Source organism: Streptomyces sp. NPDC049687, assembly GCF_044465285.1.
GTDB lineage: Bacteria > Actinomycetota > Actinomycetes > Streptomycetales > Streptomycetaceae > Streptomyces.
Map to the genome: position 1 here is coordinate 57,207 of NZ_JBITLN010000008.1, position 57,050 is coordinate 114,256.

The window sequence follows — 57,050 nt, forward strand, 5'->3', positions numbered from 1 at the left end:
TCGACTACGAGATCGAGCTCGGCCTGGTCATGGGCGCGTCCCTCCCGGTCGGCACCGTCGTGGAGGAGCCGGATCTTCCCGACTACGTCGCCGGGCTCGTGATCACCAACGACGTCAGCGCCCGTGAGGTACAGCTGACCAAGACGCAGTTCTACGAGAGCAAGTCGTACCCGACGTTCACACCCACCGGCCCGTACCTGGCCCTGCTGGAGCCGGAGGACTTCGCGCACCTTCTCGACCTGCGGCTGAAGCTGTCCGTCAACGGCGACCTGCGTCAGGACCGCACCCTGGCCGACATGATCGTCCGCCCGGCGCAGGCATTGACCCTGCTGGCCCGCTTCCAGACCCTCGAGCCGGGTGACCTGCTGCTGACCGGCACTCCCGGAGGCACCGCTCTCAAGGCGCCGGCCAAGGTGGTCGAGAAGATCGGCGCGCTGCTGCCACCCGCGCTGAAGTGGAAGGCGTTCTTCAAGAGCCAGGCCAAGAACCCTCACTACCTGAGCCCGGGCGACCTGATCACCATGACGATCGCCACCCCGGACGGGCGGATCGACCTGGGCGAGCAGCGCACCCCCGTGACCACGCCGCATGACCGACGCCGCATGACCGAAGCGCACTGAGAAAGTGAGCCGCACATGACCGCCGACCAGGCCTCCGGAGCACGGGACACCGCACCCAGGCCGGAACACGTACCCGTGGTGATCGTCGGAGCCGGACCGGTGGGCGTGACCGCCGCACTCCTGCTGGCCCGGCGTGGCGTCAGGACCGTCGTCCTCGAACGCCACCACGAGGTCTACCCCATGCCCCGCGCCGTCGCCATCGACGACGAGGTGCGCCGCATCCTCCAGGCCGCAGGCGTGCAGGAGGAGTTCGCCGCGATCGCCCGCCCCGCGCGGGGGTTGCGGCTGCTGGACGCACGGCACCGGGTGATGGCCGAGTTCTCGCGCACCGCGCAGGGAGCCCACGGCTTCCCGCAGACCAGCATGTTCGACCAGCCCGAACTGGAACGGCTGCTGCGCGACGCCCTGGCCCGCACCCGGGACTGCGAACTGCGCGGAGGGGTGGAGGTCGTCGGCATCGAACAGGACGCCGACGGTCCGGTCGACGTGACCTACCGCGACGACGAGGGCGAACACCTGTTGCGGGCGGACGCCGCACTCGGTTGCGACGGCGCGGGCAGCCTCACCCGCGACGCCATCGGCGCCGCGTGGGAGGACCTGCGCTTCGAGGAACGCTGGACGGTCATCGACGTGCGCACCAGCCTCCCGGTCCGCTGCTGGGAGGGCGTGGACCAGATCTGTGATCCGCAGCGGCCGGCGACGTTCATGCGCGTCAGTGGGGACCGCTACCGCTGGGAGTTCCGGCTGGAGGACGACTCGGCGCTGGATCACGAGCGGCTGCGGGAGCTGATCGCACCCTGGCTGGACCTCGCGCACGGCGCCGACTTCGAACTGCTGCGGCAGGCCCCGTACACCTTCCGGGCCCGCATCGCGGATCGCTGGAGCCACGGCAGGGTCTTCCTCCTCGGCGACGCCGCCCATCTCACCCCACCGTTCATCGGGCAGGGACTGTGCGCGGGCCTGCGCGACGCCTACAACCTGACCTGGAAGCTGGCGAGAGTCCTGCAACAGGGCTCGGACGAACGGCTGTTGGAGACCTACGAGAGTGAACGCAAACCGCACGCCCGCCATGTGATACGGCTCGCCGTCGCCATGGGCTGGGCCATGACCGGAGGCCAGGACGGCGCCGCCGCCCTCCGCCGCGGCGTCCTGAGCGCGGCCGTCCGTGTCCCCGGTCTGAGTACCGCAGCCGGTCGCGATCTCAGTCCCGCCCTGACCGTGGGGCCGCTCGTGCGAGGCCGTACCCGCTGGGGCGGCCGCGGTCTGGTGGGAACCGTTTGCCCGCAACCCTGGGTGACGGCCGACGGACGGCGCGCCCGCCTCGACGAGCTGCTCGGCGATTGCTTCACCGTGCTGACCGCCGTACCCCCGTCGCCCTCCCTGCAGGCGGTCGCCGACGGCTTGGGTGCCCGGACCGTTCTCGTGGCCGACCTCGGTGACGAAGGTCGCCTCGCCGCCTGGCTGCGCGCGGGGCGGGCGGACACCGTACTGCTGCGGCCGGACCGCGTGGTGATGGACATCGTCCCGGCCGGTGGCCGCCACTTCACGGACACCGCCGGCTGGTCATCCCTGCTGCACACCACCCGAAGCACCCTTCCTTCCCGACGGAACGTCGACAAAAGCCTGTTGAGGAGTAGGACGCGATGACCACGCCTTACCCGGACCCCTTCTTCACTCCCGATCCGCAGACCGCGGCTACCAGCCGCATCGTGGACTTCGGCCGATGGGCCTCCCAGCACTGCGGAGTTGACGCCGACCTCACCGACTACGCCTCCCTGCATCGCTGGTCCGTCACCGACCTGGAGGCCTTCTGGGGCGCGGTGTGGGAGTACTTCGACATCGAGGCGTGGACGCCGCACGAGCGGGTGCTGGAGGACGAGCGGATGCCCGGTGCCCGCTGGTTTCCCGGTGCCACGCTCAACTACGCCCACCACGCCCTGCGCAACCTCGCGGACGACGGCGTGGCGATCGTGGCCCTCGACGAGACAGGTTCGGGACACGAGGTCACCGGGGAGCGGCTGCGCGCCCAGGTCGCATCCGTCGCTGCGACGTTGCGCGACCTCGGCGTGGGACTCGGCGACCGGGTCGTCGGTTATCTGCCGAACACCCCGCACGCGATCGTGGCGTTCCTGGCCGCGTCGAGCCTGGGCGCCGTCTGGTCCGTATGCGGGCAGGACTACGCTCCCAAGGCGGCCGCCGACCGCTTCGCGCAGCTCGAACCCACCGTCCTGATCGCCGCGGACAGCTACCTGTTCAACGGCACCGCCCATGACCGTCGCGACGCCTCCCTCGAACTGGCGGCATCACTGCCGACGTTGAAGGCGACCCTGCTGATCGACCACGTGGGCCTGCCCTGGCCCTCGCGGACCTATCCCTCGCTGGTCGTTCCATGGGAGGACGCAGCCACCCGTACCGAGCAACTGGCCTGCACTCCCGTGCCGTTCGACCACCCGCTGTGGGTCGTCTTCTCCTCCGGCACCACCGGCCTGCCCAAGGGCATCGTGCACGGCCACGGCGGTGTTCTCCTCGAACACCTCAAAACCCTCGGTCTGCACTCCGACCTCGGCCACGGCGATCGACTGCTCTGGTACACCACCACCCACTGGATGATGTGGAACCTCGTCGCCTCCACCCTCCTGACCGGCGCCACCACCTGCACCTACGACGGCAGCCCCGCCCCGCTCACCCGCCCCGACGTTCTGTGGGAACTGGCCTCCCGCCACCGCGTCACCGTCTTCGGCACCAGTCCCCAATACCTGCTCGGCATGGCCAAGTTCGGTATCGACCCGTCCGTGCACGACCTGTCGTCGATCCGCGTGGTCGGCTGCACCGGCTCCGCGCTGCCGGCCTCCGCCTACCCGTGGGTCCGCGACCACGTCGGGGGCCATGTCGTGCTCGCCTCCATCAGCGGCGGCACCGACATCGTCTCCGGCTTCGCCGGCAGCGCGCCCACCACCCCGGTCTGGGCCGGCGAACTGTCGGCCTCGCACCTGGGTGTGGCGCTGGCCGCGTACGACGCCGAGGGCCTCCCGGTCGTGGACCAGGTCGGCGAGCTGGTCGTCACCCGCCCCATGCCGTCGATGCCGCTGTCCTTCTGGAACGACCCCGACGGCAGCCGTTACCGGGACGCGTACTTCTCCGCGTATCCGGATGTGTGGCGGCACGGCGACTGGATCACGGTCACCGGGCATGGATCGGTGATCGTGCATGGCCGCTCCGACTCCACCCTCAACCGCAACGGCGTACGCCTGGGCAGTGCCGACATCCACGATGCCGTCGAACGGCTCCCGGAGATCGTGGAAGCCCTCGTGATCGGCGCGGAGGAACCGGACGGCGGCTACTGGATGCCGCTGTTCGTGGTCCTCGCGGCCGGGGTGGCCCTCGACGACGTCCTGCGCGACCGCATACGCGAGGCCATCCGCACCAGCGCCTCCCCCCGCCACGTCCCCGACGAGATCATCGACGTGCCGGCCGTCCCGCACACCCGCACCGGCAAGAAACTCGAAGTTCCCGTCAAGCGCCTCCTCCAGGGCGCACCGGTCGCGCAGGTCGTCAATCCGGCTGCCGTCGACGCCCCCGACCTCATCGACTACTACGCCCGTCTCGGTGCAGAACGCAGCAACCGAAGGGCCACGGCGTGAGAACGGCACAGATCACCACCGCCGTCGAGCCGGCCCTGATCTTCCTTCCGCTGGGCCTGGCGAAGATCGCCGCCCTGCCGCTCATGCGCGAGGCGGCGGTCCATCTCGGCATGTCGCCGGCCTTCTACCGCGTCGTCGGCACCCTGGAGGTGGCTGGAGGGGCCGGGCTTCTGCTGGGCCTGTCCGCTTCTGCCCTCGGTGTCGCCGCCGCGACCGGGCTGGCGCTGCTGATGGCCGGGGCCGCCGTGGTTCACCTGTGCAACGGCGACCCAGCGGTGCGGGCCCTGCCCGCCGTCGTTCTGGCCCTGGCAGCGGTGGCCTACGCCGCTTTGTCCGCAATGGTCTGACCACGGAACCGCCGCACACGGTCTCCGCCCATGCTCAAGGCCGCCCCGACGGATCCGCGGCGGAGCGGCCTTGAGCAGTTCGCCGTCTCCGCTCAGGTGCGAAGCCCGGTGATGTCCGCCGGCCTGCGGGACATGGTGCGCTGCCTCGGTTGAGCTGGGTGAGGAAGTTCTGCGCGGCGGCATCCTGCCGCTTGAGCCGGTGGGCCTCCGCGCCGGCGACGTCCGGGTGGGCGGCGAACCACGCCTCAGCAGGATGCTGCTGCTCGTTGTCGAGGAACACGATGTACGCGGCGGCGTGACGCCGCCCCCGGCATGCGCGTACTCGGCATCCTCGTAGGCGACACCGACGGGGCGACGCCGGCCGTTCACTGATGGCGGCGTCGCCCCTGGTGAAATCAGCGTGCCTGATCACGACCGTTGCCACGATCGGTTGCCGACGCCGCGACCGTCATGGCCACAGGCAGGCGCGGAGCAACACGTGGAATGCGGTACGGCAGTGTCCCCGCCGTCCCGGGGCTCAGCTGCCGCGGACGACGTGCAGCACCTTGGTGTCGGTGTAGGCCAGCAGGCCGGCCAGTCCGCCGGATACGCCGAGGCCACTCCACTTGTGCCCGCTGAAAGGCGCGCCCGGCGCCGGCAAGGCGTGCGTGTTGACCCAGGAGGTCCCGCATTCCAGCCGGGCCGCCACCGCCGCGGCCCGCTCCGGGTCCGCGCTCCACACCGAGCCGTCGAGCCCGAAGTGCGTACGGTTCGCCCGGGCCACCGCGTCTTCGACGTCGTCGTAAGGGATCACCGGCAGAACGGGCCCGAACTGTTCCTCGTCGACGACGCGCACGCCGTCCTCGAGATCCCTCAGGATGGTCGGCGCGAAGAAGTAGCCATCACCGTCCAGGCGCCCGCCTCCGGCGGCCGCGGTGGCACCGCCGGCCAGTGCGTCCGACACCAGCTCCTGGACCCTGGCGAACTGCGGCGCGGTGGCGAGCGGGCCCATCTGGACGCCGGGGAGCATGCCGTCACCCACTTCGACCGACCGTGCCCGGTCCGCCAGGGCGTCGACGACCTCGGTGTACCGGGAGCGTGGTACGTAGAGACGTTTCATCGCCGCGCACACCTGCCCGCAGTTGACGAACGCGCCCCAGAACAACTTGTCGGCGTGGACGTCGAGGTCCACGTCGTCGAGGAGGATGCCCGCGTCGTTGCCGCCCAGTTCCAGGGTGATGCGTTTGAGGTCGGGCGCAGCCGCAGCCGCCACGCGCTTTCCGGCGGCGACCGAACCCGTGAACGACACCTTGCGAACTACGGGGTGTTCGGCGAGCTGTGCACCCAGCGGGTCCCGGCCGCTGATGACGTTCAGCACGCCCGGTGGCAGCGCGTCACGCAGAACGACTCCGAGTGCGAGCGAGGACAGCGGCGTGAAGGGAGACGGTTTCAGTACCACGGTGTTGCCCGCCAGCAGGGCCGGCGCGTATTTCATCGCGGCGAGGACCAGCGGGACATTCCACGGGGTGATCGCCGCGACCACGCCCATGGGCTGGTGCAGTACCTCGATCCGCTCCGTGTCGTCGTCCCGTATCACCTCCCGGGGCAGGTCGAGGGCGGCCGTGCCCCGCAGGGTCAGCGCGGTCACCATCACCTCGAAACGGGCGTCGGCCAGAGGCTTGCCCTGCTCCAGCGTGAGCAGGGTGGCGAGCTCCTCGGCGCTCTCCTCAACACGTGCGGCCGCGGCCAGCAGCGCGCTGCGGCGAGCGTCGATGTCGTCGCGCCAGAGGGGGAAGGCGTCGGCGGCCGCTTGCACCGCGTCGTCCAGCTGGGCCGGTGAGCAGTCGGGCGCCTGGGCGAACACCCGGCCGGTGGCGGGGTTGCGCACCTCGAAGGTGTCGATGGTGTGGACGTCCTTGCCGCCCACTGTCATCGGGTGGTTTTGCTCGGACACGGTGTCTCCTGGAGTGCGGGGCGGCCGGTGCCGTCAGGAAGGTGAGGAGCGTTGGTGGTGAGATCAGCGAGTACCGCGGGCGGAACGGGGGTCTCGGTTCCGTCAGGACACGACGTGCATGCGGCAGGGAACGGTGTTGAGCTCGTCCGGTCCGTTCTCGCCCACGACGACGGTGCCGCCGATGTTGACACGGTGCTGTCCCGTGCAGGCGTTGGGTTCGAAAGCGAACGCCATGCCGGGGACGAGTTCCAGGTCGGAGATCGGCTCGACGGTACGGAAGACACGGTGGCTGTCCTGGCCGGGGATCTGTTCGGCGTTCAGCGCGATGTGCCCCGCGAAGGCCGCGGGAGTGAGGCTGTGCACCAGGGGAGTCATGTTGTAGTGGCCGGCCTTCAGGAGGGGCTCGCTCATGGCCCGGGCGACGTCGAGGAAGGTGTCTCCCGGACGCAGGGCTCGAAGGCCGGAGTCGTAGCACTCACGGGCGACGTCGTGGAGCGTGTGCAGCACCTTCGGTACCGGCTCGACCGCGACGGACATCTGGACCTGTGTCTCGAATCCGCCGTAGCACGACATGATCTCGGCCTGGACCAGGTCGCCGGGCTGGACTGTCCGGGAGGGGCCGCCGGCGTAGGTCCAGTAGGGCGGCGCCCAACCCGGGTCGTCCGCGCCGACACTCATGATGACGTGGGGGTAGGTGGTGGTGCACGAGTTGCGGTGGAGGACCTCCACGGCTGCCGCGTAGATCTCGGCCTCGCGCACACCGGGCCGGATCATCTCCAGCATGGTCTGGCAGGCTTCCTCGGCCGCCCGGGCGGCGAAGCGGACCAGTTCCAGTTCCTGCGGCGTCTTGGGCAGCATCGTCTGGGCGAAGTCGAGGGACATGTCCTCGAATTCGGCCTCGGGCAGGTTGTTGAGGACGTAGTCCCACATCATGTGGGTGATGAGGCCCTCCATTTCCCCCGCAGAGCTCCCGGTCATGCCGACCACGCCGATACGACTCGACGTCAGTCCCTCTTCGGTGAGTGCCTGGACCACCCCGCGGCCGAACGGACCGACGCGTACATCGTCGATCCAGAAGCGCACATCCCTCATGTTCGCGGCCAGGCGGCGGGTGTAGCGGTGGTGGGTCCAGGTGAGGTGGACGGGGTCGCGGTCGGCGAAGAAGACGACCACGCCGTCGAGGACCTCGTTGGCGAGGTAACCCTCGTACCGTTCGCGGCCCTTGAGCCCGAAGACGAGCAGACAGTCAAGGTCCTTGTCCCGCATGAAGTCACGCGTGCGCTGCCAGCGCAGCTCGCGGGCGGCGAAGGGAAGGACGGGATACCGCTTCGCGGTCATGCCCCCACCCCCTCGGTCGCCTCGACGAGATCGCTCTCCAGGATCCTCGGATCGGCGCCGGCCGCCTCTGCCACGTCGCGGTAGTACTGCAACCAGTCGGTGCCCTCGGGGAGGTGACCGCCGCCGGCCATGAGGCCGCGGGTGAGCTCGGTGTCGTCCAGGGTGGCCGGGAGGTCCCCGGTTGTTGCGTACGCGTCGACGGCCTTCAGGAGACGCCGCCGCGTCCGGCTGATCATCAGGTCCGAGGCGGACAGGTGCTCGTAGGTTCGGTCCACGACTGGTCCCATGCTTTCAGTGATCATCTTGTCCTGGATCTGGATACCTTGCACTCCGGTGTAGTTGCCCTTCGCCTGGGCGTCCCGGTCGAGGAAGTAGTTGTTCTCCTCGGACGGGGTGAGCCGCCACCTGCCGTACCAGTCCTGGTCGTTGGGCTGGAGCAGGTCTGCCATGCGGACCTCCGGTCGGACTGCCGGGCCGACCTGTGTCAGCTTGGCGAAGGGGTCAGCCATGGAACGATCCATCTCTGTACGAGGTCGATGGTTCATCTGAATCACCAGGCGCGTGCGGGCCCGACCAGGTTCATCGCGTCCAGCGGATACAGGTCGCTGACCTCTGGTGTGGCCCAGCCGAGGTCGACCGGGTGGGTGACCTCGGCGAAGGTCAGGGCGAGCTCGAAGAGGGCCTGCTCCCGCGGGGGCATGTCGTCGAGGGGGAAGGCGTTGAGATGGTTCACCACCGCTTCGATACGGGGGAGCATGGTGGCGCACAGGTCACGCAGCTCCTCGATGTCGGCAGCGACCATCGCCTCCATCCGCTCCTGTGCGTCGCGCAGGCGCCACCGCTCCAGGAAGCGCTCCAGGTCGGCAAATCCTTCGGGAAGTCCGGCTTCTGCGGAGAGCTCCATCACTTGGCTCCGATCAGTTCGTCGATGAGTCCGTAGCGGTGCTGGAGCGCGAACTCCTGCAGGGAGAGGTAGAGGTCGCTGATGGCACCCGACTCGAGGCCGCGCTGCACGTCTTCCATGGCGGCCAGGTCCTCCCGGGCCACCGTGTACTGCAGGGCCCGCGAGTAGGCCTGGGCCAGGCGGTCGCCGGCGTGGCGGGCCTCGCGGGCGTAGACGTCGAAGACGACGCGCGTGTGGTTGCGGTCGATCGGCCAGACGGTGACGGTGCTGTACCAGTGCGAGCCGTTGAGGACGGCGACGTTGGGGAACTGCCACACGATGTCGAAGAACCAGGGGTGGTAGCGGGTGCGGTTCACCGCCGGCGGCAGCATGGAGAAGTCGGTCTCGACCGCCGGTGTCTGCTTGCGCCCGAGGTCGTACAGGGCACCCTCGACGGGTGGGCTGACGTAGTCGGGGTTGGACGGGTTGCTGGAGCGGATGTGGCGGTCGTACCTGTCGATCACGGGCTTGTGCCGCATCGGGTTGCTCTTGCCGGCCAGCTTCGGCTGGGTGCGCCGATGCAGGAAGACGGTGTGGTACCCCTCCGAGAAGGCGTCCATGGCGATGTTCCAGTTGGCCCGGACGTCGATGGAGAAGCAGCTGGTCTTCTCCATCTCGCTGTAGTAGCCGTCGAAGCCCTCGGCGAGCTCCCCCAGCCAGCCGTCGAGCGGCTCGGGGTTGTCGCTGAAGTTGGCGTAGATGAGGCCGTACCGGATCTCGACGTGGATCGGCACCAGTCCGAGGCGGGACTTGTCCACGGAGCGGAACTGCTTCTCGTCCGGCACCGACCGCAGTGATCCATCACCGGTGTACGACCAGCCGTGGAGCCAGCAGGTGTGCGCGGACGACGTCCCTTCGGCGAAACCGCAGGCCGTGGGGATGACCTTCTTGCCGCGGTGACGGCACACGTTGTGGAACGCGCGCACCTCCCCGTCCCGGCCCCGCTGGACCAGCACCGAGATGTTGAAGGTGGGCACGTCCAGGACGTAGTAACTCCCCGGCTTGGGAAGGTCGTTGACGTTTCCGACCAGGAACCAGGACGGACGGAAGACCTTCTCGACGACTGCGTCGTGATACTCCTGCGTCAATTTGTCCTTGACGGACACGACGTCACGCAGGCCGGCGAACGGGTTGGGCGGGGACGGGGTCCCGCCGGTGAGTGGGGAAGCAGGGCTGACAGCGGCTTCAGACATATGATCTCCATAAGTTAGGACGCTAGTCCTGTCATAAGGGACCGTATGGGAAAGGGGGACCGCCTGGCAAGCGAAGTGGCCTGGAGCGCCTTCCTGCAGGCAGATTGGCTGCGCCCGGCATCCGGGCCGCACTCCGGTCCGACTTGACCTCTTCTGGATGCGGCTATACGGTCCCCATAGTGTCCTACAGTTACAGATTCTATTCCTAACTATCAGGACATGCTCAGGTACATGGCAAGGAGGAGCGTCCATGTGGGACCCCAGCAACATGTTTCTCAACGGGCCGTACGCACCCTGGCGCGAGGAGGGCGAGGCCTTCGACCTGGAGATCGAGGGCCGGCTCCCCGACGGGCTGAACGGTGCCCTGTTCCGCGTCGGCCCCAGCCCGCTCTACCGCCCGGAGAATCCGAGCAGGTACCACTGGTTCGACGGCGACGGCATGGTCCACGCCATCTTCCTGCGCGACGGCCGGGCGACCTACCGCAACCGCTACGTGCAGACCGCGGGCCTGAAGGAAGAGAGGGAACTGGGCCGGGCGATCAACGGCGGTTTCATGAACGGCAGGGACACCCCCCTGCCGTCCGGCAAGTTCCCGAACAACCCCGCCAACACGCACGTGCAGCTGTACGGCAGCCGTCTGCTGGCCTTCTGTGAGGGCTACCCTCCGCGGGAGTTGCGACCGGACACCCTGGAGACGGTCAGCGAGCAGTACAACTTCCGCGGCGGAGTCGTCGGCCCCCTGACCGCGCACCACAAGGTCGATCCGACGAACGGCGACTTCCTCACCTTCGGCAACATGGACGGCGCGGTCACGTGGTACCGGGCCGACCGCCACGGGAACATCCTCGACCGTCACTCGGTCGACCTGGGGTTCCCCGCCCTCACCCATGACTACGCCGTCACCACCGATTACGCGATCTGGCTGGTCAGCCCGGCGACGGCACGCTTCGAGCGCATCCTCAGCGGTCAGCCTTCGACGGTCTGGGAGCCGGAGGAGCTGGACGCATGCCGCTGGGCCGTCCTGCATCGCAGGACAGGCGAGGTGACGTCGATAGAAGCCTCCGACGTCTTCTCCACGTCACACTTCCTCAACGCCTACCAGGACGGCACGAAGATCATCGTCGACGGGCACCGCGTCGGCCAGTTCGGCCCCACCCTGAAGGACCTGGAGTCACCGCCCCCGGGCGGGGACTGGAACTGGTGGTTCAAGGAGATCATCACCACCCCCTGGCGCTGGGAACTCGACCTCGCCACGGGAAAGAGCAGGGACATTGAGGTCACCGATATCCAGGGAGAGTTCCCCCGGATCAACGATCAGCGAACCGGACTGTCCCACCAGTACGGCTACTACACGACGACGCGCGGAGCCGGCGACTGGTTCACCGACGGCCTGGCGAAGCACGACTACGTCACGGGCGAGACGTCGATGCAGACACTCGACGGTGTCCTGACCTCCCCCGGCGAACCCGTCTTCGTGCCCCGTCCCGGTGCCCAGGCCGAGGACGACGGCTGGCTGCTGTCGGTCTGGTGGGACCCGACCAGCGACCGCAGTGAGGTCATCGTCCAGGAAGCCCAGGACTTCACCGGCACGCCCATCGCCCGGATCAAGCTCAACCACCGGGTCCCCATGGGCTTCCACGGCAGCTGGTCCGACGCGGCCGAGCTCGACGCCGCGGTGCGCGGCGCCTGAGCCATCGGTGATCCCCTGGCCGGCGGGGTGCTACGGCTCCCCGTCGGCCATCGCATGCCCGCACTCGGCTCAGCGACTCGCCCGTCTGAGCGGATCCCTGTGCCGTCAGGCAGAGGAGCATCGTCGCCATGCCGACCGTGATACCCGAACGCAATGCGAGCTCCACGTGGCGGCCCACCAGTGCGTCCGGTTCGACGGCCCCCCACGAGGCTGCCCGCCCATCCCAGTAGGAAGGTGGCCGGGACGGAGACCAGAACCGGGGTGCTGTGGTCGAACCAGGCGAAGTCGGGACGTGAGGCATGCAGACGCCGCCGAGGACGGTCATGACCTGACCCGCGGCGAAGTCCAGACGTGGTGTTGGTCCGACGTTGAAGAGGCCACCGGTACTCAGATAGCGGCCGGGACGGGTGCTGTGCGCGTCCGCGGCGGTGAGCAGGGCGCCGACATCTCCGTGGAAGAGGCGGAGCACGGCCAGCAACGCGAAGATCATGGCCGCGAGCGTGACGGCAGCGGCGATTACCTGCATGACGGTGAGCCCCTTGGCGCCGCTGAGCATGCCGCAGGTGACCACCAGGCCTCCGATGAGCACGGTGCACATCTGCTGCACCCCGATGCCGGAAAACCCGAGGAGTACCGCGGTGACGTTTCGGTCGTGGTCCCAACAGGGCCGGTGGTGTGCTCCCTGCGGCATCCAAAGCAAAAATCCTGTATCAGCGCTGTTTGGGAAGTAGGTTTCCGCATGCCTTACCGGTGGAAGGTCGCCCCCGAGGACCTGTTCGTCGAGCGGTACTGGCAGATGGTGAACAACGGTTTGCCCATCGCGGACGTCGACACCGTCCGATCGGCGGTCACTGACATGTGGCTCGACGAGCCGGGCGGCTGGGTGTACGAGTGGTCACGACTGGCCGCCGGATATGCGGAGCTTGGTCAGCATCACCTTGCGGCGCTGGCCTACGGATGGGCGAAGTTTCCCACGCTGGCCGACGACGCCAAGCGCACGGCGCTGGAGCGGCAGCTCGAGCAATACCTGCTTGCCGCTCCCGGTTTCGAGGTCGGGTTTGAGCGCCGGGCCGTCCAGGTGCCCTGCGGCGAGGGGGTCACTGCCGTACCCGTGCACTTTCTCACTCCGCCGGGCTGGTCAGGCGATACCCCCGTCCTGCTCGCCAGCGGTGGAGTGGACACCTGGAAAATGGATCTCCACGGGCTCTTCGAGGCGGTCGCCCTGCGAACCCGTATGGGCGTGCTGGCCTTCGACATTCCCGGCACGGGTGAATGTGCCGGCCCCATGGACTCGGAGGACGGCGCTGACCTGGTGCGCGCCCTGGCCATTGAGGCGCGGGCGCTGGGCAATGGGCGCGTCCTGCATCTGGGCATATCGATGGGCGGTCACTTCTCGGCCTGCTCGGGCCTGGCGGGGGATGTCGACGCGGCGATCGTCATCGGCGGTCCCATCGAAGCGGCATTCGCCCAGGATCGGACCTTCGCGTATGGCATGGAAGGCAGCGTCGGTAATGCGTTGGGATTCGACCATGAACCGAATGATGCGCAACTGGCCCGGATCTGGCCCCCGTTCGATCTGCGCCCGCTGCTCAACCTCGACGCGAACGTGCCCATGCTGGTCATCAATGGTGCCGGTGACGTCCATGTTCCACAGCAGGACACCCTGGTCTTCGATGGCCGCCGGGACACGGAAGTCCACTTGCTTCCGGACACCGGACACTGCGCCGCTTCCAAGATGCCCCAGGTACTTGAGTTGATGTTCGAGTGGATCGACCGCCACCAGTTTTCGTCTGTGCGCAGGTGACGTGCTGGACGGTGGGGGAGGAGACCTCATCGTGGGCGGTCGCAGCCAAGTTTTCCGAGTGGTGGTGGCCCACCATGCGGTTGAGTGCCGGACGAGGGATTGGCACGGTCCCCAGGCATGCCGCGCAGGTGGCGAGCCGACTCCGATGCCCGCCCCTGTGCGGTCGACGCGCGCCCGCCTGGTCGATCGCCCTGGCCGTGCGTCCAGCGGACCGGGGCTCCAAGTCAGCTTGTCGGTTGAGCCGTACCAGATGGCCTCGTCGGCCCCGAGACGGAACGAGTTGCACAGTGACACAGGTTGTACTGATCCATGGAGCATGGCACGGAGCTTGGTGCTGGGACGGCGTCGTCGCCGAGTTGCAGCATCGCGGTGTCCAGGCGACAGCCGTCGAACTGCCACTGACGGGCTATGCCGAGGATGTTGCCGCAGCCCGCTCAGCGATCCAGGCCGCGGGAAGTGACGCGATCGTCGTCGGGCACTCCTACGGTGGGCGGGTGATCACCCAGGCTGCGACCGGCCTTCCTGTGGCCCGGCTCGTCTATGTCGCGGCGTTTCTCGGCGATCCGCGCGAAGAGGACGTGCCGACCCACAGCAGTCTCCTCGGCGCGTCACTCCTCATCGACGAACGGGGGGTGAGGGTGGATCCGCAGGCGGCCGCCGCCGTGTTTTACGGCGACGCCGACGCGCAGGCGGCCACCGCCTGGGTCTCGCGCCTGCGTCCCATGCCGCTGGAGGACCCCATCGTCTCGGACGCCGAAGCTGCGTGGCGCTCGATTCCGAGCACTTACCTCGTGTGCACGAACGACCAGGCTCTGCCGCCGGTTTCGCAGCGCAAGACGGCAGCGCACGCATCCGAGGTCATTGAGTGGCCCACGGACCACTCGCCGTTCCTGACACGCCCGGCCGAACTCGCGGAACTGATTGTCGGAGGCACGCCTGACGGTCGCGGCCGCCGCTGAAAGCAGCGTGGTGGCACAACGGAGTGGTGAGGGGCGATTGCCTCACCGCGGTCCTGCCGCGCCTCCACGTGCCAGGGGCGATGGGTGCGGTCGGTGCCACCGCGGACAACGCGGCCTGTGAGAGCTCCACGTGTCCCTGTAACGAGAGACCCTCTCGGGCACCCGCGCCTACGGCGAAGCCGACACTTGCAGAATTACGGTGCGCGCGTGGCTGACCCGCTCAACACCCGCCGCCGGCACTGCACCAACAGGCCGCTGGCCACCCCGAACGAACCGCCGAGCTGCCCAGGATGGTTCAGCCCTGGAGAGCGGCGAGCCAGTCGGTCAGCAGGTGGTTGACCTCGTCGGGGCACTCCTGCTGGATCCAGTGGCCGCAGGCGTCCAGGAGGTGGGAGGCCGACAGGCCGGGGAGGGTGGTGGGGTAGGCGTCGATGGCGTCGGACATCCAGGTGGTGGAGGCGTCCAGGGCTCCGCCGATGAACAGGGACGACTGCTTGATCGGGGCTCCGCGGTGCGGAGCGAGGTCTTCCCAGTCTCGGTCCATGTTGCGGTAGCGGTTGAGCGCGCCGGTGATCCCTGTGCGCTCGAACTCCCCGGCGTAGACGTCGAGGTCGTCCTCGCTCAGCCAGGCCGGGAGGGCCCCCGTCGGGAAGCGGTCACGCAGCCGGCCGCCGGCGCGGGCGACGAAGTGCGGGTCGGGCTCGCCCTGGGCGGGCATGGTGTCGGCGGACAGGGCCGCGTAGAAGCCCGCGAGCCAGCCCCGGACGTCGGGCTCGATCTCGGCCTCGGCGCGGCCGGGCTTCTGGAAGTAGGAGACGTAGAACTCCTGCTCGGGGCCGCCGATCTGGCCGAAGATGTCGGTCGGGCGCGGGCCGCCGGGCGGCGCGTAGGGCACGCTCAGCAGGGCGACGGCGCGGAAGACCTCAGGGTAGAGAAGGGCGGAGGCGGAGGCGATGTTGGAGCCCCAGTCGTGCCCGACGACCACCGCGTTCTCCTCGCCGAGGGCGCGCACGACGGCGACGTTGTCCTCCACCAGGTCGAGCATCCGGTAGGCGTCGGTCGCCTCCGGCTTGGAGGAGCGGCCGTAGCCGCGCACATCGATCGCCACCGCCCGGTGGCCGGCCGCGGCGAGGGCCGGGAGCTGGCGGCGCCAGGAGTACCAGGACTCGGGGAAGCCGTGCACGAGCAGGACCAGCGGGCCGGTGCCCTGCTCGACCAGGTGCAGGCGCCCGGCCGGGGCCTCGACGGTGCGGTGGCGGAGCTCGGCGGTCGGCTCGGGCTGCATGGGCTTCTCCTCGGTTCGCGGGCGGACGCGGCTACGCATCGATCATGCGTCGCGGCACCCGCCCGACGCGATCAGACTTGCCCACTTGGCAAACTTGCAGGACAGAGCGGTGGAGCGGCACGGCAAGAAGGAGCGGGAAGGGTGGCAGTCGACGACTTGGAGGGCACGCTGGCCGCGATGGGGCCCCGGTTGCGGGCCGCGCGCGAGCACCAGGGCGCGACGCTCGCCGGTGTCAGTTACGCGACCGGCATCTCGACCAGCACGCTGTCCCGGATCGAGACGGGTCGCCGCAAGCCCACCCTGGAGGTGCTGCTGCAACTGTCGAAGGAGTACGGCGTCTCCCTCGACGAGCTGGCCGGCACCGCGCCCGCCCCCGCGGCCGAGCTGCGGAGGCGGGCGCCGCTGAGCTCCGGGGATGACAAGGCGGTGCTGCCGTTGACCCGGTATGTCGGCGGCCTGCACGCCCACAAGCACGTCCTGCCCGCTGTCGAGGGTCCGCCCGCCCGGCCGCGGCAGGTCTCCCACGAGGGCTACGAGTGGCTGTGCGTCCTGTACGGGCGGCTGTGGCTCGCGCTCGGTGACCAAGACCTCGTCCTGACTGCCGGGGACGTCGCCGAGTTCGACACCCGCATCCCGCATGGGGTGGTGAACGCCGGCTCCGGCGGGCCTGTTGAGTACCTGATCATGTTCGGGCCCCAGGGCGAGCGCCTACGGCTGCGCACCCCTCCGGCCGTTGGCCGCGGGAATCGCCAGCCGAACCGTTCCCAGGCCGGCCGCGAAGCGCGGCCGTAGGATCCGGAACCCGTTCCGACAGGACAGCGAAACCGCGGCTTGCGCGCAGGTGCGCGGTCAAGGGCCGCCCAGATTCCTGGAACTCGCGCGCTACCGACCGCGCGATGTCCAACGTCCGCAACAGCGAGCGCGGCAGCGGCGGGGTCGAGCGGCGCCTGATCGCTCTCGGCGCCCGCCCCCGTGACCCGGGCGAGCCAGGCCGGGCATGGCTGGAGGAGGCCCTGCACGCTGTCGGCGCGCAGGGCGTGCACCACGGCGGCCACCACCGCTACGCCGCCTCGCCACGCTCACGGAGTCGACCTGGCCCGCATCCTGGCCATGCACCAGCTCACCGGGGACGAGTGGCCGGCCACCCGCGCCCACGCGATATCGGTGAGTGCCGCTGTCAGAACATGCGGAATGGGGCGCCGAAGCCCCCTGGACTGGGCATGGCCTGACGGTGCGGAATGGCGTGGGCTCCGGGCGTCATGGACGAACGCGGCCCTTCGGGAGTTCGATCCAGAACAGTTCGCAGGGGCTCCAGGCGTCGGGCCGCCTCATCCGGAGGCACGCTCCAGAGCCGCCTCGAGTTCTGCCACCCTCCGCGGGATGTCGAGGGAGCGGACCAGCTCCAGCGCCTCGCCGTATGCCTCCCGGGCGAGGGCAGGCCGGCTGGCGTGGAAGTGGATGTCTCCCAGGATCGTCAGCATCGTCGCCAGGCCTGCCTGGTCGCCGCGGTGCCGGTGGAACTCGGTGGCCGGCGCGAGGGTCTCCTCGGCCTCGGCGTACCGGCCCATCTGGTCGTACGCCAGGGCCAGATGCCACTGGCACCAGACGATCTCGGCGGGGTCGCCGCGGCGCCGGCTCGCCTCAAGGGCGTCCGTCAGCAGGCGTGCCGCCTCCTCTGGTCGGTCCAGCTGGCGGTAGGCGTCGGCCATGTGAGCGGAGAGCCAGATCTCGGCGCCCTTGTCGCCCCGCTGCCGGTAGATGGCCCGGGCTTCGGTGTACCGGCGCAGTGCGTCGCCGGGACGCTCCAGGTCGCACTGGAGGTCGCCGAAGTGGGTCAGGATCCAGCCCTCCTTGTCCTCGTCGCCCCGCGCGCGGGCGATCTCCAGCGCGCGCTCGTACAGCCCGGTCGTCTCCTCACGGCGCCCCAGGATGCGCCGTGCCTCGGCTAGATGGATGAGCGACCCCAGCTCGGCGGACTCGTCGTGCCGCATCCGGGCCGCCTCGACCGCCATGGCCTTGACGGCCTCCATCTCCTCCCACTGGCTGCGGTAGAAGAGGAGCCCGTACAGCGGCTCCACCAGACGCAGCAGCAGCTCCCACTCGTGGCTCTCGTACGCACGGCGGATATTGGCCTGGACGTTGAGGTGTTCCTCCGCGAACCAGTCGATCGCCTCGGTGGGCAGGTTCTCGTGGGCTCCCGGGCGGCTCATCCAGGTGTCCAGCCGGGTCGCGTACCAGTCCGCGGAGCGCCGGAAGGCCTGGTGCCGCTCGGCCTCCGGTTCGGCGCGCTCGGCGTGCTCCCGGGCGTACAGCCGCAGCAGGTCGTGCAGCCGGTAGCGCTCGCCGGTGGGACCGTCGACCTCCACCAGTTGTCGGTCGGCGAGCTCGCCGAGGAGACGTCCGGCTTTCTCCTCCCCGATGTCGGCGCAGCGCGCGGCCAGTGCGGGCACGAAGTCGGCTCCGGCGAGCAGGCCGAGGTACCGGAACAGTTGGCGGGTGTCGTCGCGCAGTGCCCGGTAGCTGATCTCGAAGCTGCTACGTACTCCGATGTCCTCGCCGTCCAGTTGGCCCTCCAGCTGCGAGATGCGCCGCCGTTCGTCGGCGAGCAGTCCGGCGTGCTCGCTCAATGGCCGTCTGCGCTGGGAGGGGGCGATGAGGTTCCCTCCGGTGATGCAGATGGCCAGAGGCAGTCCTCCCAGGAGGGTAACGATGGTGTCCGCGGCGTCGCGTTCGCGGGCGACGCGCTCGGCGCCGATGATGCGTTCGAAGAGCCGCAGCGCCTCCGTGTCGGGCAGCGGTTCGACCTCCACCCGGTCCGCGCCCTGGACGGAGGGCATGGCAGAGCGGCTGGTGAGGATCGCGGCGCTGCCCGGTGCCGCGGGCAGCAGGGGGACGACGCGGGCCGCATCGGCCACGTTGTCGAGGACGAGGAGGCTCGGACCGGCTCGCAGATGGTCCTGGAGCCGCTGCCGCCGCGCCCGCGCGTCGGGGGGAAGGTTGTCGCCGGACAGCCCGAACGCCTGCAGGAGCTCGATCATGGCCGCCTCGGCCGACACGTCGAAGCCCTCGCCGCCGAGATCGATCCGAATGCGGGCGTGCCAGAAGGTGGGCGCCAGGCGGTGGGCGATCTGGGTGGCGAGTTCGGTCTTGCCGACACCCGCCATGCCGTGGAGGATCACCACCGGGGCGCTGTCCTCGAGTTGGTCGACGAGCAAGCCGGTCGCCCTCACGATGGCCCGCTCGCGGTCGGTGAAGTTGGCGCGGGCCCTGCCCAGGTTCATGTGTCGGGTGGTGCGCGGCAGGGCGCCGGCTGGGATGCGCGGCAGGGCGACCCAGTTGTCCGCCCGCAGGTCCCACCACCACGGTGCCCCCCGCCCCAGCTCGATCAGTCCCGTCAGGGGTACCACGGTCAGGGTGGACGATCCTTCGGGGAGGTGGTGCTCGCTGACGACGCCCACGGCCAGCGCGCCCAGCTGGGGGTCGTCGCTGAATACGACCGCCCCGGACATGCCGCGCCACTGTGAGCCGTTCCTGCCGGCCGTCCCTTCGGGCGTCGACTGGGTCCGGAACTCCAGCAGGCCGCGCCGCAGATGGGAGCCCGGTGGGATGACTCCGTTGATCTGGGAGCTGTCGCGCAGGGGCACGTCGGTGCCGGACTGCGGGTGCTCGTTCCAGCCGGGGTAGCCCATGGCCCAGCACTCGACCAGCGCGGTCCGTCCGCGGTCGATGCGGGCGTACCGGACGGCGGGCAGGTCCGTGAGGGAGGGGTGGTCGGCGACCCGCAGGACGGCGAGGTCCTGTGCGGGGTCCGCGGCGAGGACCTCCGCCGCCAGTTCGAACCGGTCCCCGCGCCGTACGCTGATAACGTCGTCCACGGAGCCGTCGGTGAGGACGTTGTGCGCGGCGGTGAGGACCAGCCGGCCGCCGACGAGGCACCCGGAGCCCACGCTCCAGGGACCCGTCCGGCGTCTGCGGAGAACTTCCACCGCGCGCTCGATGGGGGCGGTCACCTCGGTCGTCCAGGTGTCCGGGTCAGGGCTTGGCGAGGGAGTCGCGCGTGACGAGCACTGGCCGTCCCGTGCGGTCGGTCGGCGCCTCCAGCGTGATCAAGACCCGTTGGATCTCCTCCCTGCGGTACTGGCCGTCGCCACCGAGTTCCAGCACCCAGAACTTGGCGCGGCCCGTGCCCGTCGCCTGGTGTGTCACCCCGACGCTCAGCTCCAGCTGCACCTCGCCGACACCGAAGCGGAAGTCCGCGTCAGAGCCGGCGGCGACGGCTTCGGCCAGTTCCTCCCGCAAGGCGGCAATGGTCTCGGCCAGCCCAAGGTTCCCCACTGTGATCCCCCCGTGTCCGTGTTCCGCGTCGGCACGGCGCCGGGCGGCCGCCGCGACGGACGCCGGGGCGGGGAGAGGTCTCCCGCCGTGCGGGACGAGTATTCCCGGGCGGACGGCGGGTCACGCGAGAATCGCGGGAAAGCCCGCGGTGCGCTGTGTGCCGTGGTAGGGCGCTGGGTCCAGTTTGTCGTAGCCGGGCTGCTTGGGAAGGTACGGGAAGAGATGTCGCAAGTGCGATCGGGCGTGGGAGCCACGTGGCCTGCGAGGTGAAGCCGAGCGCCTGCATCATCGCCGTGACCAGAACGGCGTCGGTGAGCCGCGGGGCGATCCCCACGGTCGGCAGCCACGGTGCCGGATGCGGGGGCGCCTCAGCAGGTCATCGGCTTTCGCATGGAGGGCGGTCACGAGGGTGTCCAACTCTGCCTTCACGCACTGACGTTGGACGCCCTGGCCTTGTGTGTGCGGCCAGTCCGTCCGAAGAGATCAGTCGGTGAACACCTCCGTGTTCTGGCACGCGGTCAGCAGCCAGCGGCCGTCGTCCTGCTTGGTCATCACGTACAGCGGAGCACCCTCGCTCTCGTCGCCCGGGGACAGGTAGCGCTGGCGAACCTTGACCGCCGCGACGTCCGGGCGGATGAAGAGCACGTGGATTACCTCGTAGCTGACCTTGCCGTCCCAGCTGGCCGCGGGGAGCACCTTCCGGGTGAACTCCGAGATCGCTTCGAGGCCGATGAGGACCTTGCCGTGGGCCGTCGTCCAGACCGCGTCGGGGTGGAAGAGGGCGAGGAATTCGTCGGGGTCCTTGTGCTGCTGGGAGTGCTCGACGGTGGCAACGACCTGCTTGACGGCTTCGATGTCTGCGGCGTACGCCGTGGAATCCGTGTTCATGCGGACGATGGTGCTACCTCAAGCACGGTTGAGATCAAGGGGAGAGGTGACCGGCCCACACTGCCCACGGCCACTGACCCCTTGGAACAGATCATCTAGGCGGTGCCCGGGCCCGATTGTGAGAGGCGGACCATGGCGCGGTAGAGAGCGGTGGGCGCCGGTGCTTCGGGCAGCGGGGGGATCGGTGCGCCGGGCGCGGCGTAGGAGCGGATCATGTGAGCGACGAGGCGGCGCCAGGTGTCGGGGGCGGCATCGCCGGTGGCGGTGACGACTCCGGCGTTGGCGATGAGCAGGATGACGACGTCCTGGTGGGTGAAGTCCTCGCGCAGGTGCCCGGTGTCCTTGGCGCGGGTGATGAGTTCGAGCAGCCGGCCGTACGACTCGGCGCGGCGGGCCTCCAGCGCTTTGGCGGCGGGGAAGGTCATGGTCAGGACGTCGGCGAAGCCGCGGTCGGCGGCTTGCATGGCGCAGACGGCGTGGAGGTAGCCGGTGAAGCCGTGCCAGGGGTCGGGGTCGGCGAGCGCCTCGGTGACGGCGTCGGCGTAGGCGTCCATGCGGTCGGCGAAGACCGCGTTGACGAGTTCCTCCCGGCTGGCGAAGCGCCGGGCGAGCGTCGCTTTGCCGACGCCTGCCTCACGGGCAACCGATGTCATAGACACGCCGAGTCCTTCGGTGGCGTAGAGGCGGCGGGCGGCGGCCAGGATGCGGCAGCGGTTGCGTTCGGCATCGGCGCGCAGCCCCGTGCCGGCCTGCGGACGCGGCGTCTGGTCGTAAGGCGGCGAGGTCATGCGACCACTCTACCCAAGTGGAACGGGCGGGCCGTTTCTGTTGTACGGTGGGCGGCCAGTGGAAGTGGGCCGATCGGTCCACTTAGTCGGAAGGTGTTGTCATGCGCGCTGTCGCGCTCGAATCCGTTCCCTCGACCCCGGCCGTGACAGAGGTGGACACTCCTCACCCGGCGGCCGGGGAATTGCTGGTCAAAGTGTCCGCCGCCTCGCTGAACGGCATCGACCTGGCCACCGCCGCCGGTTACACGCAGGCGTTCATGGAGCACCGGTTCCCGCTGGTCCTCGGCCAGGACTTCGCGGGCACCGTCGAGGGGCTCGGCGAGGGCGTGGAGGGCTTCGCGGTCGGCGACGCGGTCTTCGGTGTCGTGCTGAAGCCGTACCTGGGCGCCGGGTCGCTGGCCCAGTACGTCACCGTGGCCGCCGGACACGGCGTCGCCCGCATCCCCGCGGGCGTGACGTCGGGGGACGCGGGCGCGCTGGGCGTGGCCGGGGCAACCGCCCAGGTGAGTCTGGACGCGGTGGCCCTGGCCGAGGGTGAGACGGTGCTGATCTCCGGAGCCTCCGGCGGGGTGGGTTCGCTGGCGGTGCAGCTCGCCGCCGCCCGTGGCGCGAAGGTGATCGCGACCGCCCGCCCCGGCGCGCAGAGCGATTTCGTCACCGGCCTGACTGGTGCGGAGGTGCGCGTGGTCGACTTCACCGGTGACCTTCAGGAGCAGGTCCGCGCGATCGCCCCGGAGGGTGTGGACGCCGTACTGCACCTGGCGGGCGACGGCGCCCAGCTGGCCGCTCTGCTGCGGCCGGGCGGACAGCTCGCCTCCGCCACCGGCCTGACCCAGGACGACGTCAAGGGGCAGGACGTCACCGTCCACACGATCATGGCCACCCCCGGCCCGAGGACCCTGACCTCGCTGGCCGAACAGGTCGCCTCTGGCGCGCTGCGCGTGCCCGTCACGGCCACCTACCCGCTGGAGCAGGCCTCGGAGGCGTTCGCCGCCTTCGGCGCCAGCACCCCGGGCAAGATCGCGGTCTCCTGCTGCTGACACACGTCCAACGGAAGAGAAACACCGTGCCCACTATCGCCATCGTCGGCGCCGGCCCCGGTATGGGCCTGGCCATCGCCCGCACCTTCGGCAGCCGCGGCTTCGACGTCGCCCTGATCTCCCGCACCAAGGAGAAGCTTCAGACGCTGGTCGACCAGCTCGGCCAGGAAGACATCACGGCCGCCGCGTTCCCCGCCGACGTGCTGGATCGCGACTCACTGACCGAGGCCCTGGACGTCGCAAAGGCCCGCTTCGGCGGCATCGACGTACTGGAGTACTCGCCGGCCCCGCACTCCCCGGTGCCCGGCGTCACCCTGGCCGCGCCGTCGGAGGCCACGGTGGGCAATCTGCAGCCGCAGATCGAGTACGTCTTCTACGGTGCCGTCGCCGCCGCCCGCACGGTGCTGCCCGCGATGCGCGAGGCGGGTGCCGGCACCCTGCTGTTCACCACCGGCGGTGGTTCGGTGGATCCCATCCCCATGCTCGGCAACGTCAACGCGGCCGGCGCGGCCCTGCGCAACTGGGTCATCAACCTGAACAAGGAGCTGGCCGACAGCGGGGTGCACGCCGCCCACGTGGCCATCAACGTCTGGATCGGCGACGGCGGCCCGGAAGGCTTCCCGACGGCCACGGCCGAGGAGATCGCCCCTCTGTACTGGGAGCTGCACGAAAACCGCGACCGCTCCGAGGCCGTCTTCAACGCCTGACCGGCCCTCCCACCCCGCTCCCGGGTGGGGCATCCGCGCCCTCCCCACCTCGTCCCCCTCCCCGTAAGGGATCCGTACGTGAACGTCTTCTTGTGGATAGTCCAGGCCGTGCTGGCCGCCATGTTCGCCACGGCCGGCGTCATGAAGTCCACCCAGCCCAGGGAGAAGCTGGCCGGCCGGCTGCCCTGGACGGCCGACTTCTCCCAGTCCACCGTTCGCTTTATCGGCATCGTGGAGTTCGCCGCAGCCCTGGGACTGATCCTGCCCGCTGCGACTGACATCGCCCCTGTGCTGACCCCGCTGGCCGCGACCGGCCTGGCCGTGGTGATGGTGCTGGCCGCGATCACCCACGCCCGCCGCAAGGAACCCTCCGTCTAGTTGGGGCTGCCGATGTTCCTCGGAGTCCTCGGCGGCACCCCCGAGCACTGGGCGCGCTACGGGCACGCCTACCGCGACGCCTGGGCCCAGGTAGGTCATTCCGCCGAGCGGGCCGACATCGCGGTCGCCGTGCAGCGAACTCCTCGCCACGAAGCCGCCCCGCCGCCCACGGGGAACTCCCCGACGCCCGAAGTGACCCCGGCGTTCCTGGGCCGGCTGGCGGTCACGTTCCCGGCCGTCAACGCGGGCAAGCAGGAGCACACCGTTTGTGCGGCGTCTCCCGCTCGCCGGGCCTCGTGGACGACAACCTGGAGAAGGCGCTCGCCAAGGCGCCGACCTCCCACGGACCTCCCCACTCACGGCGCCTTCCTGGCCTGGCCTTCGCCCAGGACGACGGCGGTGGTGCGGTTGGTGTTGGCGTCCTGCAGGCAGCCGCGCAGGCGCAGTATGTCGTGCGAGGGCAGGGCGGGTCGGATGACGCCGGTGTAGACGCCGTCGGTCATACGGTTCAGCGTGGCGTTGTCGTTCGCGGCCGCGGTGGAGCGGCGGCAGGTCTCCCACAGATCCTGCGCGGCGAGCTGGACGGCCCGGTCGCTCCGGTCGCCGTAGGTCTCGACGCGGAAGACCATGGTCGTGCTGGCCGCGTCGGGTGGCTGCTCGGCCCGGGTCTGGGTCGCGTCCGCCAGGGCGGACCACACCACGGGCACCAGGAGCAGGCCGCCGACGGCCGCCGCGACGGCGAGCGCCTTGCGGCCGGTGCGGGTCGGCGGTACGGCCGGGCGGCTCTCCAAGGGAGGGGTCGCGGTGAGCGGCGGGGCGGTCAGCGCCGCCAGGCGTCCGGCCAGTCGGCGCTCGGCGCCTGGCCGTGCGGTGGCTCCGGCCACTTTCTGGATGACCATGGCGATCCCGGACAGGACCGCGCCGGCCACCATGAGGACGGGGACGAAGACGAACGTGCGATGGGTGCCGTTCAGCTCCGTCCGGTCGACGGAGGCAAGCCAGTTGAAGCGGTTCGGCACCGGCTCACGGCTCTGTTCGAGCCGCTTGCGCACCTCCTCGATGCGGGCGTCGGACTGCTCCAAGCGACCTTCCAGGCGGGTCAGGCGGGAGAGCAGCAGGACGGTGGCGAGGAAGACCTCGACGACGATGAGCAGGGCGGCGGAGATCAGAGCCCGCTGCCATTCCCAGCGGGTCAGGTAGAGCACGGTGTAGGAGCCGGCGTAGACGGCCGACAGGCCGCCGAAGGTGTAGCCGACCAGCCTGATGACCTTCATGCCGCCGACTCCTCACGTGTCGAAGCAGGTTCCGGTGCCGCGCCGACGGTGTCGCCCACGGTCACTTCTCCTGTCCCGCCGTCCACGGTCAGTGGCGTTCCGGAGGGGAAGCGGTCGACGGCTGCTGGTACGCCGACCGCGGTGGGCACCCGGTATTCGCGGGCCAGCACGGCGAGGTGGGACAGGGCACTGCCGGTTTCCGCGACGAGCCCGGCCAGGCCCGGCAGCAGTGGGGCCAGGGCGGGGTCGAGGGAGCGGACCACGAGCACGGGGTGCTCGGGGCGGTGGCCGTGGCCGTCCCAGGCCGTTCCGGTGCCGAAGCCGCCGCCGGCCCCCTGGCCCTCGCCCGAGGCCCGGTGTCCGGACGGGAGTTGGGCCACGGGGTGGCCGTCGGCCAGGCGGAAGGCGGCGGGCAGCGCACCGGTGTCCTCGCGGGGCCGCCGCTCGGCGATATCGGCCGGCAACCCCTTGCCGTCCGCTGCCGCGACCAGCTCCTCCCAGCGCAGCAGCACCAGACGGGAGGCCCCGAACCCGCACTCACCGGCGTCGACGCGCTGTGCGAGTTCGCGCACCATCTGCGCCTGCATTTCCTGCACCCAGCGGATGCGCAGCCGCAGCCCCTCCCGTACGGGCAGCGTGCCCACACCGCGCGGTGCCGTGGTCCACCCGGTCTGCTCAGGCAGCGGCGGGCGATCGCCGAGCGAAGGGGGCAGCAGGGCCAGCAGAACCGGGTGACGTTCCAGGAGCTGCTCGTCGTTCAGGCCCCGCCTGCGGCCTTCCGTCAGTTCCGCGAGTGCTTCGCCCGCCGCGGTGGCGCCGGTGCCCGCGCCGAGCAGCGCGCCTGCCAGGGACTCCTGGGCGTGCAGGGACGACAGGACGTGCCGGCCCCAGGCGATGGCGTCCAGCAGCTGGCCGCTCAGCATCTCCCTGGGTGGTGGGAAGTCGGCCAGTTGCCGGTCCACGTCCGCCATCAGGTCGACGGCCAGCAGCGGCAGCGCGGAACGCAGCCGCCCGATCCGCCAGGCCGCGCCCGCCCGGCGGGCCCCCGGTGCCGGGTTGACGAAGTCCAGGACCGGGTGGGCGGACGGGATGGCGCCCAGCAGCCGCAGATCAGCGGCTGCCCGTCCCTCCACGGTGCTCACCGCCGGCAGCTTGCGCAGCTGCCGCCGGGGCGCGGCGCCGGCGATGTCGAGGGCGAGGGTGAGGCCGTGGGACATCGGGGCCACCCACAGGTCCGCCTCCAGCGGCTGGAGCACACCGGGCAGGGTCTCGGCGACCGGACCGGGGCCCAACAGGCGCGCTCCGCGCGGCGGCCGGGTCGTCATCGCGGTGATGGGCCGGGCCTGGAACAGCCACAGCTTTCCGTCGGTGTCGAAACCGAACTCCATGTCCTGGGGTGCGCCGAACGCCCGCTCGGTCTTCTTGGCCAGATCCACCAGCCTCACTCGCTGTCGGTGGGACAGGAGCCGGTGGCCGCGTGCTTCGGCCGGGTCGGTGCGCACCAGGCGGGCGAGGCGGGTCAGTTGATAACGCACACCCTGCGTGCTGCCGTCGACGAGCTGATGCGGCCCGCCGGGCACCGCGCTGACGAGGATCCGGTCGGTGCGGCCCTCGACCGGGTCGGCGCCGAACATCACGCCGCCGACGGCGGCTTCGAGCATCGGCTGCACCAGCACCGCCATTCCGTCACCGTCCGGGATCTCCTCCGGCGGGCGCAGCGGCCTGACTCGTCCGGCCGAGTCGAGGACGATCTGCACCGCGATGGTGAACTCCTCCCAGCCCCGCACATCCAGCACCGACTCGAACCGCCCCGCCATGGAGGAGTCCTCGGTGTCCTCGTGCGCGGAGGAGGAACGCACGACCAACGCCCGCTCCTCGGGGCCTGCCAGTGCCCGCCACGCGGAGCGCACCGCGTCCTCCCCGGCGGCCCCCACCGGTGCCCGGTCGGCGGGCACCAGCACGAACCCCGGCAGCACGGGCAGCCCCGCCACGGCGGCACGCGCCAGATTGGCGGCCTTCGCTCCCGTGACGGCCGCGCCCCTCGCTTGTTCTGCGTCCAGCGGCACGACCGCCAGATCCGCGCCCTCGAATCCCATGGGCCACTACTCCTTCGAAGAGGTGATGAGGTGGATCGGTTCCTGCCGACGACGCCGCACGGCCGCGCCGGAGGCCACCACGGCGGACGACGCCCGCGCGCCGCCGCGGCGACGCCTGAGCAGCCACATGAGACCGGTCAGCGCCACAGCCAGGGCGACGAGCACGGCCGCGCCGATCAGTCCGGCCGCGTGCAGGAAACCGGTGGCGGCGGCGCCGGCAAAGTAGCCGAGAAGCACGTTGCCGATCCCCCAGATCAGCGAGGCGACCGTGCTGAAGAGGAAGAAACGGCGGTACGGCATGCCGGACGCTCCGGCGGCGAAGGGCAGGAAGGTCCGTACGAACCCGATGAACCGGCCCGTGACGACAGCCGCCCCGCCATGACGCGTCAGGAAGTCGTTGGCCTGACCGATCCGGCTGCCGGGCCGTACCCAGCGGGTCGGCCGGGCGTGCGGGCGTCGTCCGTACCAATGGCCCAGGGCGTAGCCGAGACCGTCGCCGGTCATGCCACCGGTCACCACGAGGGCGGTGAGGAGCACAGGGTTCAGATCGCCTCGGCCCGCGATCGCGGACGCGACGAGGATGACGGTCTCACCGGGCAGCAGCACACCGATGAAGGCGCCGGTCTCGCCGGCCGTCACGGCGAACACCACGATGTACGACCACCATCCGGCCGCCTCGATCAGAGTGCTGACGTCCATGCCTGTCAGCCCGCCTGCCGCAGCGGGGTGGCTTCCGGGGTGTCCCTCGGCTCCGGCGTCTGGGTGGGGGGCCGGAACGACAGCAGCCGTCCCCGCGAATCCCCGACGGCCAAGGCGTTCGCGCCCGCACGTGAATGCTTCCCGTTCTCGTGCGGGAGGTGCCCTGCGGCGGACCACGCCAGAAGGGGTACGACCACGGCCGGCAGCGCCGCGTTCCAGAGGCTGCCCCCGGTCGACGCCCGCGCCGCTGCCGCGAGCAGTGCGAGCAGCACCACGGCCGCCCGTGGCCAGGTCTTCGAGGTGGTGGCGATCACCGCCAACGCGATCAGCACGTACCAGCCCGCCCGCACACCCGGCAGCGCCAGGTAGTCACCGAGCAGGGACGCCTCGCGCACCGGCCATCCCTGCACCACGGCGAAGACGCCGAGCCCGGCCGTGCCGGACAACCACAAGGCGATGGCGAGGCGCAGGTAGACCCGCTGATCCCGCCGGGCCAGCCAGAGCAGGCTCAGCACCGCCAGGGGCAATGGGGTGAGGGCAAGGATCCAGGTCAGTGCCTGTGCCGCAGTGTGCACGAGCGTCACTCCGCTCTCCGCTGCGGCGGTCCGCCAAGGGCGGATCCGGTCGGCGGCGGACGACGTCCAGCCGGCCTTGACGAAGGATTGCTCCTCACGGATGGACACGGCGAGGAGACCGGAATACACGAGCAGGGTCGCCGCCAGTCCCGCCATCGCGCGCCGCGGGTTGCGCCGGCCGGGCGGCTCCGTCCGGCTGAGAACCGGTGCGCGTCGGGAGCCGCGGCTGCGAAGACCGCAGGCGGCGAGGCAGCTCACCGGGTCCCTCCGGCATCGTGCGCCACATTCCTCAGGCGCTGCGTCCTGTCCGCTTCCCACAGCGGCATGACGTGATCCGTCTTCTTCCGCGCCGGGCTCGGCTGTGGGGATGTGCCGTCCTTGAGCGATACGGACTGGGTCACGGCAGCCTCCTGACCAGTCGGGGGCGCGTCGTTCGGGGGCGCGCCGACTGTTCCTTCTCATTGATCAAAGTAAATGGGCCGGGCGGTCCACTTATTTCCCGCGGAGCATGTGACGTGCGTCACGCGGTGACTTGCGAGAGCCTGCACTCGCCGCGGCCGGAGGTAGGGCAGTGCTTTCACTGCCACCGATCGGTCCGGCCGCCGACGGGCGGGAAGTGGCGGAACATGGGGTGGCGATGCCCACCCCTGCCTCGCGGGCCCACGGAGGTCATGGAGGCGGTCAGGCCGTCCCGCGCGAACACCGTGCGCGCGGCGGCGAAGATCCGCTCGCGGTTGCGCTCGGCGTCACTGCGCAGAGGTTGCGCGGCGTGATCGTCGGAGTGCTGGGCGCCTGGGTTCCTGACAGCCGGTCCAACAATCGGATTGCCCTATCCACTTATGGTGTGCTCTGGCCGTTCTGAATCGGCGACGAGTCGGGCAGCCCGGTCGCCGCTCCCGGGTGCGGGGGTGGTGAAGGGGGTATCTGAGATCCAGTGGCCGGAATGACCTATCCAGGATTCGCGCCCTCGGCGCGGTCTGCGACGCCGTCACATTGCGATTGCCGCAGAGGGGGGAATGGCGCCGCTCGACTGCGAAGGGCCGTCCCGGTGCTCCGAGCCGCTGAGGCCGGGGGCGACCCCTCGGGGCGACGGCGCCGACGTTGCTCGTGGTCCCGATGTCCGGCCCAGGTGGCCGCGGGCTTCCTCGGCGCGGCCCCCCTGCCTGGTAACGAGTGTTACCATCAGCGAATGGCGAAGACACAACTGGGTGCGCGCGTCGACGACGAGATCGTGGAACTGGCGAAGGCCCGCGCGAAGGATCGCGGTATGAGCCTGGGCGATTACATCGGGGCCCTGGTGCGCGAGGACACCAGCCGGCTGCGGCAGCGAGGCCTGGACGCCGCGCGGCGATTCCTCGACGAGCACCAGAGCGTCTTCGACGACGCCGAGGACGCCGATCAGCGCTCGGCGGGAGCCCACGCCGCCTGATGGATCTCTACGTCGATGTCCCCTGGATCTTGCAGGTCGCCGAACTCGCCGGTGCGGGAGATCCCGCACCGGACGACTACGGGGTGCCGGTGGCGGCCGTCGCCTGCCACCGGGCCGAACTGCTGGACCAGCCTGTCTACGACGGCCCCTACGCCCGCGCCGCCGCGCTGGTCCACGTCCTCGGCCGCTGCCGGTGGCTGGAGCGCTCGAACATGGCGGTGGCCGCCGCGACAGGGGTGATGTACCTGGAAGCCTCGGGAATCCCGGTCAAGCCCAGCCGAGAGGACGCCGTCGCCCTGCGCGATCTCCTCCGGGACCCCGCCTGCACCGCCGCGAGGATCTCCACCCTCCTGCGCGCCTGGCCACAAGTCACCTGAGACCACGGCCTGAGCCCTCACCCGGACCGGACGACGTCTCCCGGGTGCTTGCCCGGGCTTCCGACGTCAGTCGGGAGACGGCCATCTCCATCGCGGGGGAGATCGTCGCCCACGCGCACCGGGGCTCGGGGACGCCCTTGTCCTGGAGCACCGGTCCCCTCCATCGCCATCAGCAGACCGCCGACCTGCTTCGAGGAGTGATCCAGCGGCGCTCCGGGAAGGATCCGCGGGGACTCGTAGTCGAGGATGTGCCGTCGCGGGCTGCCTGAGGAGGGTGTCTTCTGCGGCGCAGGGCAGGAAGACCGATGAATCCGTACCGATGTGCCGGAGACACCTGGTGGCTGAGGTCACACCCGCCGGTATGACGGGCGATCCGGGGCTGTTCACTCCCTCCTCCGTGACCTGGCAGCTGCACGGCGACCCCATGATGTGGGTCGCCGGCATCCGGGCGCTCTACCTCCAGGCCCTCCATCCGCGTGCCGTACGCGGAGTCACGCAGAACTCCGACTTCCGGCGTGACGCCTGGGGCCGCCTCATGCGCACCGCCGATTTCGTCGGCACCACGACCTACGGCACGAGCGAGGCCGCCGAGAAGGCCGGCGCGCGCGTGCGCAGGATCCACCGGATGCTCTCGGCGACCGACCCGGACACCGGCGAGCGGTACCCGGTCGACGAGCCCGAACTGCTCCTGTGGGTGCACTGCGCCGAGATCGACTCCTACCTGCACGTCCTGCGCCGCTCCGGCTATCCCCTCACCGACGCCGCCGCCGACCGGTACCTCGCCGAACACCGGGTCAGTGCCCGCCTGGTGGGGCTCGACCCGGACGCCGTACCCGGCAACCAGGCGGAGATGCACGCCTACTTCGAGAAGGTGCGGCCCGAACTCGCGGCCGGAGACGAGGCGCACGAGGTGGACGACTTCCTGCTCCGCCCGCCGACGCACCCCCTGCTCGTCCCGGCGCGCGCCCTGCTGTGGCGGCGCGTGGCGCACCTGGCGTACGCCTCCCTGCCGCCGTACGCCCACGAGCTGTACGGCAGGCCGGCACCGAGGCCCGCCACCGTCACCCGGAAGTTGCGCGCCACGGGCACCCTGCTGCGCTGCGTCCCCGCGCGTCTGCGCTGGCAACTCCCGCCCAAGCACGTCCTGCGCGCCATAGCCAGACTCGGCCCGGACACCCGCCCCGCACCATACAAAGTCCCGCTATAGGCCGCCATACTGGACGACCGGGGAGGGGCCGGACAGTACGGGGGCGGCGGTTCACTATGGCGGAGAACAGGCTGATCCAGGGCCGGTACCGGCTGCTGGGCCTGATGGGACGCGGCGGTATGGGCGAGGTGTGGCGCGCCCGCGACGAGTCCCTCGGGCGGCAGGTCGCCGTGAAGTGCCTCAAGCCACCCGGCCCGCACCACGATCCGTCCTTCGCCCGGGTGCTGCGCGAGCGGTTCAGGCGCGAGGCTCGGGTGGCCGCCGCCCTCCAGCACCGGGGGATCACCGTCGTCCATGACTTCGGGGAGTCCGACGGCGTCCTCTTCCTGGTGATGGAGCTCCTGGACGGCCGCAATCTGTCCCAGCTGCTCGACGACAACGCACGCCGGCCACTGCCCGTCCCCGACCTCGTCGAGATCGCCGACCAGGTCGCCGCCGCTCTCGCCTACACCCACCGCCAGGGCATCGTGCACCGCGACCTGAAACCGGCGAACATCGTGCGCCTCTCCGACGGCACCGTGAAGATCTGCGACTTCGGCATCGCCCGCCTCGGCCACGACATCGGCTTCACCTCCCGTCTCACCGGCACCGGCATCGCGCTGGGCACCCCGCACTACATGTCCCCGGAGCAGATCGGCGGCGACGAGGTCGACCAGCGCAGCGACCTGTACTCGCTGGGCTGCGTCCTGTACGAACTGGCCACCGGGGCACCGCCGTTCGACCTGGGCGACCCCTGGGCGATCCTCGTCGGCCATCGCGACACCCCGCCCCGGCCCGCCCGTGAGCAGCGCGGCGACCTGCCGGACTACCTCGACCGGATCATCCTCGACCTGCTCGCCAAACGGCCGGAGCAACGACCCCACGACGCCCGCGAGCTGGGGCGCAGGATCACCGCGGGGCGGACGACACCGGCATACGTGCCGACGCTCGTCACGTCCCGACCCGAAGGGCTCGGGCCGGCGCCGCTGCCCGACTGGACGCGTGGCATGACCACCGGCCACAAGGCGACCGGCGCCGCCGTGCGCCCGACCCCGCCGGACACGGGGGCGGCCCTGACCGGCGAATGGATTCCCCGCCCCGCCCTCGGCGAGGTCCCCGCGCCGCCCGCACCGGACGCCCCGTCCCCGCAGGCCCTCGGCGCACTCGCCGGACGGCACGACGCCGGCCTCAGCCTGGGGCGGCTCGGCCGCTGGGCCGAGGCCGGGCAGGTGCACCGCGCGGTCGCCGCCGAACGCGCCCACCTGCTGGGCCCCGAGCACCCCGACACCCTCGCCAGCCGCTACGAGGTCGCCTTCACCCTCAGCCGTACCGGCCGGGCCGCCGACGCCCTGCGCGAGTACCAGCACGTGGCCGCCGCCCGTACCCGGATCCTGGGCGGGGACCACCCGGACACCCTGGCCACGCGCCAGGAGATGGCCTCCGTGCTCGGCCGGCTGGGCCGGCACTTCGACGCCCATCAGCTGTACACCTCGGTCCTCGCAGCCCGGGAGCGCACGGCGGGCCCCGACCACCCCGACACCCTGCGCTGCCGCCACAACCTCGCCTTCAACCTCGGCCGGCTGGGCCGACTGGAGGAGTCGTACCGCATGGCGTGCGAGGTGGCCGCCGCCCGCGCCCGCGTGCTGGGCGCGGACCACCCGGACACGCTCGTCACCCGCTACGAAGTGGCCTACGCACTGGGTCAGTTGGGCCGCTGGCCGGAAGCCCTGCTGACCTACCGCGAGGTCGCCGAAGCCCGCGCCCGCGCCCTCGGCCCCGACCACCCCGACACCCTCGCCGCCCGCTTCGAGACCGGCATCAGCATGGGCCGCCTCGGCCGCAGCGCGGAGGCGCTCGAGCTCTACCGGGGCCTCGTGGAAGACCGCACCCGCCTGCACGGCCCGGCCCACCCCGAGACCCTCCGCGCCCGCCACGGTCTGGGCGTCAACCTCGGCCGCCTCGGCCGCTGGGAGGAGGCCCTCGCGGAGTCCCGGGACGTCTGCGCGATCCGCGAGCGCGTTCTCGGCCCCGACCATCCAGACACTCTGGTCAGCCGGCGCGAGGTCGCCGTCGGCCTCGGCTGGCTCGGCCGCTGGGCCGACGCCCTGACCGAGTACCGCCGCGCGGCCACCATCCGGGAGCGCGTCCTGGGCCCCGACCACCCCGACACCCTCGCCGCCCGGCGCGACGAGGCCCACTGTCTGGAACGACTCGGCCGGGGCCCGGAGGCGGCGGCCCTGTACCGCAGGGTGGCCGCCCTGCGGGAGCGGCGGGCGGCGGGTGGGGTCCAGGGCGTGTGGTGAAAGTAGCGTCGTCCGCCCGCCGGGCAGGCGGGACTTTCACCACACGGCCTGGGGGCGGCCCCTCCCCGGGACACGCCAGTCGAAACGATCCTGCGCGGGCTCGGGCGCGGCCGTCCGCACAGTGGTGCCCGGCCGAACGGCCCATGCCCGCATGACACGACCGCATCCAGGGGTGTTCTCCATGGCCAACCATCCTCGCCCGCTGATCCTGATCCGCGGATTCGGAGGCCCGGACCTGCAGGACGAGCAGCGCGACGTCTACCAGGGATTCAACAACGGCACCGTCTATCCCGAGTGCCGGGGTGAGAACTACCTCTACGAGGGCTTCGTACTGCGCTGCCTCAAATCGGGGCGGTATCCGTATCGGGACGCCACCAACGTCGTCGGCTACTACAAACAGGAGATGCCCGCCCCGCAGGGCCTCCAGGCGTGGCCCGAGCACCTTCTGACCGGCACGGTGGTGATCGACGTTCCCATGGCGGAAAAGGTGATCGCCCGCGGCCGCGGCGTATCCGGCACGCTGTGGGTCTACCGCTACTACGACCTCCTTCCGCGCACGATCCAGCGCTTCGGGGAAGGACTGGTCCGACTCATCGACATCGTCGAGGAAGGCGCGAAGCAGGCCGGAGAGGAATTCACCGGCGTCGACATCGTGGCCCACAGCATGGGTGGCCTGGTGGTTCGTGCCGCGCTGAAACAGCTGGGGAAGGACGGCGAGGACCGGATCCACCGTATCGTCACCCTGGGCACGCCTCACCACGGAATCGCTTTCGAATACCTTCCGGAAGAACTGGTCAACAGCCTGCCGATCGCCGCCAGGGACGAAATCGCCGCCTTCGACCCGAACCGCAGGGACGCCCAGGACATCCCCTTCCCGCGGCGGAGAATCCTCACCGTCGTCGGCACCGACTTCCGTACGTACGGCAACAAGTTCGCAAGCCTGGGCAACCGCCTCTCCACCCTGGGCAGCGAGGGCAGCCTGGCGTACAACCGCAGCGACGGCCTGGTCAAGCAGGCGTCCGCGCAGCTCCCGGAAGCGCCGCGCACCTTCGTCCACAAGTGCCATGGTGGCCGGGATTCCCTCGTCACCTCGCGAGAGGCGTACGAGATCGCCATGCGTTTCTTCCACGGCACCCACCTCGTCCGTCTCGGCCTGGTCCGGGCGGAGGTGAAAAGAGGCCATGACATCTTCGGCAAGAGCGAGTTCTATTTCGGAGTGCGCATCAAGCCTCGCTTCGTCGACTTCGAGCTGTTCCACCAGAGCAAGGAAGCGGAGAACTGCTACGGCCCCTTCCACCGGGACGACTTCACGGACGAACTGCCCGACCTGGCGGAGGAGCTGAGACGGCAGCAGTTGGGCGACGCGCCGACCGGCTGGGCGGGCCCGGACCGGTTGATCTGGGAAGGCTGGGTGGACGCCGCCGCCAAACCGGCCGAGGCGGGGGGCGACGAGAGCCTCGTGTTCCGACTGGACGTCTACGTCGGCGAGCGGGACGCCTTCGGGGTCGGATTCTCCGACAACGTCGTCTTCCGCAAGCAGTACTACGTACAGGCGGTGCCCGGCGGGCCCGACGGCGAACTCTCGCTCTACCTCCACACGGGTGAGACGTACCTCGCCCCGGGGGTCGCACCCGAGCAATTGCACGCCGCGGCGGACGCCGAGAGCACGGAGGTGCAGAGGATGACCCCCGCCGGCCACCATTCGCCGAGCAGCTGGACGTTCGGCGTCGGGGGCACCGGTTTCGAGGCCGATCTGTCCGTTTCGCTGACCGATGAGCGCCGACCCGGCTGAGGTGCGCCGTATGCCCCGCTCCGCGCGACAGCGCCGTACGGGTCGGCGAGTGTTTCTCGCATGCGGGCCCTGTCCCAGCCTCGCAAGGGGTCAGGAGGCATTGGCCAGGATGTGGTCCCGGGAGGCGGTGACCTCGCCGCGCAGCGCGTCGAGGTCGACGTCGAGCAGCAGGCCGTTCCACTTGCGCACCTGGCCGGCGACGAACACCGTGTCGATGTTGCGCGTGTCGGATCCGAGGACCACGGTGCCCACCGCGTCGTTGAGCGGCATGTTGTTGATGTCTTCCGCCCGGACGACGAGCAGGTCGGCCTGCTTGCCCACGGTGATCGAACCGGTCACGTCGGCCAGGCCGTTGGTGCGGGCGCCCTGGAGCGTGGCGAAGTCCAGCACGTCGTGCACACCGATCCGGGACGGCTCCTGTTCGGTGCCGTAGACGGCGTTGACCGCGCGCATGCGCTGGATGGCGTGCAGGGCCCGCATCTGTGTGAACATGTCGCTGGCCAGGGCGACCTCCACGTCGATGCTCAGTCCTGGCCGGACCCCGACGGCGAGGGCCTCGTCCACGGCCGGGATCGCGCTCTCCAGACCGATCTGCGCGTCGGACGTGGGCGCCAGGGCGATCGTCGTGCCGGTGTCCCCGATCGCCCGCCAGGCATCCGGGGTCAGTCCCGTGGAGTGGATGAGCGTGACGTCGGGGCCGAGCAGGCCCTGCCGCTCCCAGGCGAGGACGGCCTGCGACGACGCCGTACCGAAGACGGCGTCCACGCTCACACCGACGCCCAGTTCGCTTGCGCCGCGGGCGAGTTCGGGTCCATACGCCAGGGCGGGCCCGGCGATCTCGTCGGTGGCCAGGCCGGCCAGCCGGAAGGTCAGCAGATCGCTGCGGTACTGCTCCTGCAGTCGAGCCAGATCGGCCGGCCACTGCTTGTCCCAGTCGCCGAAGTGCGGGGCCATGGCGGCGTGGACGCCGCGGATGCCGGTGTCCAGCAGGCCCTGTACCGCCGCGTCGGAATGCTCGGCGGTACGGGAGTTGTGGGAGAAGTCCAGCATCGTGGTGATGCCGCTGTCCAGCGCGGTCAGCGCCGCCAGCTTGGTGCCGATGTACATGTCCGCGGGCCGGTACACCGGTGCGATGCCCAGCAGCGTGCTGGTGACGTATCCGGCCAGATCGTCGACGTCGGGCATGATCCGTCGCAGCTGCGCCTCCCAGGCATGGCGATGGGTGTCGACGAATCCCGGCGTGAGGATGCAGCCGGTGGTGTCGATGACGACGGTGTCGGAGATCGTGCCCTGCGCCCTCAGGTCCGGTCCCACGGCGGCGATCACGTCGCCCTCGATGAGCACGTCGCCCTTGTCCAGGACGCCGAGGGCGGGGTCCATGGAGACGACGGTGGCGCCGGTCAGCAGGACACGGCGGCCAGGGGCGCCGGCGTTCGCGCGCAACCGGGCGAGGAGGGACTGGCGAGCGGCGTCGCTGAGGTACATGGCGTGGTCCTGTTCCGTGGAGGCGGGTCGGCCGGCGGTCCGGCCTGGCGATGACCCCAGATTCCGCCGCCGCCGACCTGGCAACCAGGCCGCCGATTTCCTGGGTGTGACGCACCCAGGACGATGCGTGCGTTGAGGTCGCCGATGATTTCGACGAGGCGGGGTCGTTGGGTGGGGTCAGGCCGCAGCATGGAACAGCGGACGCGGGCTTCTCCGCTCTTTGGGGCCGTGACGTCCCGAAGCTTCTGGTCTGCAGCTCCCTGAAACCGAATTGGTGACGCCAGAGGGAACTCAACGCGTGTTCCCGGGAGCGAGAACCGCTCCGCCTGCCGCCTCAGTACTGTGACTTCGCATGACCGACACCGAGATCGAGATCACCGCGGACCTGGTCCGCGACGTGCTGCAGGAGCAGCATCCAGACCTTGCGGGGCTGGCCATCCGAGAGGTGGCGGGTGGCTGGGGCAACCAAATGTGGCGCCTCGGGGACGAGTTGGCCGTGCGCATGCAGCGCATGGACCCCACCCCGGAGCTCCAGCTGAAGGAGCGGCGGTGGCTCCCGGTGCTGGCCCCGCGCCTGCCGCTCCCGGTGCCGCTCCCGGTGCGGTTCGGCGAACCGTCCGAGCGCTTCCCCAAGCACTGGACCGTGATGACGTGGGTTCCCGGCGAGCCGCTGGACCACGGCTCGATCAGCCGCGGCGCCCACGCGGCCGACACGCTGGCGGGTTTCCTCCGGGCGCTCCATGTGGAGGCGCCCGCCGAGGCGCCGATCTCTACGGACTTCGGTGCCCATCCCAGGAACTGCACGGAGGCCTTCGAGCACTTCTTCCAGTCCGTTGTCCCCGACGACATTGCTGCCGATGTCCGGGACGTCTGGGAAGACGCCGTTGCGGCCCACGCGTGGGAGGGCCCGCCGGTGTGGGTGCACGGCGACCTCCATCCCGCGAACGTCGTTGTCTCGGACGGAACGCTCTCGGGCATCGTCGACTTCGGTGCCATGTTCGCCGGCGATCCGGCGTGGGACCTTGCCGCCGCATGGCTGCTGCTGCCCGCGGGCACGGCCTCACGGTTCTTCGACGTGTACGCGCATGCAGACGAGGCGGCGATCCGGCGCGCCCGCGGGCTGGCAGCCATGAAGAGCCTGTCCCTGATGCTCATGGGGCAGAACGGAGATCGGGGCCTTCCCGGCGGCAAGCCGCACTGGGGACCGACAGGCCGGGCGGCACTTGATCGTGTTCTGAAGGGCGTTTGACGCAGGCTTCTTCAAACCTGTTCTCGATCTTGGTAGAGGGCCACGCGGCAGCACACCTTCGTGGGTTCATCGATCACCACGCATGGTGGGGAGGCCAAGGTCCACGGCCGTGTGCTCCCCGTGGCCCCGATCGAGCCGGCTGAGCCTCTCCCCGGCGCCAGCCGGGCTGACCTGGAGACCTTCGACATCGCCGAGCCGCCTTCGCGCTCGGCTTCGGCGATATGGGCGATGAGGTTGTCGTGGATCGCGACGAGCCGTCTCCGCCGGGCCGGATCCGGTCCGAGGAGAGGTGATCAAGTTGTCGCGGATCTCAACGAGTCGCGGCCTCTGGGCTGCAGAGACGATGAGGACCGGACAACGGACACATGCTTCTCCGAACCAACGTCCGTGCTCTTCCTCGTAGCTCAGTTTGCGTCGCTGATGACCGTCCGAGCAGCACTCGTGGTCACGATTTCGGTGGCGATGCGTAGAGGTGTTTCTGCCCAACCGAGCAACGCCCGGGTGATCGCGATCGACTGGATGATGCTCATGCCGTGTTCGGCCAGCAGATTTTGAACGGCCTCCATCCCCTCATTCGCGAGCACAGGCCGACACCGCTCGACAAGCGCGGTCCATCGCGCGGCTTCCTCGGGCCGCAACCCGGTGACGTGGTCGAACATGGGTGGGTGGATCCTCCCTGATGTTGCATGGCCCGCGAACTGACCTGCGGAAACAGGCCGCGACCGGTGCAGTTGACGAGCAGCCCACCTGAACTGGGCACTCATCACCATGATGACCCGCGTCCGACCCGTCAGAACCCGCGCACGAGCCACTGGACGCGGAAGACGACGGGCGTGCGTCAGGGCTGAATGCTTTCCAGGTCATCGAGCAGACTGGAGTGCGTCGGCCGCCATCCGAGGGCATTGCGGGTGTGGGCGCTGGACGCCGGCTGGTCCATGGCGAAGATCGGGCCGAACGGGCCGAAGTCTTCCTGCGGAACCTCCTTGACCGGCAGCCCCAGTCGTCGGCCGATGACTGTCGCGATGTCCCGCACCGCGTCTCCCTCGTCGCCGACAGCGTGCCAGGACGTCCCCGCCGGTGCCGACTCAAGGACCAGACGGAACAAGACCGCTGCGTCGAGCGCGTGCACGGCCGGCCAGCGTTGGGTGCCGTCACCCGGGTAGCCGGACACCCCGGTACGGCGCGCTGCATCGACCAACAGGCCCGCGAATCCGCCCTGGCCCTCGTTGTGAACCGTGCGCGGCATGCGGACAGCCGTGCTGCGCAGACCACGCGAGGCGAGATCCAGCAGGGCTGTGACCGAACGGCCCCGACCGCCCACCGGTCCGGCGGTCGGCAGCGGATCGGCCTCGGTGGAGGCGCGTCCTGGCACCCAGGGCGTACCCGAGACGGTGACGATCGGGCGGTCGCTGCCGATGAGTTCCTGCCCCAGCGCGGCGCGGGCGGCGCTCTCCTCGGCGATGGCCCGGGCGAGCGCATCCGGACTGCTGTGGTCGCGTTCGAAGGCCAGGCTGATCACGCCGTCGCACTGCGCAGCGCCGGACCGCAGGATGTCGAGGTCCGCCAGCCCTCCTCGCAGCACCTTGGCACCAGCGCTCTCAAGAGCCTGTGCCGAACCGTCCGAGCGGGCCAGTGCGAGAACGGTGTGGCCGTTGCCGAGCAGTTCGGCGACGACGGCGGAGCCGATGGTGCCGGTACCGCCGGTGACGAAGACATGCATGAGCTCTCCCTGAAAGTGATGGGACCATTGTCCCGTCACTGACCATACACGGTGACGGGACAGGTGTCCCATCACCTATCCTGGTCTCATGGCTAGATGGCAACCGGGTGCGGCCCAGCGACTCGTCGTCGCGGCCGTCGACCTGTTCACCGAACAGGGATACGACGCCACCACGGTGACGCAGATTGCCGAGCGCGCCGGCGTGACCAAGAGCACCTTCTTCCGGCACTTCTCCGACAAACGCGAGCTATTGGTCGCCGGGCAGGAGACGCTCAGCAGGCTGCTCGCCGACGGCATCACCGAGGCGCCTGCGGGCGCCAGCCCGCTTCAGGCGGTGGCGGCCGGCCTCGAGCGGGCATCGAGCGCCATGGGGCCGACGAACCGCGAACTCGGCCCCCGCATCGAAGCAGCCGTGGCAGCCAGCACCGAACTTCAGGAGCGCGACGCCCTCAAGAGCGTCGGTCTCGCGGCCGCCATGACAGCCGCGCTCATCGCCCGCGGTGTCCCCGAGCCGACTGCGCATCTCGCGGGCGAGCTGGGAGTCCTCGCGTTCAAGCGGGGCTACGCCCGGTGGTCCGAGAGCGATCGTGATGACGCGGAAGGGCTAGCGCCACATGTCCTGGCAGCCCTGGAGGACCTCCGCACGGCGACGGCGTCGCTGGGCTGATCGATGCCGCTTGGCCGGGCAGGCCCGGGCCCAGTCGGCGCCGCTCACCCGGGCCCGGGTCCGCCGAGGGTCCGGGAACATCCGCGCTCACAAAGAACTTCCCTCGCCGCGGGAACGGGCAGGCCCGACCACACCCCGCGGTGGCACGAGGAGAGCCGAGGCGCAGCGGAAGTTTCCGGCTGATCGCGACATCCACCCCGCCGTGGATCGTGTTACGAAGGACCATGCCTGCTCACGAGGGACACCACAGCTACGACGCCGTCATCGTCGGCGGCGGCCACAACGGGCTCGTCGCCGCCGCCTACCTGGCCCGGGCCGGGCGCTCCGTGCTGGTGCTGGAACGGCTCGACCACACCGGCGGCGCCGCCGTCTCCACCCGCCCCTTCGCCGGCGTCGACGCCCGGCTGTCGAGCTACTCCTACCTGGTCAGTCTGCTCCCGCAGAAGATCGTGCGGGACCTCGGCCTGGACTTCCGGGTCCAGGGACGCACGATCTCGTCGTACACCCCCGTCGAGCGCGGCGGCCGGCCGACGGGACTCCTCGTGGGCGGGGGAGAGGAACGCACCCGCGAGGCGTTCGCGCGGCTGACCGGCGGGGAGCGCGAGTACGCGGCCTGGCAGCGCCTCTACGGCATGACCGGCCGGGTCGCCCGGCGGATCTTCCCCACCCTCACCGAACCCCTGCCCTCCCGGGACGCACTACGCCGCCGCGTCGACGACGAGGAGGCCTGGCGGATCCTCTTCGAGGAGCCGATCGGGGTCGCCGTGGAGGAGAACTTCACGGACGACCTCGTCCGGGGCGTCGTCCTCACCGACGCCCTCATCGGCACCTTCGCCGACGCCCACGACGCCTCCCTCAAGCAGAACCGCTGCTTCCTCTACCACGTCATCGGCGGCGGCACCGGCGCCTGGGACGTGCCCGTCGGCGGCATGGGCGCCCTGACCGACGCCCTCGCCGCCGCCGCGAAGGACGCGGGCGCGGTCATCGCCACCGGCCACGAGGCGGTACGGATCGCCACGGACGGCCGTACCGCCGAGGTCACCTACCGCACCCCCGACGGCGAGGGCGTCGCCACCGCCCGGCACGTCCTGGTGAACGCCTCCCCGCAGGCGCTGGCCACGCTCACCGGCGCCGAGCCGCCCGCCCCTGCCGAGGGAGCCCAGCTCAAGGTGAACATGCTGCTCGAACGGCTGCCGAGGCTGCGCGACAGCTCCGTCGACCCGCGTGAGGCCTTCGCGGGCACCTTCCACATCGCCGAGGGATACGAGCAGCTCGCCACCGCCCATGCCCAGGCCGCCGCCGGTGCGCTGCCCGCCGCCCCGCCGTCCGAGATCTACTGCCACTCCCTGACCGACCCGACGATCCTCGCCCCGGACCTCGTCGAGCGGGGCTACCAGACGCTGACCCTGTTCGGCCTGCACACGCCCGCCCGGCTGTTCGAGCGGGACAACGACTCCGCCCGCGAGGAGCTGCTCAAGGCCACCCTCGCCCAGCTCGACGCCCATCTCGCCGAACCCCTCGCCGACTGCCTGGCCACCGACGCCGAAGGCCGCCCCTGCATCGAGGCGAAGACCCCGCTCGACCTGGAACGCGACCTCGGTCTGCCCGGCGGCAACATCTTCCACCGCGACCTGTCCTGGCCGTACGCCCAGGACGGCACCGGCCGCTGGGGCGTGGAGACCCCGCACGCCAACGTGCTGCTCTGCGGGGCGGGCGCGGTGCGCGGGGGAGGGGTGAGCGGGGTGCCGGGACACAACGCGGCCATGGCCGTGCTGGAGTCCCCGGCCACGCGAACCTGACCGGACGCCCCAGTAAATCTGACGGAGTATCAGAAAGAGGCTTCCGTCGTCGCACCGGCTGCGGCATCCTGCGCCCATGCAGACGGAGCTGAGCAAACAACTGGGAGTCGAGCACGCCGTCTTCGGCTTCACGCCGTTCCCCGCCGTCGCCGCGGCCATCAGCCGCGCGGGCGGCTTCGGTGTGCTCGGCGCGGTCCGCTACACCGCCCCCGACGACCTCAAGCGCGACCTCGACTGGATCGAGGCGCACATCGAGGGGCGGCCGTACGGGCTCGACGTCGTGATGCCCGCGAAGAAGGTGGAGGGCGTCACCGAGGCCGATGTCGAGGCGATGATCCCCGAGAGCCACCGGCAGTTCGTACGGGACACCCTCGCCAAGTACGGCGTGCCCGAACTGGCCGAGGGCGAGGCCTCCGGCTGGCGGATCACCGGGTGGATGGAGCAGGTCGCCCGCAGTCAGCTCGACGTCGCCTTCGACTACCCGATCCGGCTGCTCGCCAACGCCCTCGGCTCCCCGCCCGCCGACGTCGTGGCCCGCGCCCACGAGCGGGGCGTGCTCGTCGCCGCGCTCGCCGGGAGCGCCCGGCACGCGCGCAAGCACAAGGAGGCGGGCATCGACATCGTGGTGGCGCAGGGCTACGAGGCCGGCGGCCACACGGGTGAGATCGCGTCGATGGTGCTCACCCCGGAGGCCGTGGACGCCGTGGCTCCCCTGCCCGTCCTCGCCGCCGGGGGCATCGGCAGCGGACGGCAGATCGCCGCAGCCCTCGCGCTCGGCGCGCAGGGCGTGTGGCTCGGATCGCTCTGGCTGACGACCGCCGAGGCCGACCTCCATTCGCCCGCGCTCACCCGCAAACTCCTCGCGGCCGGCTCCGGCGACACCGTCCGCTCCCGCGCCCTCACCGGGAAACCCGCACGTCAGCTCCGTACCGAATGGACCGACGCCTGGGACGACCCGCACGGACCCGGCACCCTCCCCATGCCCCTGCAGGGACTGCTGGTCGCGGAGGCGGTCTCCCGCATCCAGAAGTACGAGGTCGACCCGCTGCTCGGCACGCCCGTCGGGCAGATCGTCGGCCGGATGAACGAGGTCCGCAGCGTCCAGGCGGTCTTCGACGACCTCACCCGCGGCTTCGAGCAGGCCGTGGACCGCGTCAACCGCATCGCCGGAAGGAGCGGCCAGTGACGAGCACGAGCACACCCCCCACAGGCTTCTGGGCCCAGGCCACCGCCGACCCCGACCGCACGGTCCTGATCGCGCCGGACGGCGAGGAGTGGACCGCCGGACGGCTGCACTCCGCCGCCAACCGGCTCGTGCACGGGCTGCGCGCGGCCGGCATGGAACGCGGCGACGCCTTCGCGGTCGTGCTGCCCAACTCGGCGGAGTTCTTCACCGCCTACCTGGCCGCCACCCAGGCCGGCTTCTACCTCGTCCCGGTCAACCACCACCTCGTCGGCCCCGAGATCGCCTGGATCGTCTCCGACTCCGGCGCCAAGGTCCTCGTCACGCACGAGCGCTTCGCCGACGAGGCCCGCCGGGCCGCCGACGAGGCCGGCCTGCCCGCGAGCCACCGGTACGGCGTCGGCGGGGCCGAGGGCTTCCGCCCGTACGCCGAACTCCTCGACGGCCGGCCGGAGTCGGCGCCCGCCGACCGCACCCTCGGCTGGGTCATGAACTACACCTCCGGTACGACGGGCCGCCCGCGCGGCATCCGCCGCCCGCTGCCCGGCAAGCTCCCCGAGGAGGCCTACCTGGGCGGTTTCCTCGGCTTCTTCGGCATCCGGCCGTTCGACGACAACGTGCACCTGGTCTGCTCCCCGCTCTACCACACGGCGGTCCTGCAGTTCGCGGGCTCCTCCCTGCACATCGGCCACCGCCTGGTCCTGATGGACAAGTGGACGCCCGAGGAGATGCTCCGCCTCATCGACACCTACCGCTGCACGCACACCCATATGGTCCCCACCCAGTTCCACCGGCTCCTCGCCCTCCCCGAGGCCACCCGGCGGGCGTACGACGTGTCGTCCATGCGGCACGCCATCCACGGCGCCGCGCCCTGTCCGGACCACGTCAAGCGGGCGATGATCGACTGGTGGGGCGACTGCGTGGAGGAGTACTACGCGGCCAGCGAGGGCGGCGGCGCCTTCGCCACCGCGCAGGACTGGCTGAAGAAGCCCGGCACGGTCGGAAAGGCCTGGCCCATCAGCGAGCTGGCGATCTTCGACGACGAGGGCGAACGGCTGCCGCCCGGTGAACTCGGCACCGTCTACATGAAGATGAGCACCGGCGGTTTCTCCTACCACAAGGACGAGGCCAAGACGAGGAAGAACCGCATCGGCGACTTCTTCACCGTCGGCGACCTCGGCGTCCTCGACGAGGAGGGCTACCTCTTCCTCCGCGACCGTAAGATCGACCTGATCATCTCCGGCGGCGTCAACATCTACCCGGCGGAGATCGAGTCCGCCCTCCTCGCCCATCCGGCCGTCGCCGACGCCGCCGCCTTCGGCATCCCGCACGACGACTGGGGCGAGGAGGTCAAGGCGGTCGTCGAACCGGCCCCCGGTCACGACCCGGGCCCGGACCTCGCGGCCACCCTCCTCGCCCACTGTGCCGACCGCCTCGCCGGCTACAAGCGCCCCAAGTCCGTCGACTTCATCACCGAGATGCCCCGCGACCCCAACGGCAAGCTGTACAAGCGACGGCTGCGCGAGCCGTACTGGGAGGGCCGCACCCGACCGGTGTGACCTGCCTCCCCACGCACACCGTCCGGCACCGGCGCGGGGGCGCCCGACTTGACCTGCCCGGGCGTCCCCCCGAGGATCATGTGGCATGACGCCCGGACACGGCAGTACGGTCGACGGGGTGCTGCGGCGCAGCTCCCGCCGCACCCCGGCACGCGTGGCGGTCGAGTACCGCGACCGTACCTGGACCTACGAGGAACTCGACGACGCCGTCTCGCGCGCCGCGAGCGTCCTGCTCGGCGAGGGACTGGCGCCAGGCGACCGGGTCGGTGCCTACGGCCACAACTCCGACGCCTACCTCATCGCCTTCCTCGCCTGCGCCCGCGCGGGTCTCGTCCACGTCCCGGTCAACCAGAGCCTCACCGGTGACGACCTCGCGTACATCGTCGGGCAGTCGGGGAGCACCCTCGTCCTGACCGATCCGGACCTCCGAAGACAACTCCCCGACGGCGTACGGTCCTTGCCCCTGCGTGACGCCGACGACTCGCTCCTCGCCCGGCTGGCCGACGCCGAACCGTACGACGGTCCCGAGCCGCGCACCGAGGACCTGGTGCAGCTGCTCTACACCTCGGGGACGACCGCCCTGCCCAAGGGCGCGATGATGACCCACCGGGCGCTGGTGCACGAGTACCTCAGCGCGATCGCCGCCCTCGACCTGAGCGCCGGCGACCGGCCCGCGCACTCCCTCCCGTTGTACCACTCGGCGCAGATGCACGTGTTCCTGCTGCCGTACCTCGCCGTCGGCGCCACGAACCTCATCCTCGACGCGCCCGACGGTGACCGGCTCTTCGACCTGATCGAGGCGGGCCGGGTGGACAGCCTCTTCGCCCCGCCCACCGTCTGGATCGGCCTCGCGGGCCGCCCCGACTTCACCGCCCGTGACCTGAGCGGGCTGCGCAAGGCGTACTACGGGGCGTCGATCATGCCGGTGCCCGTACTGGAGCGGCTGCGGGAGCGGCTGCCGAAGCTCGGGTTCTACAACTGCTTCGGGCAGAGCGAGATCGGGCCGCTCGCCACCGTCCTCGCCCCGGACGAACACAAGGGCCGAATGGACTCCTGCGGGCGTACGGTCCTGTTCGTCGACGCCAGGGTCGTGGACGAGGAGGGGGAGGACGTCCCCGACGGCACACCCGGTGAGATCGTCTACCGCTCCCCGCAGTTGTGCGAGGGCTACTGGGAGAAGCCCGAGGAGACCGCGGCGGCCTTCCGGGACGGCTGGTTCCGCTCCGGGGACCTGGCGGTGCGGGACGCGCACGGCTTCTTCACGATCGTCGACCGGGTGAAGGACGTCATCAACTCCGGTGGCGTACTCGTCGCCTCCCGCCAGGTCGAGGACGCCCTCTACACCCACGAGGCCGTCGCCGAGGCCGCCGTGATCGGGCTGCCCGACGACAAGTGGATCGAGGCGGTCACGGCCGTGGTCGTCCCGCGCGGCGCCGTGACGGAGGACGAACTCGTCGCTCACGCCCGGGAGAAGCTCGCCCCTTTCAAGGCCCCGAAGCGCGTGCTGTTCGTGGACGAGCTGCCGCGCAACGCCAGCGGGAAGATCCTCAAGCGCGAGCTGCGGGACCGGTTCGGTTCCTGACGCCCCTCAGGACTCCTTCGGGCGTTCGTCCACGATCCGCCTGGAGCGGATGGACATGCTCGCGCACTCGGCGGGCGGCAGCCTCGCCCTGCTCTCGCCGCCCGCCACCCGCGCCGGGTGGCCCGGCTGGCACTGGTCACGACCACCCCGTGGGCCCTGGGCAGACCGCCCACGGCCGAGGACCGGCTGGCGGCGTGGATGGCGTGCCAGACATGCGCACGATCAAGGTCAACGGCATCTCCCTCGCCCACCGCGCCCGGGCCCCGAGGGAGCGCCGCCCGTACTCCTGCTGCACAGCCGGGGCGCCGACGGCGGCGACTGGACGACGGTCGCCGAAGGCTGGCCACCGGGCCGGGAGCGCGCCGTGTGTGCGCGCCCGACCTGCGCGGGCATGGGCACAGCGAGTGGCTCGGGGACGCGCCGGGGCCTACACGTACGAGGCGATGTGACGACGCGCGGGAGCTGATCGCCGCTCTCGGGGTCGCACCCGTCGATGTCGTCGGGCATTCCACGGGCGGGATCGTGGCCCACCTGCCGGCGCAGGCGCGTCCGGACGTCGTAGGGCGGCTCGTGGTGGAGGACGTACCCGCGCCGCTCCCCTGCGACCCGCCCCGGCCCCCCACCGCACGGCCGGACGGGGACCTGTCGTCGGACTGGGCGCTGGTGGCGAGCACCGACGCGCAGGTCAAAGCGCCGGATCCGGCCCGGTGGGAGCGACTGGACCGGATCACTGCGGCCATCCTGGCGGTGCGCGGTGCGCGGAGCCACCTTCCGCAGGGCCGGGTCGCGGCCCTCGCCGAACGGACCCCCGGGGCCGGCTGGTGGCCCCGGACGCGGGCACCTCGTGCACGAGTCCCGTCCCGAGGAGTTCGTCGCCGCCGTGGAGCCGTTCCTGGCGGGGGATGGGCGGCGTGACTGGCGGGGGACTCGCGGGACGACCGGCCGGGTGAGCCGTCGTCAGTGGCTCTCCGCCACCGCCACCTCCCGCGCCCACCGGTAGTCCGCCTTGCCGCTCGGTGAGCGCCGTATGGATTCGGCGATCACCAGCTGGCGCGGGATCTTGTAGCCGGCGAGCCGGGTCCGGCAGTGGGTCTGGATGTCCTCCAGGGAGGGGTGCGGCGCCCCCGGGCGCACCTGCACCACCGCCGCCACATGATTGCCCCAGGTGGCGTCCGGCACCCCGGCCACCAGGGCGTCGTACACGTCCGGATGCGACTTCAGCGCCTGCTCGACCTCCTCCGGGTACACCTTCTCGCCCCCGGTGTTGATGCACTGCGAGCCACGGCCGAGGACGATGACGACGCCGTCCTCGTCGACGGTGGCCATGTCGCCGAGCAGCACCCAGCGCTCGCCGTCCTTCTCGAAGAACGTCGCGGCGGTTTTCACCGGGTCGTTGTAGTAGCCGAGGGGGACGTGGCCGTGCTGGGCGACGCGGCCCACCTCGCCCGGGGCGATCGGTTCGTACGTCGCCGGATCCACCACCCGGGTACGGGAGTTGACGCGGATGCGAAAGCCGCGCTCGGGGCCCGAGTCCTCCGTCGCCGTGCCGTTGAAGCCGGACTCGGAGGAGCCGAAGTTGTTCAGCAGCATCGCGTTCGGCAGCAGCTCCCGGAACTGCCGGCGGACCGTGTCCGACATGATCGCCCCGGACGAGGACACATTGAACACCGACGAGCAGTCCGTGCCCCTCATCGGTCCCTCCAGCGCGTCGATCAGCGGCCGCAGCATCGCGTCGCCCACCAGGGAGATGCTGGTGACCCTCTCCTTCTCGATGGTCCGCAGCACCTCTTCGGGCACGAACTTGCGGTGGATCACCACCCGCTGGCCGAAGTTGAACCCGATGAAGGCGGTGAGCGTCGAGGTGCCGTGCATCAGCGGGGGAGTGGGGAAGAAGGTGATCCCCGTCCCGCCGGCAGCCACCCGTTCCGCGATCTCCTCCGGCTTCTTCACCGGTTCCCCGGTCGGCGCGCCACCGCCCAACCCCGAGAAGAACAGGTCTTCCTGACGCCACATCACCCCCTTGGGCATACCGGTGGTGCCGCCGGTGTAGATGATGAACTGGTCGTCGCCCGAGCGGGTGGGGAACCCGCGCTCCGGGGAGCCGCCGGACTCGGCCTCCTGGAAGCCGACGACGCCCTCGACCGCCGCACCGACGGCGATCAGATGCCGCAGCGCCGGGGCCTGCGGCAGTGCCGCGGCCACCCGGTCGGCGAACTCCGCGTCGAAGACCAGTCCGACCAGATCCGCGTCCCGGTAGAGGTAGACCAACTCATCCTCTACGTAGCGGTAGTTGACGTTCACCGGCACGAGCCGCGCCTTCAGGCAGCCCAGTACCGTCTGCAGGTACTCGACGCCGTTGTAGAGGTGCAGGCCGACGTGCTCTCCCGGACGGATCCCGCTGTCCAGCAGGTGATGGCCGATACGGTTGGCCGCCGCGTCCAGCTCCGCGTACGTCAGCCGGCGCTCCGCGCCCGTGCCCGGATGGTCGACGTACACGAGCGCCTCGCGGTCCGCCGCCACGTCGACGACCGACTCGAACAGGTCGGCAAGGTTGTACTCCACCGCTCCTCCTGACCCTCGGCGGCCTGACTCCTCCAACGGTTCGCCGGTCATCAGAGCAAAGGGCGCGGCAAGTGGGAAGGGTTCGAGCGCAAGAAATCTGACTACCTGTCAGAAAACTCTTGAAGTGGCATCACACCTCCTGCAACCTGTTCTCGTTCTTTCCGAGGGGAGATGCGCCATGGGCGGTACCGAACACCTCACCGTGCAGCGCGAGGGCGCCACACTCGTGCTCACGCTCAACAGGCCTCAGGCCAAGAACGCGCTCTCGCTCGCCATGCTCGTCGGCCTGTACGACGGCTGGCTGGAGGCCGACGAGGACGACTCGGTCCGTTCGGTCGTCTTCACCGGCGCGGGCGGCACCTTCTGCGCCGGCATGGACCTCAAGGCCCTCGCCGGGAAGGGCATGGAGGGCGAGCAGTACCGGGACCGGCTCAAGGCCGACCCCGACCTGCACTGGAAGGCGATGCTCCGCCACCACCGGCCGCGCAAGCCCGTGATCGCCGCCGTCGAGGGGTACTGCGTGGCCGGCGGCACCGAGATGCTCCAGGGCACCGACATCCGCGTCGCCGGCGAGTCCGCCACCTTCGGCCTCTTCGAGGTCCAGCGGGGACTGTTCCCGATCGGCGGCTCCACGGTCCGCCTGCAGCGCCAGATCCCGCGCACCCACGCCCTGGAGATGCTGCTCACCGCACGTCCCTACAGTGCCGCAGAGGCCGCGGACATCGGCCTGATCGGCCACGTCGTGCCGGACGGCACGGCCCTGGAGAAGGCCCTGGAGATCGCCGAACGCATCAACTCCTGCGGCCCGTTGGCGGTCGAGGCGGTCAAGGCGTCGGTGTACGAGACCGCCGAGATGACCGAGTCCGACGGCCTCGCGGCCGAACTCGCCCGCGGCTGGCCGGTCTTCGACACCGCCGACGCCAAGGAAGGCGCCCGCGCCTTCGCGGAGAAGCGCCCGCCCGTCTACAAGCGGGCCTGACCCCCATAGGCCCTGCAAAGGAGACCGGTATGCCAGAAGTCCTCAAGGCCCCCCTCGTCGTCGAGTTCCCCTTCACCCGGTCCCTCGGCCCCGTCCAGAGCGCCTTCCTGACCGGCCTGCGCGAGCGCGTCGTCCTCGCGGTGAAGACCGGCGACGGCCGCACCCTCGTCCCGCCCGTCGAGTACGACCCCGTCACCGCCGAGGAACTGCGCGACCTCGTGGAAGTCGCTCCCACCGGCACGGTCACCACCTGGGCCTGGAACCACGAGCCCCGCCGGGGCCAGCCCCTCACCGGCCCCTTCGCCTGGGTCCTGGTCCGTCTCGACGGCGCCGACACCGCCCTCCTGCACGCCCTCGACGCACCCGGCCCCGACGCCGTCCACACCGGCATGCGCGTGCGGATCCGCTGGGCCGAGGAGCGCACCGGCGCGATCACGGACATCGCCTGCTTCGAGCCGTACGATGGCGAGGCGGGCCGGCCGGGCGGCAGCGACCTCGCATTCGAGGAGCGGGTCACCGGGATCGTCGCCCACGCCCGCCTCGACTACACCTACTCACCCGGCCGCGCCCAGTCCGCCTACATCACCGCGCTCTCGGACCGGCGGACCGTCGGCGAACGCTGCCCGTCCTGCCGCAAGGTGTACGTCCCACCCCGCGGCGCCTGCCCCACTTGCGGCGTGGCCACGTCCGAGCAGGTCGAGGTCGGACCGCGCGGCACGGTCACCACGTTCTGCATCGTCAACATCAAGGCGAAGAACCTCGACATCGAAGTCCCCTACGTCTACGCCCACATCGCCCTCGACGGAGCCGACCTCGCGCTGCACGGGCGCATCGGCGGCATCCCGTACGACCAGGTGCGGATGGGCCTGCGGGTCGAACCGGTGTGGACCGAGGGCGGCCGCTACCCCGACCACTACCGGCCGACAGGCGAGCCCGACGCGGCCTACGAGACCTACAAGGAGCTGATGTGACCCGGGAGATCGCGGTCGTCGCCTTCGCGCAGACCGACACCGTGCGCACCACCGAGGAGATGTCCGAGGTGGAGATGCTCATGCCGGTCCTGCACGACGTGCTGGAGCGGACCGGCCTGAAGACCGCCGACATCGGCTTCACCTGCTCCGGCTCCAGCGACTACCTCGCCGGCCGCGCCTTCTCCTTCACCCACGCCCTCGACGGCGTCGGCGCCTGGCCGCCGATCTCCGAGTCCCATGTCGAGATGGACGGCGCGTGGGCGCTGTACGAGGCGTGGACGAAGCTGCTGACGGGGGACGCCGACACCGCGCTGGTGTACTCGTACGGCAAGTCCTCGCCCGGGTCGGTGCGGGACGTACTCACCCGGCAGCTCGACCCCTACTACGTCGCCCCGCTGTGGCCCGACTCCGTCGCCCTCGCCGCCCTGCAGGCACAGGCCCTGATCGACGCGGGCGACACCGACGAGCCCGCGCTCGCCGGGATCGCCGCCCGCAGCCGGGCCGACGGGGCCGGCAACCCGCACGCACAGCTGCGGGGTCCGGTGCCGCAAGGGGACTACCTCGTACGCCCCCTGCGCACCGGCGACTGTCCGCCGACCGGCGACGGCGCCGCCGCCGTGATCCTCGCGGCGGGGGAGCGGGCCCGCGCCCTGTGCGCACGTCCCGCCTGGATCCGGGGCATCGACCACCGCATCGAGGCCCACGCGCTCGGCGTCCGCGACCTGACCGACTCGCCCTCCGCCCGGCTGGCCGCCGAGAAGGCCGGCGCCTTCGAACGGCCGGTGGACACAGCGGAGTTGCACGCGCCGTTCACCGCGCAGGAGGTCGTCCTGCGCAAGGCGCTGAAGCTCGGCGACGAGGTCCGCGTCAACCCGTCCGGGGGCGCTCTCGCCGCCAACCCGATGATGGCCGCCGGTCTCGTCCGCATCGGGGAGGCCGCCGCCCGTATCCACCGGGGGGAGTCCGACCGGGCCCTCGCCCACGCCACGTCCGGCCCGTGTCTGCAACAGAACCTGGTCGCCGTACTCGAAGGGGATCCGCGATGAGCAAGGAACCCGTGGCCGTCGTCGGGATCGGCCAGACCAAGCACGTCGCGGCACGCCGGGACGTGTCGATCGCGGGGCTCGTCCGCGAGGCGGCGCGACGCGCCCTCGACGACGCCGAGTTGACGTGGGCCGACATCGACGCCGTCGTCATCGGCAAGGCGCCCGACTTCTTCGAGGGCGTGATGATGCCCGAGCTCTACCTCGCCGACGCGCTCGGCGCGGTGGGCAAGCCGATGCTGCGGGTCCACACGGCGGGTTCCGTGGGCGGGTCCACCGCGCTGGTCGCCGCCAACCTCGTGGCGGCCCGCGTCCACGGCACCGTGCTGACGCTGGCCTTCGAGAAGCAGTCCGAGTCCAACGCCATGTGGGGACTGTCCCTGCCGGTCCCCTTCCAGCAGCCCCTGCTGGCCGGGGCGGGCGGCTTCTTCGCCCCGCACGTGCGCGCGTACATGCGGCGCAGCGGCGCGCCCGACACCGTCGGCTCGCTGGTGGCGTACAAAGACCGGCGCAACGCGCTGAAGAACCCGTACGCCCATCTGCACGAGCACGACATCACCTTGGAGAAGGTCCAGGCCTCCCCGATGCTGTGGGACCCGATCCGCTACTCCGAGACCTGCCCCTCCTCCGACGGCGCCTGCGCGATGGTCCTCACCGACCGGGCGGGAGCGGCCCGTTCGCCCCGCCCGCCGGCCTGGATGCTCGGCGGCGCGATGCGCAGCGAACCGACCCTCTTCGCCGGCAAGGACGCCGTCTCCCCGCAGGCCGGCAAGGACTGCGCGGCCGACGTCTACCGCCAGGCCGGCATCGGCGACCCGCGCCGGGACATCGACGCCGTCGAGATGTACGTACCGTTCTCCTGGTACGAGCCCATGTGGCTGGAGAACCTCGGCTTCGCCGCCGAGGGCGAGGGCTGGAAGCTCACCGAGTCCGGGGTCACCGAACTCGACGGCGACCTGCCCGTCAACATGTCGGGCGGTGTGCTGTCCACCAATCCGATCGGCGCCTCCGGCATGATCCGCTTCGCCGAGGCCGCGCTCCAGGTGCGCGGACAAGCCGGGGAACACCAGGTGGAACGGGCCAGGAAGGTTCTCGGGCACGCCTACGGGGGCGGCTCGCAGTTCTTCTCCATGTGGCTCGTGGGAGCGCGGCCACCGGAGTCCTGAAAGGTACTCCTCACGTGCTCTGTCGGCGCCAGGGACCGATCGCTAGGCTGGCCCGCGGACGACGAACCGGGAGGAGCACGGACGTGGCCGAGCGCACCATCCAGAGGCAGCAGCCGCTCGCAGGCTGGGACAAGCCGGAGCTGGACCTCAGCAACGCCGAGTGGCAGTCCAGCAGCCGGGGTCTGGGGGATGTCCAGATCGCCTTCGTCGAGGGATTCATCGCGATGCGCAACAGCGAGCGCCCCGAGAGTCCCTCCCTGATCTTCACTCCCGCGGAGTGGGGCGCGTTCGTGTCGGGGGCGCGGGAAGGGGAGTTCGACCTGACCTGAGACCGTCGGGGCTCTTTTCTTCGGACACGCGACCTCGTGCGTGCTGCCGGGGCCATGCCTGGGCGAGGCTGGCCCCAGCAGGACGAAGGTCGTACTCCGGAGGTGAGGACCATGAGCACCCTGCCGGTCGTCGCGGCGGTCGACGGTTCCGACGACAGCTTGCGCGCCCTGGACTGGGCCCTCGACGCCGCCCGCCGACGCGGGACCGGCCTGCGCGTGGCGCACGTACGCCACCACTCCGTCTGGACGCGGCCCGGTGCCCCCGTCGTCGTACCGGCGCCCCCGGAGGCCGATCCGGTGCTCGCCGATGTCCGCGCCCGGCTGGCCGAGGTCGAGACCCCGCCGGAGACGGAGTACGTCGGACTGGACGGCGCCCCCGGCGCCCTGTTGCCCGAACTGGGCGCCGAGGCCCAGCTGTTGGTGCTCGGCTCACGGGGCCGCGGCGGGTTCGCACGTCTGCTGCTCGGCTCCAACGGCCTGACCGCGGCCCGGGACGCCGAGTGCCCGGTCGTGGTGGTGCCCCGGCCCGGCCGCGAGGTCGACGAGGTGCTGCCGGCCGAACCAGGACCCAGGGTGGTGGTGGGCCTCAAGGTGGACGGCCCCGACGACGCGACCCTCGACCTCGCCTTCACCGAGGCCGCCCTGCGCGACGCCCGCCTCCAGGTGATCGCCGCCTACCCCTGGCCGATCCAGACCTGGGGCGCGCCCGAGGAAGTGGCCCTGCCGGTCGACCAGGAGGCCATCGAGCACGAGACCCGCGCCCTCGCCGACGGCTTCCTCGCCCCGCACCGCGCACGCCACGCCGACGTCGCCGCCGTGGCCCTCGCCGCCCCGGGCGACGCGGCCGGGCTCCTCGTCGCCGCGTCGAAGGACGCCGACCTGGTCGTCGTGGGCCGGCACCGCCGCCGGCTGCTGGCCCCGGCCCGCATGCTGGGCTCCGTGACCCACGCAGTCCTGCTGCACGCGGCGAGCCCGGTCGCGGTGGTGCCGCCGGCACCGGCCGAGGAATGACCGGCGGCGCTCATGGGCGGCCGGCCTTCTCCCATGGGCGCGAAGCGGGACTCGCTCCACCGGGACACACCCGGCTCGCCCTCGATCTCGCCCCGGCCTCCGGCACGACGGCGAGGCGGGATCACCGACGACCTGGCCGGCCTCGCCGGCCTCACCGCCTGGGTGCGCGCCCGCGCCGAGCTCCTCCCGGAGGCCGACGTGTACGTGCCGACGCCGCCGCCCTGGCCGCCGTACGCCCCGGAGAGCCGAGCCCCGCCGACGCCGTCCGTCTGCTGCCCGTGGCCGAAGCCCTCCAGCTCAACACGGCGGACGCCCGGACCCCACCGTCCCCGTCCCGCACCGGACCCTCGACCGAAGACGCCGGGCCCGCCCTGGACCGGCGCCCCGCCCGGGCAGACGCCGAGATCACGACGGTCCTCGCGGGCCGCCATCGCCTACCTCGCCGGCCCCGACCGCCACGCCCCCCCACTGCGTCCGCTGCTTCTTCAAGGGCCACCCCGCAGGAGTGGTGCACACGGAAGGTTGCTTGCTTCGACGCCCCGATGAAGGTGGCGCCCGCTAGCCGCCTCGCACCTGCGGGCACGTACCATTGCCGCATGTCGTTCCTCCGCCGCCGCAGCGCCACTCCCGCCGGGCCCGACTTCGACGTACTGGCCATGGACCCGGGCGACTGGCCCGGCAACCTGGGCGCCGGCCTGCTGCCCGCCCCCGACGGCAGCTGCCAGGGCGTCTTCCTGCGCTACGACCTGTTCGGCGGCCGCGGCCCCGCGATGATCATCGGGAACCTTCCCGAGGGCTCCCCGGCCCGCGAGGTCGCCGAGGGGGAGATCCCCTTCGAGGTGGCCCAACTGCTGCTCGCGCTGGAGAACGACGAGGAGGTGACCGTCGTCGGCACCGAGGACATGCCGGTGATGCAGGGCGACAACCTGCTCATCGTGCGCCGGCTGAAGCTCTCCGAGAGCCGGATCTCCTGCGTCCAGTTCGACCGCAGCGACAACGTCCTGGTGACCATCGCCGCCTGGGACCGCCCCATCACCGACGACCTGTACGCCCTGCTGAAGCCGCTTCCGGCGGAGCTGTTCCAGCAGGGCTGAGGCCTCACACCGCCGGTACGACCGTCACGTCCGCGGCCCGGACGAACGCCACCCGGTGGCCGTACTGGATCTCGTAGTACTGGTCCCGGCCGACGACGTTCCGGTGCGCGCCGGTGTCGAAGCCGACCGCGTAGAAGTACTCCCCCGGCATCTTGTCGCCGGCCACGTACTTCTGGCCCTTCGGCAGGGTGTACGGGAGCGGGGAGACCGGCTGGACAGGGATCCCCGCCGGGTACGCCGACGCCTCCGGATAGGCGCGCCCGTAGACGGGGATGCTCTCCCTGCCCGCCCTCGGAGTGATCAGCACGCCCGTCGTCGGCACCGCCGTGGGCCTGTCCTTCGGGTTCCTGAACCAGGCCTTCTGCCCCAGGTACCAGATCGCCGTCCAGTCGCCCCACGCGTCCGCGACCGCGTACTGCTGGCCGGTGGAGACCCGTGAGGAGAGGTCGTTCACGCCGGTGCCCGGGGTCGTGCCCAGGCCGGCGTCCTTGATCAGGGCCGACTTCTCGTCGTGGTCGGAGTACAGGCGCACGGCGCTGGAGCCGTGGACCGCGCAGGCCTTGCCCTTGCCGCCGCAGTCCTTGTACACCGGCTGGTTGGCCGCGTAGTCCGGCCGGATCGTCACGACGCCGCCGCTCGCGGACCCCGTCGCCGTGAGGGGCCGGCCCAGCAGTTCGAAGTAGTGCCGCCAGTCCCAGTACGGCCCGGGGTCGGTGTGCATGCCCGGGACGGTCGCCGCGGTCGGTCCGGGCACGGTGTCGTGACCCAGGATGTGCTGCCGGTCCAGCGGGACGCCGTACCGCGTCGCCAGGAACGTCACCAGGCGGGCCGACGCCTTGTACATCGCCTCCGTGTACCAGGAGTCCGGCTGGGCGAGGAAGCCCTCGTGCTCCAGGCCGATCGACTTGGCGTTGACGTACCAGTTGCCCGCGTGCCAGGCCACGTCCTTCACCCGCACGTGCTGGGCGATGTGGCCGTCGGTGGAGCGCAGCGAGTAGTGCCAGGAGACATAGGTGGGGTCCTGGACGAGG

Annotated in this window: 49 protein-coding genes and 1 pseudogene (2 of these 50 cut by a window edge); 30 read left to right on the forward strand and 20 right to left on the reverse strand. The window is 70.9% G+C overall.

Annotated elements, in window-relative coordinates:
* The 4 genes in view from ACIBVL_RS24175 to ACIBVL_RS24190 are tightly spaced (at most 15 nt apart) and all read left to right on the forward strand, a layout consistent with a single transcriptional unit that may run on beyond the window.
* Positions 1-620: the 3' portion of a fumarylacetoacetate hydrolase family protein gene (locus tag ACIBVL_RS24175; protein WP_399099624.1), read on the forward strand. The gene continues 346 nt to the left of window position 1, outside the view; the window shows 620 of its 966 coding nt (coding positions 347-966); the start codon falls outside the window, past its left edge; it ends in the stop codon at positions 618-620.
* 15 nt (positions 621-635) lie between these two features.
* Positions 636-2,267, forward strand: a complete 1,632-nt coding sequence (locus tag ACIBVL_RS24180) for a bifunctional 3-(3-hydroxy-phenyl)propionate/3-hydroxycinnamic acid hydroxylase (protein ID WP_399099626.1) — start codon at positions 636-638, stop codon at positions 2,265-2,267.
* Positions 2,264-4,261, forward strand: a complete 1,998-nt coding sequence (locus ACIBVL_RS24185; protein ID WP_399099628.1) for an acetoacetate--CoA ligase — start codon at positions 2,264-2,266, stop codon at positions 4,259-4,261. The genes ACIBVL_RS24180 and ACIBVL_RS24185 overlap by 4 nt, the downstream gene beginning before the upstream one ends.
* Entirely contained in the window at positions 4,258-4,608 is a 351-nt protein-coding gene (locus tag ACIBVL_RS24190; RefSeq protein WP_399099630.1) for a DoxX family protein, read from the forward strand. The genes ACIBVL_RS24185 and ACIBVL_RS24190 overlap by 4 nt, the downstream gene beginning before the upstream one ends.
* 517 nt (positions 4,609-5,125) lie before the next feature.
* Here the strand turns inward: ACIBVL_RS24190 and ACIBVL_RS24195 are convergent.
* The 5 genes from ACIBVL_RS24195 to ACIBVL_RS24215 form a co-directional block, all read right to left on the reverse strand.
* Positions 5,126-6,520 (reverse strand): aldehyde dehydrogenase family protein, encoded by a 1,395-nt coding sequence (locus ACIBVL_RS24195; RefSeq protein WP_399100383.1) that lies wholly within the window; start codon positions 6,518-6,520, stop codon positions 5,126-5,128.
* Between the two features lie 123 nt (positions 6,521-6,643).
* Positions 6,644-7,879, reverse strand: coding sequence for a M24 family metallopeptidase (locus ACIBVL_RS24200; protein WP_399099632.1), 1,236 nt, complete (start codon positions 7,877-7,879; stop codon positions 6,644-6,646).
* Positions 7,876-8,388, reverse strand: coding sequence for a hypothetical protein (locus tag ACIBVL_RS24205; protein WP_399099634.1), 513 nt, complete (start codon positions 8,386-8,388; stop codon positions 7,876-7,878). The genes ACIBVL_RS24200 and ACIBVL_RS24205 overlap by 4 nt, the downstream gene beginning before the upstream one ends.
* A 41-nt stretch (positions 8,389-8,429) precedes the next feature.
* Complete coding sequence (locus ACIBVL_RS24210; protein WP_399099636.1) at positions 8,430-8,783, reverse strand: hypothetical protein; 354 nt, start codon at positions 8,781-8,783, stop codon at positions 8,430-8,432.
* Entirely contained in the window at positions 8,783-10,015 is a 1,233-nt protein-coding gene (locus ACIBVL_RS24215) for an aromatic ring-hydroxylating dioxygenase subunit alpha (RefSeq protein ID WP_399099638.1), read from the reverse strand. The genes ACIBVL_RS24210 and ACIBVL_RS24215 overlap by 1 nt, the downstream gene beginning before the upstream one ends.
* 250 nt (positions 10,016-10,265) lie before the next feature.
* Here ACIBVL_RS24215 and ACIBVL_RS24220 point away from each other — a divergent pair, with 250 nt between their 5' ends.
* From ACIBVL_RS24220 to ACIBVL_RS24230, 3 genes are all read left to right on the forward strand, one after another.
* Positions 10,266-11,705, forward strand: coding sequence for a carotenoid oxygenase family protein (locus ACIBVL_RS24220; protein WP_399099640.1), 1,440 nt, complete (start codon positions 10,266-10,268; stop codon positions 11,703-11,705).
* Between the two features lie 292 nt (positions 11,706-11,997).
* The gene (locus tag ACIBVL_RS24225) at positions 11,998-13,509 is read left to right on the forward strand and encodes an alpha/beta hydrolase (RefSeq protein ID WP_399099644.1); all 1,512 of its coding nucleotides are present in this window, start codon (positions 11,998-12,000) and stop codon (positions 13,507-13,509) included.
* A gap of 287 nt (positions 13,510-13,796) precedes the next feature.
* Positions 13,797-14,468: an alpha/beta hydrolase gene (locus ACIBVL_RS24230; protein ID WP_399099646.1), complete on the forward strand. Its 672-nt coding sequence runs from the start codon at positions 13,797-13,799 to the stop codon at positions 14,466-14,468.
* 295 nt (positions 14,469-14,763) lie between these two features.
* On the opposite strand, the gene ACIBVL_RS24235 is transcribed toward ACIBVL_RS24230, so the two are convergent.
* Positions 14,764-15,753 (reverse strand): alpha/beta fold hydrolase, encoded by a 990-nt coding sequence (locus ACIBVL_RS24235; protein ID WP_399099648.1) that lies wholly within the window; start codon positions 15,751-15,753, stop codon positions 14,764-14,766.
* Between the two features lie 141 nt (positions 15,754-15,894).
* On the opposite strand from ACIBVL_RS24235, the gene ACIBVL_RS24240 reads away from it, so the two are divergent.
* On the forward strand, positions 15,895-16,545 hold the full coding sequence (locus tag ACIBVL_RS24240) for a helix-turn-helix domain-containing protein (RefSeq protein ID WP_399099650.1): 651 nt from the start codon (positions 15,895-15,897) through the stop codon (positions 16,543-16,545).
* 536 nt (positions 16,546-17,081) lie between these two features.
* Here ACIBVL_RS24240 and ACIBVL_RS24245 read toward each other — a convergent pair.
* The 4 genes from ACIBVL_RS24245 to ACIBVL_RS24260 all read right to left on the reverse strand — a co-directional run bounded on the left by ACIBVL_RS24245 (position 17,082) and on the right by ACIBVL_RS24260 (position 21,764).
* The gene (locus ACIBVL_RS24245; RefSeq protein WP_399099652.1) at positions 17,082-19,763 is read right to left on the reverse strand and encodes a tetratricopeptide repeat protein; all 2,682 of its coding nucleotides are present in this window, start codon (positions 19,761-19,763) and stop codon (positions 17,082-17,084) included.
* Positions 19,764-19,785: 22 nt separating this feature from the next.
* Positions 19,786-20,088 (reverse strand): trypco2 family protein, encoded by a 303-nt coding sequence (locus ACIBVL_RS24250; protein ID WP_399099654.1) that lies wholly within the window; start codon positions 20,086-20,088, stop codon positions 19,786-19,788.
* Between the two features lie 483 nt (positions 20,089-20,571).
* The gene (locus ACIBVL_RS24255) at positions 20,572-20,976 is read right to left on the reverse strand and encodes an SgcJ/EcaC family oxidoreductase (RefSeq protein WP_399099656.1); all 405 of its coding nucleotides are present in this window, start codon (positions 20,974-20,976) and stop codon (positions 20,572-20,574) included.
* Between the two features lie 95 nt (positions 20,977-21,071).
* Entirely contained in the window at positions 21,072-21,764 is a 693-nt protein-coding gene (locus ACIBVL_RS24260) for a TetR/AcrR family transcriptional regulator (RefSeq protein WP_399099658.1), read from the reverse strand.
* 101 nt (positions 21,765-21,865) lie between these two features.
* On the opposite strand from ACIBVL_RS24260, the gene ACIBVL_RS24265 reads away from it, so the two are divergent.
* The 3 genes from ACIBVL_RS24265 to ACIBVL_RS24275 all read left to right on the forward strand — a co-directional run bounded on the left by ACIBVL_RS24265 (position 21,866) and on the right by ACIBVL_RS24275 (position 23,889).
* Entirely contained in the window at positions 21,866-22,804 is a 939-nt protein-coding gene (locus ACIBVL_RS24265; protein WP_399099660.1) for an NADP-dependent oxidoreductase, read from the forward strand.
* 26 nt (positions 22,805-22,830) lie between these two features.
* On the forward strand, positions 22,831-23,511 hold the full coding sequence (locus tag ACIBVL_RS24270; RefSeq protein WP_399099662.1) for an SDR family NAD(P)-dependent oxidoreductase: 681 nt from the start codon (positions 22,831-22,833) through the stop codon (positions 23,509-23,511).
* Between the two features lie 78 nt (positions 23,512-23,589).
* On the forward strand, positions 23,590-23,889 hold the full coding sequence (locus ACIBVL_RS24275) for a DoxX family protein (protein ID WP_399099664.1): 300 nt from the start codon (positions 23,590-23,592) through the stop codon (positions 23,887-23,889).
* A 356-nt stretch (positions 23,890-24,245) separates the two neighbouring features.
* Here ACIBVL_RS24275 and ACIBVL_RS24280 read toward each other — a convergent pair whose 3' ends face one another.
* From ACIBVL_RS24280 to ACIBVL_RS24300, 5 genes and pseudogenes are all read right to left on the reverse strand, one after another.
* On the reverse strand, positions 24,246-25,163 hold the full coding sequence (locus tag ACIBVL_RS24280; RefSeq protein ID WP_399099666.1) for a hypothetical protein: 918 nt from the start codon (positions 25,161-25,163) through the stop codon (positions 24,246-24,248).
* Positions 25,160-27,259: a PEP/pyruvate-binding domain-containing protein gene (locus tag ACIBVL_RS24285; RefSeq protein WP_399099668.1), complete on the reverse strand. Its 2,100-nt coding sequence runs from the start codon at positions 27,257-27,259 to the stop codon at positions 25,160-25,162. The genes ACIBVL_RS24280 and ACIBVL_RS24285 overlap by 4 nt, the downstream gene beginning before the upstream one ends.
* Positions 27,260-27,265: 6 nt before the next feature.
* On the reverse strand, positions 27,266-27,958 hold the full coding sequence (locus ACIBVL_RS24290; protein ID WP_399099670.1) for a DedA family protein: 693 nt from the start codon (positions 27,956-27,958) through the stop codon (positions 27,266-27,268).
* A 5-nt stretch (positions 27,959-27,963) separates the two neighbouring features.
* Complete coding sequence (locus ACIBVL_RS24295) at positions 27,964-28,689, reverse strand: hypothetical protein (protein ID WP_399099672.1); 726 nt, start codon at positions 28,687-28,689, stop codon at positions 27,964-27,966.
* 454 nt (positions 28,690-29,143) lie between these two features.
* Positions 29,144-29,290, reverse strand: a pseudogene (locus ACIBVL_RS24300) (TetR family transcriptional regulator); the annotation flags it as partial.
* Positions 29,291-29,722: 432 nt separating this feature from the next.
* On the opposite strand from ACIBVL_RS24300, the gene ACIBVL_RS24305 reads away from it, so the two are divergent.
* The 5 genes from ACIBVL_RS24305 (at position 29,723) to ACIBVL_RS24325 (ending at position 35,620) form a co-directional block, all read left to right on the forward strand.
* Positions 29,723-29,962 (forward strand): hypothetical protein, encoded by a 240-nt coding sequence (locus ACIBVL_RS24305; protein WP_399099674.1) that lies wholly within the window; start codon positions 29,723-29,725, stop codon positions 29,960-29,962.
* On the forward strand, positions 29,962-30,339 hold the full coding sequence (locus ACIBVL_RS24310; RefSeq protein ID WP_399099676.1) for a fic family toxin-antitoxin system, toxin component: 378 nt from the start codon (positions 29,962-29,964) through the stop codon (positions 30,337-30,339). Before ACIBVL_RS24305 ends, ACIBVL_RS24310 begins: the two co-directional genes overlap by 1 nt.
* Before the next feature lie 361 nt (positions 30,340-30,700).
* Positions 30,701-31,546, forward strand: coding sequence for an oxygenase MpaB family protein (locus ACIBVL_RS24315; protein ID WP_399100385.1), 846 nt, complete (start codon positions 30,701-30,703; stop codon positions 31,544-31,546).
* Positions 31,547-31,602: 56 nt separating this feature from the next.
* Entirely contained in the window at positions 31,603-33,828 is a 2,226-nt protein-coding gene (locus tag ACIBVL_RS24320) for a tetratricopeptide repeat protein (protein WP_399099678.1), read from the forward strand.
* 181 nt (positions 33,829-34,009) lie between these two features.
* Complete coding sequence (locus ACIBVL_RS24325; protein ID WP_399099679.1) at positions 34,010-35,620, forward strand: lipase family alpha/beta hydrolase; 1,611 nt, start codon at positions 34,010-34,012, stop codon at positions 35,618-35,620.
* A gap of 90 nt (positions 35,621-35,710) precedes the next feature.
* Here the strand turns inward: ACIBVL_RS24325 and ACIBVL_RS24330 are convergent, their stop codons facing one another.
* Entirely contained in the window at positions 35,711-37,105 is a 1,395-nt protein-coding gene (locus ACIBVL_RS24330) for an amidohydrolase family protein (protein WP_399099681.1), read from the reverse strand.
* Between the two features lie 352 nt (positions 37,106-37,457).
* Between ACIBVL_RS24330 and ACIBVL_RS24335 the strand changes: the two genes are divergently transcribed.
* Complete coding sequence (locus tag ACIBVL_RS24335; protein ID WP_399099683.1) at positions 37,458-38,354, forward strand: phosphotransferase; 897 nt, start codon at positions 37,458-37,460, stop codon at positions 38,352-38,354.
* Positions 38,355-38,758: 404 nt separating this feature from the next.
* Here ACIBVL_RS24335 and ACIBVL_RS24340 read toward each other — a convergent pair whose 3' ends face one another.
* Together ACIBVL_RS24340 and ACIBVL_RS24345 are read right to left on the reverse strand one after the other, a co-directional pair.
* Positions 38,759-39,013, reverse strand: a complete 255-nt coding sequence (locus ACIBVL_RS24340; protein ID WP_399099686.1) for a hypothetical protein — start codon at positions 39,011-39,013, stop codon at positions 38,759-38,761.
* Positions 39,014-39,192: 179 nt separating this feature from the next.
* Positions 39,193-40,074, reverse strand: a complete 882-nt coding sequence (locus ACIBVL_RS24345) for an SDR family oxidoreductase (RefSeq protein ID WP_399100387.1) — start codon at positions 40,072-40,074, stop codon at positions 39,193-39,195.
* A gap of 88 nt (positions 40,075-40,162) precedes the next feature.
* Here ACIBVL_RS24345 and ACIBVL_RS24350 point away from each other — a divergent pair, with 88 nt between their 5' ends.
* The 6 genes from ACIBVL_RS24350 (at position 40,163) to ACIBVL_RS24375 (ending at position 47,779) form a co-directional block, all read left to right on the forward strand.
* The gene (locus ACIBVL_RS24350; RefSeq protein ID WP_399099688.1) at positions 40,163-40,741 is read left to right on the forward strand and encodes a TetR/AcrR family transcriptional regulator; all 579 of its coding nucleotides are present in this window, start codon (positions 40,163-40,165) and stop codon (positions 40,739-40,741) included.
* 224 nt (positions 40,742-40,965) lie between these two features.
* A complete protein-coding gene (locus ACIBVL_RS24355; RefSeq protein ID WP_399099690.1) occupies positions 40,966-42,540 on the forward strand; it encodes a phytoene desaturase family protein in 1,575 nt (524 codons plus the stop codon).
* A gap of 76 nt (positions 42,541-42,616) precedes the next feature.
* Positions 42,617-43,726, forward strand: a complete 1,110-nt coding sequence (locus ACIBVL_RS24360) for an NAD(P)H-dependent flavin oxidoreductase (RefSeq protein ID WP_399099692.1) — start codon at positions 42,617-42,619, stop codon at positions 43,724-43,726.
* A complete protein-coding gene (locus ACIBVL_RS24365) occupies positions 43,723-45,282 on the forward strand; it encodes an acyl-CoA synthetase (protein WP_399099694.1) in 1,560 nt (519 codons plus the stop codon). The genes ACIBVL_RS24360 and ACIBVL_RS24365 overlap by 4 nt, the downstream gene beginning before the upstream one ends.
* An 85-nt stretch (positions 45,283-45,367) precedes the next feature.
* Positions 45,368-46,864 carry an acyl-CoA synthetase gene (locus tag ACIBVL_RS24370; protein WP_399099696.1) on the forward strand — a complete coding sequence of 499 codons (1,497 nt, stop codon included), beginning with the start codon at positions 45,368-45,370 and terminating at the stop codon, positions 46,862-46,864.
* Positions 46,865-47,062: 198 nt separating this feature from the next.
* Complete coding sequence (locus ACIBVL_RS24375; RefSeq protein ID WP_399100389.1) at positions 47,063-47,779, forward strand: alpha/beta fold hydrolase; 717 nt, start codon at positions 47,063-47,065, stop codon at positions 47,777-47,779.
* Between the two features lie 42 nt (positions 47,780-47,821).
* On the opposite strand, the gene ACIBVL_RS24380 is transcribed toward ACIBVL_RS24375, so the two are convergent.
* Positions 47,822-49,426: an acyl-CoA synthetase gene (locus tag ACIBVL_RS24380; protein WP_399099698.1), complete on the reverse strand. Its 1,605-nt coding sequence runs from the start codon at positions 49,424-49,426 to the stop codon at positions 47,822-47,824.
* A 178-nt stretch (positions 49,427-49,604) separates the two neighbouring features.
* Here ACIBVL_RS24380 and ACIBVL_RS24385 point away from each other — a divergent pair, with 178 nt between their 5' ends.
* From ACIBVL_RS24385 to ACIBVL_RS24415, 7 genes are all read left to right on the forward strand, one after another.
* Positions 49,605-50,405 carry a crotonase/enoyl-CoA hydratase family protein gene (locus ACIBVL_RS24385; RefSeq protein WP_399099700.1) on the forward strand — a complete coding sequence of 267 codons (801 nt, stop codon included), beginning with the start codon at positions 49,605-49,607 and terminating at the stop codon, positions 50,403-50,405.
* Between the two features lie 29 nt (positions 50,406-50,434).
* A complete protein-coding gene (locus ACIBVL_RS24390) occupies positions 50,435-51,376 on the forward strand; it encodes a Zn-ribbon domain-containing OB-fold protein (protein WP_399099702.1) in 942 nt (313 codons plus the stop codon).
* Complete coding sequence (locus ACIBVL_RS24395; protein ID WP_399099704.1) at positions 51,373-52,422, forward strand: thiolase domain-containing protein; 1,050 nt, start codon at positions 51,373-51,375, stop codon at positions 52,420-52,422. The genes ACIBVL_RS24390 and ACIBVL_RS24395 overlap by 4 nt, the downstream gene beginning before the upstream one ends.
* Positions 52,419-53,585 carry a thiolase domain-containing protein gene (locus ACIBVL_RS24400; RefSeq protein WP_399099706.1) on the forward strand — a complete coding sequence of 389 codons (1,167 nt, stop codon included), beginning with the start codon at positions 52,419-52,421 and terminating at the stop codon, positions 53,583-53,585. Before ACIBVL_RS24395 ends, ACIBVL_RS24400 begins: the two co-directional genes overlap by 4 nt.
* A gap of 83 nt (positions 53,586-53,668) precedes the next feature.
* On the forward strand, positions 53,669-53,914 hold the full coding sequence (locus ACIBVL_RS24405) for a DUF397 domain-containing protein (RefSeq protein WP_399099708.1): 246 nt from the start codon (positions 53,669-53,671) through the stop codon (positions 53,912-53,914).
* A gap of 111 nt (positions 53,915-54,025) precedes the next feature.
* Positions 54,026-54,925 (forward strand): universal stress protein, encoded by a 900-nt coding sequence (locus ACIBVL_RS24410; protein ID WP_399099710.1) that lies wholly within the window; start codon positions 54,026-54,028, stop codon positions 54,923-54,925.
* A gap of 596 nt (positions 54,926-55,521) precedes the next feature.
* The gene (locus ACIBVL_RS24415; protein ID WP_360339400.1) at positions 55,522-56,019 is read left to right on the forward strand and encodes a hypothetical protein; all 498 of its coding nucleotides are present in this window, start codon (positions 55,522-55,524) and stop codon (positions 56,017-56,019) included.
* A 4-nt stretch (positions 56,020-56,023) separates the two neighbouring features.
* On the opposite strand, the gene ACIBVL_RS24420 is transcribed toward ACIBVL_RS24415, so the two are convergent.
* A protein-coding gene (locus ACIBVL_RS24420; RefSeq protein WP_399099712.1) for an N-acetylmuramoyl-L-alanine amidase crosses the window boundary here: on the reverse strand, positions 56,024-57,050 show its 3' portion. 926 nt of this gene lie beyond the right edge of the window; the window shows 1,027 of its 1,953 coding nt (coding positions 927-1,953); its start codon lies off the right edge, out of view — the gene reads right to left on this strand; its stop codon occupies positions 56,024-56,026.

Excerpts from the sequence above, each read along its gene's own strand:
- ACIBVL_RS24180 (WP_399099626.1), top strand. The coding sequence starts at position 636 with ATGACCGCCGACCAGGCCTCCGGAGCACGGGACACCGCACCCAGGCCG.
- ACIBVL_RS24185 (WP_399099628.1), top strand. The coding sequence starts at position 2,264 with ATGACCACGCCTTACCCGGACCCCTTCTTCACTCCCGATCCGCAGACC.
- ACIBVL_RS24195 (WP_399100383.1), bottom strand. The coding sequence starts at position 6,520 with ATGACAGTGGGCGGCAAGGACGTCCACACCATCGACACCTTCGAGGTG.
- ACIBVL_RS24200 (WP_399099632.1), bottom strand. The coding sequence starts at position 7,879 with ATGACCGCGAAGCGGTATCCCGTCCTTCCCTTCGCCGCCCGCGAGCTG.
- ACIBVL_RS24205 (WP_399099634.1), bottom strand. The coding sequence starts at position 8,388 with ATGGCTGACCCCTTCGCCAAGCTGACACAGGTCGGCCCGGCAGTCCGA.
- ACIBVL_RS24210 (WP_399099636.1), bottom strand. The coding sequence starts at position 8,783 with ATGGAGCTCTCCGCAGAAGCCGGACTTCCCGAAGGATTTGCCGACCTG.
- ACIBVL_RS24215 (WP_399099638.1), bottom strand. The coding sequence starts at position 10,015 with ATGTCTGAAGCCGCTGTCAGCCCTGCTTCCCCACTCACCGGCGGGACC.
- ACIBVL_RS24220 (WP_399099640.1), top strand. The coding sequence starts at position 10,266 with ATGTGGGACCCCAGCAACATGTTTCTCAACGGGCCGTACGCACCCTGG.
- ACIBVL_RS24235 (WP_399099648.1), bottom strand. The coding sequence starts at position 15,753 with ATGCAGCCCGAGCCGACCGCCGAGCTCCGCCACCGCACCGTCGAGGCC.
- ACIBVL_RS24255 (WP_399099656.1), bottom strand. The coding sequence starts at position 20,976 with ATGAACACGGATTCCACGGCGTACGCCGCAGACATCGAAGCCGTCAAG.
- ACIBVL_RS24260 (WP_399099658.1), bottom strand. The coding sequence starts at position 21,764 with ATGACCTCGCCGCCTTACGACCAGACGCCGCGTCCGCAGGCCGGCACG.
- ACIBVL_RS24265 (WP_399099660.1), top strand. The coding sequence starts at position 21,866 with ATGCGCGCTGTCGCGCTCGAATCCGTTCCCTCGACCCCGGCCGTGACA.
- ACIBVL_RS24280 (WP_399099666.1), bottom strand. The coding sequence starts at position 25,163 with ATGAAGGTCATCAGGCTGGTCGGCTACACCTTCGGCGGCCTGTCGGCC.
- ACIBVL_RS24285 (WP_399099668.1), bottom strand. The coding sequence starts at position 27,259 with ATGGGATTCGAGGGCGCGGATCTGGCGGTCGTGCCGCTGGACGCAGAA.
- ACIBVL_RS24290 (WP_399099670.1), bottom strand. The coding sequence starts at position 27,958 with ATGGACGTCAGCACTCTGATCGAGGCGGCCGGATGGTGGTCGTACATC.
- ACIBVL_RS24295 (WP_399099672.1), bottom strand. The coding sequence starts at position 28,689 with ATGGCGGGACTGGCGGCGACCCTGCTCGTGTATTCCGGTCTCCTCGCC.
- ACIBVL_RS24305 (WP_399099674.1), top strand. The coding sequence starts at position 29,723 with ATGGCGAAGACACAACTGGGTGCGCGCGTCGACGACGAGATCGTGGAA.
- ACIBVL_RS24310 (WP_399099676.1), top strand. The coding sequence starts at position 29,962 with ATGGATCTCTACGTCGATGTCCCCTGGATCTTGCAGGTCGCCGAACTC.
- ACIBVL_RS24315 (WP_399100385.1), top strand. The coding sequence starts at position 30,701 with ATGACGGGCGATCCGGGGCTGTTCACTCCCTCCTCCGTGACCTGGCAG.
- ACIBVL_RS24320 (WP_399099678.1), top strand. The coding sequence starts at position 31,603 with ATGGCGGAGAACAGGCTGATCCAGGGCCGGTACCGGCTGCTGGGCCTG.
- ACIBVL_RS24325 (WP_399099679.1), top strand. The coding sequence starts at position 34,010 with ATGGCCAACCATCCTCGCCCGCTGATCCTGATCCGCGGATTCGGAGGC.
- ACIBVL_RS24330 (WP_399099681.1), bottom strand. The coding sequence starts at position 37,105 with ATGTACCTCAGCGACGCCGCTCGCCAGTCCCTCCTCGCCCGGTTGCGC.
- ACIBVL_RS24335 (WP_399099683.1), top strand. The coding sequence starts at position 37,458 with ATGACCGACACCGAGATCGAGATCACCGCGGACCTGGTCCGCGACGTG.
- ACIBVL_RS24340 (WP_399099686.1), bottom strand. The coding sequence starts at position 39,013 with ATGTTCGACCACGTCACCGGGTTGCGGCCCGAGGAAGCCGCGCGATGG.
- ACIBVL_RS24345 (WP_399100387.1), bottom strand. The coding sequence starts at position 40,074 with ATGCATGTCTTCGTCACCGGCGGTACCGGCACCATCGGCTCCGCCGTC.
- ACIBVL_RS24350 (WP_399099688.1), top strand. The coding sequence starts at position 40,163 with ATGGCTAGATGGCAACCGGGTGCGGCCCAGCGACTCGTCGTCGCGGCC.
- ACIBVL_RS24355 (WP_399099690.1), top strand. The coding sequence starts at position 40,966 with ATGCCTGCTCACGAGGGACACCACAGCTACGACGCCGTCATCGTCGGC.
- ACIBVL_RS24360 (WP_399099692.1), top strand. The coding sequence starts at position 42,617 with ATGCAGACGGAGCTGAGCAAACAACTGGGAGTCGAGCACGCCGTCTTC.
- ACIBVL_RS24370 (WP_399099696.1), top strand. The coding sequence starts at position 45,368 with ATGACGCCCGGACACGGCAGTACGGTCGACGGGGTGCTGCGGCGCAGC.
- ACIBVL_RS24375 (WP_399100389.1), top strand. The coding sequence starts at position 47,063 with ATGGCGTGCCAGACATGCGCACGATCAAGGTCAACGGCATCTCCCTCG.
- ACIBVL_RS24385 (WP_399099700.1), top strand. The coding sequence starts at position 49,605 with ATGGGCGGTACCGAACACCTCACCGTGCAGCGCGAGGGCGCCACACTC.
- ACIBVL_RS24390 (WP_399099702.1), top strand. The coding sequence starts at position 50,435 with ATGCCAGAAGTCCTCAAGGCCCCCCTCGTCGTCGAGTTCCCCTTCACC.
- ACIBVL_RS24400 (WP_399099706.1), top strand. The coding sequence starts at position 52,419 with ATGAGCAAGGAACCCGTGGCCGTCGTCGGGATCGGCCAGACCAAGCAC.
- ACIBVL_RS24410 (WP_399099710.1), top strand. The coding sequence starts at position 54,026 with ATGAGCACCCTGCCGGTCGTCGCGGCGGTCGACGGTTCCGACGACAGC.
- ACIBVL_RS24415 (WP_360339400.1), top strand. The coding sequence starts at position 55,522 with ATGTCGTTCCTCCGCCGCCGCAGCGCCACTCCCGCCGGGCCCGACTTC.